The organism is Blastococcus sp. SYSU DS0753 (assembly GCF_054051175.1).
In genome coordinates this window covers 57,672-115,342 of sequence record NZ_JBJHAT010000008.1, presented here as the reverse complement: position 1 = coordinate 115,342, position 57,671 = coordinate 57,672, and the positions used below count along the sequence as shown (strand labels likewise).

Here is a 57,671-nt window from a genome sequence, read left to right as displayed (position 1 = left end):
GCGGACGCGGCCGCGGTCAGCATGACCACGCTCATCCCCGCGTTCGTCCTCTCGGAGCTGAAGAGCGCCTTCATCATCGGGCTGGTCATCTTCATCCCGTTCCTGGTGCTCGACATGCTCGTCAGCGCCGCGCTCATGTCGCTCGGCATGATGATGGTCCCGCCGACCATCGTGTCCCTGCCGTTCAAGCTGCTGCTCTTCGTCGTCGTCGACGGCTGGGCGCTGATCACCACCGCGCTGGTGGGTTCCTACGGGGGGGCTGGCTGATGTCGGACGCCGACGTCACGGAGATCGCGGCGCAGACCATGATGCTCGCCGCCAAGGTCGCCGCGCCCTTCCTGATCACCGCCCTGCTGGTCGGCTTCCTGATCTCGCTGTTCCAGGCGGCCACCCAGATCCAGGAGGCCACGCTCTCCTTCGTCCCGAAGATGATCGCCGTCTCGATCGCCCTGCTGGTCACCGGGAACTGGGTGCTCTCCGAGATGGTCAGCTTCACGCACGCCCTGTTCGACCAGCTGCCGGCGTTGCTCGACCGGACGTAGCGCCGTGGACCTCTCGGTCCCGGCGGTCACGCTCGCGGCCCTGCTCCTCGGCACGGCGCGGGCCGCCGGCTTCATCCTGCTCGCCCCGCCGTTCAACTCCCGGGTGATCCCCGGTCCGGTCAAGGGCGCCCTGGCCCTGGCGCTCGCGGTGCTGCTGTCGACCCAGATCGCCCCCACCCTGCCCGAGCCGACCGCCGGCTTCCTGGTGGTCACCGCCGTGACCGAGGTGGTCATCGGCGCGGCGCTCGGGTTCGTCGTCCAGGTGCTGTTCACGGCGGTGCAGATGGCCGGCGACATCCTCGACGTCACCGGCGGCTTCGCCCTGCAGCCGGGCTACGACCCGCTGTCGATGTCGCAGAACGGCTCGCTGGGCAAGCTGCACTACCTGCTGGCCACCACGCTGCTGTTCACCAGCGGCGGCCACCTGCTGATGGTCAAGGGGTTCGCCACCTCCTACGAGGGGCTCCCCGTGGGCGGGGACGTGCCGACCGACCAGCTCGCGGCCGTCCTCGTCACCGCGTTCTCGATGATGTTCCTCGCCGCCCTGCAGATCGCCGGCCCCATGGTCGCCGTGCTGCTGCTCGCCGACGTCGCGCTCGCGCTGCTGAGCCGCGCCGCCCCGGCGCTCAACGTCTTCTCGCTCGGCTTCCCGGTGAAGATCATGCTCACCCTGGCGATGCTGGGGCTGACGTTCCCCTTGCTGCCACCGGCCCTGGACTCGCTGCTCGAGCACGGTGTGCGGGCGATGACCTCGCTACGCGGCGGCTGAGGGGGTGACGCATGGCCAAGGACGGACCGGGTGGTGAGAAGACCGAGAAGCCCACTCCCCAGCGCCTGAAGAAGGCGCGCAAGGAGGGGCAGATCCCCCGGACCCAGGAGCTGGGCACCTGGCTGGGCGTGGCGGCGGCGAGCTTCCTGCTGCCGATGCTCGTGGGCAACGCCTTCGACACGGTGCGGCAGTTGTTCGTACACGTCGGCGCGGTGGCCAGGAACCCCGAGGTCACCACGGTCACCGCGCTGCTGGGTACGGCGCTGGTGGCCTTCCTGACGACGCTGCTGCCGACCGCGATCGCCCTCATGCTCGTCGGCGTCGCCTCCTCGGCGGCCCAGGGCGGGGTGCGTTTCGCCGGCAAACCGATGAAGCCGACGCTGAAGAAGTTCAACCCCCTCCCGGCGTTCAAGCGCATGTTCGGTACCCAGGGGCTGTGGGAGGTGTCCAAGGCGCTGATCAAGACCGCGGCCCTGGGCACGGTCGTGATCGTCACCAGCGAGCGGGCCCAGACGCTGGTGTCCTCCGCGGGTGCGCTGCCGCTCTCGGCGGTCGCCGCCACCTTCACCGACTCGGCCGTCCTGATGTTCCGGGTCGTCGCCGTCACCGGCCTGGTCATCGCGGTCGCCGACTTCGTCGTCGTCCGGACCAAGATGCTGAAGCAGCTCAAGATGAGCAAGTACGAGATCACCCAGGAGCACAAGCAGGCCGAGGGCGACCCGTACATGAAGGCGCACCGCCGCGGGGTGCAGATGTCGATGTCCCGCAACCGGATGATGGCCGAGGTGGCCGACGCCGACGTCCTCCTGGTCAACCCCACCCACGTCGCCGTCGCGCTCAAGTACGACGCCGCCAAGGGCGCACCCCGCGTGGTGGCGAAGGGCGCCGGCGAGGTGGCGGCGAAGCTGCGCGAACGGGCCACCGAGGCGCGCGTGCCGATGGTCCAGGACGTCCCGCTGGCGCGGGCGCTGCACGCCTCCTGCGAGCTGGGGCAGGAGGTCCCCCCGCAGCTGTTCACCGCCGTCGCCCGCGTGCTGGCCTTCGTCATGCACCTGGGTGCACGCGGCGTGCGCGGCGGGTTCCACCGTCCCGGGTTCGAGGCACCGGACACGACGGATCTGCCCAAGGCCGGCCGGCGCCGCCCCACCGTCGCCGCCTGAACGATGGTGATCAGGTCACCTGATCATTCCGGGTCCTGGCTCAGCGTCGACCGTGAGCCAGGACCCCCAGCGGTGAGCCAGGAGCGGTGGCCATGGGGAGGTACCGGCTGCGTGCCGGCCTGCCGATGAGGGAGGGGTGAGCCAGCGTCTGTCCCCCGCCCCCGGAGCGGGCGAGTGAAGGGCCTGGGCAAGGCCGCCGTCCCGATCGGCGTCGTCTCGATCGTGCTCATGCTGGTGGTGCCGCTGCCCGCCGCGATGATGGACATGCTGATCGGGCTGAACCTCGCGATCTCGCTGCTCGTCCTCCTGGTCGCGATGCAGATCAGGAAGCCGCTGGACTTCGCCGTCTTCCCGTCGCTGCTGCTCATCGCGACGCTGTTCCGGCTGGCCCTCAACGTCTCCTCCACCCGGCTGGTGCTCACCGACGGCTACGCCGGGAAGGTGATCGAGGCGTTCGGCCACATCGTCATCGGCGGCTCGCTGGTCGTCGGTCTGGTGATCTTCCTGATCCTCACGATCGTGCAGTTCGTGGTGATCACGAACGGTGCCGGTCGCGTCGCCGAGGTCGGCGCCCGCTTCACCCTCGACGCCATGCCGGGCAAGCAGATGGCGATCGACGCGGACCTCAACGCCGGGCTGATCAACGAGGCCCAGGCACGCAAGCGCCGCCACGAGGTCACCGCCGAGGCCGACTTCTACGGCTCCATGGACGGCGCGTCGAAGTTCGTCAAGGGCGACGCCATCGCCGGCATCGTGGTGACGCTGGTCAACCTCATCGGCGGCTTCGCCATCGGCATGATGCAGCGCGGCCTCACCCCGGCCGAGTCGGTCAGCACCTACTCGCTGCTGACCGTCGGCGACGGGCTCGTCTCGATGATCCCCGCGCTCCTGATGTCGACCGCCACCGGCATCATCGTGACCCGGTCGGCCAGCGAGGGCGACATGGGCACCGACCTGATCGCCCAGCTCGGCCGGTTCCAGCAGCCGGTGCGCATCGCCGGCGGCGCCGCCCTGGCCCTGTGCCTGATCCCGGGACTGCCCAAGCTGCCGTTCCTGCTCGTCGGTGCGCTGTTCCTCTTCCTGGCCACCCGCCTGACCGACGAGCCGGAGATCGACGAGGACGCCGAGGCAGCCGCGGCGGCCGCCGAGCTGGAACCCGCCCCGGACTCCCCCGAGGCGATCGCCGAGCGGATGCGGGTCGACCCGCTGGAGCTCGAGGTGGCCTTCGACCTGGTCGACCTGGTCGACACCGCGCGCGGCGGCGACCTGCTGGACCGGGTGAAGGCCCTGCGCCGGAAGGTCGCCATGGAGACCGGTCTGGTCATCCCGCTGGTGCGCACCCGGGACAACCTCGACCTGCCCTCCTCGCAGTACGTCATCTGGCTCAACGGCGTGCCGGTCGCCAAGGGCAGCTCCCCCGCCGGGACGGTGCTCGCCATCGGCGACGCGCTGGACGGGCTCCCCGGCAAGCCGACCCGCGAGCCGGTGTTCGGGCTCGCCGCCAAGTGGGTGCCCGCGGAGCTGCAGCGGGCCGCCGAGATGGCCGGGGCGACCGTGGTCGACCGCTCATCGGTCATCACCACCCACCTGGCGGAGGTCGTCCGGCAGAACGCTGCGGACCTGCTCGGGCGGGAGGACGTCCGCCTCCTCGTGGAGATGGTGCGCCGCTCCCACCCGGTCGTCGTGGAGGAGCTGACCCCGGCGCTGCTCACCCTGGGAGAGGTGCAACGCGTGTTGCATGCGTTGCTCGCCGAGGGTGTGTCGATCCGCGACCTGGTGCGCATCTTCGAGGCACTCTCTGTACGTGCCAAGCACTCGACCGAACTCGACGGACTGGTCGAGGCCACCCGGTCGGCACTGGGCTCGGCGATCAGCCAGCCCTACGTCACGCCGGACGAGCGGCTGCACGTGCTCACGCTGGAGCCCGGGTTCGAGCAGCGGCTGCTCGAGGCGGTCCGCCAGACCGAGATGGGCGCCGTCCTCGCCCTCGACGCCGGCGCGGTGGACGCCCTCGTCCACGGCTGCAGCGGCATGCTCGAGGAGGCCGAGCGGCAGGGCCTGTCCCCCGTCCTCGTCTGCTCGCCTCAGGTCCGCGCGGCGCTCGCGCGGCTGATGCGCCAGATCCTGCCCCGGCTGCCGGTCATCTCCTACGCGGAGGTGTCCCGGACGGCCCAGATCGAGTCGCTGGGAGTGGTGAGCGGTGCCGTTGCGATCCGTTGAGGCCGCCACGCGCGACGACGCGATCGCGGCCGCGCGCGAGCAGTTCGGGCCGCACGTCCGGGTCGTCGGGGTCCGGCGGGTCCGCTCCGGCGGGGTGCTGGGCTTCTTCGCCACCGAGCGGTACGTCGCCGAGGTGGCGCCCGACCAGTTCGTCCGCCCCGGCGCCCCCTCGCCGTCGACGGGCCCCACGCAGGCCACCCCCGTCGCCGCGTACGACTCCCCGCTGGCCTCGGCTGCTCCGGCCCGCGCCCGCACGACAGCCCCTGCCCGCAACGGCGCCGCCGCCTGGGCCGCGGAGGCCACGCGCCAGGCACCGGTGGAGCCGGTGACGTCCGGGGCCTCCTCCTGGCCCACCACGCCCGCTGCGCCTGCTGCGGCCGCCGCGCCCGCTGCGCCCGCGGACGACGAGCGGATCGACGAGCTGGCCGGCCTGCTGGGCGGTTCGCCCGCCGGTACCGGCACTCCCGCCACCCCCGCAGCCCCCTCCACCGGGTACGGGCGGTCGTCGGCGTCCCGGGCCACCTTCCCGAAGGCGACGCGCGGAGCCGCGTCCACCCCGCGCACGCAGACGGCTCCGTCGCCGGCGAAGCAGCCGACCGCCGCCCGCGACGACGCGGAGGCCGCGCCCTCCCCGTTCACGGCGGCACTGGCCCGCATGGTCTCCGGGGATCGCGACGTGCGCCAGGCCGTCGAGGAAGCGCTGGCGCAGCCGGCGGAGCTCCACCCGGCCGCACAGGATCCGGTTCCGTTCACCGCCGAAGCCCCCGGCACGCCGGCGCCCCGCTCGTCCCTGGCCGCGGCCATTCGTTCAGCAGACCCGTCGACGCGGTCCCAGGCCGTGCAGCAGGAGGAGTTCACGGTGAGAGATCAGGCCACCGCGCCGCCCTCCACGTCCACGACCGGAGCCGACGGCCTGCCCACCTGGGCGGCCCCTTCACCGGAGCCCGCCGCGCCGGCGCCGTCCGCGCGGCAGGAGGAGATCGCGGAGGCGCTGCGGGACGCCCTGGCCCAGGGCCACTCGGACGAGGCCCTCGCCGGGATCCTGCGCAAGATGCTGGCCGGGGACTCCCCGCGGGAGGCGTTGACCGAGCCGGTCCAGGCCGAGCCCGTGCTGCCTGCGCTCGACCTCCCGGGTGCCGGTGACGCCTTCCTGCCGGAGCCGGTCACCACCACGCCCGAGCTGGTCGACCACGAGCCGGTCCGCAGCGAGCTCCCCGTCGTCGAGCCCGACCCCCTCGACACCCCGCTGTTCGCCTCGGTCGGCGAGCAGCCGGTCACCTCGTCGCCGCCCGCGCCGGCACTCGTCGTGCCGGAGCCCGTCGGCGCCGTGTCGTCGTTCCCCCTCTTCGACGACCCCCTCCCGCCGGCGGCGCCCGCACCGACCTCCGCCGACCTCGGCTGGGGCAGCTCCGCCGCCGACACCGCGCTGTGGGGTGAGCCGGTCCTCGCTCGCCCCGTCGGCACCGACTCGCCCATCTGGGCCGATGTGCTGGGCGGGGCTCCCACGTCGCCGGCTCCGCTCGAGGTGGCCACGGTCGCCGGGGAGGCCGCGCTCGTCGTCGAGGACGGCGGTGCCGCGGTCGTCGACGAGTCACCGGTGCCGGCCGTCGAGGACGACTGGGTCCCGTTCGCCGTGGCCGAGGACGCCGTGGAGCTGCCCGCGGAGACCGCCGCGGAGGTCGTCGCCGAGGCCTCGCCCGCCGAGGCGACCGTGGCCGAGGAGGTCGTCGCCGCGGACGCGGTCGCCGAGGAGGCCCTCGCCGCGGACGCCATCGCCGCGGAAGCTCTCGGCGAGGAAGCCATCGCCGCGGACACGGTCGCCGAGGAGGTCGTCGCCGAGGAGGCCATCGCCGCGGATGCGGTCGCCGAGGAGGCCATCGCCGCGGATGCGGTCGCCGAGGAGGCCATCGCCGCGGACGCCGTCGCCGAGGAGCCACTGCTCGCCCGGACCGCCAGCGACCCCGCCCCGCTCACCCTGTCGTCGGACGCCACGACGGTCATGCCGCGGGTGTCCCTGCTGCCGCCGCTGCCCGGCGCGCGGGGTCGTGGGCTGCCCCCCGTGCCGCCGGCGTCGGGCCGCCCGGCGGTCCCCCCGTCACGCCCCGCCGCAGCCGGCCCGCGCGACGCCGCTGCCCGGGAGGCCGAGGGGACCCGGTCCGCACCCCGCACCCTGGCGACCGTCACGCGCCTCCCGGTGGGTCCCCTCATGGGCGACGACCACCCGGAGCTGGCCGGTATCGACGACGACGCCGTTGTCCACCGGCCGGTTCCCGCCGCGCGGGCCGCCGACGTCCCCGCCGCCCCGGCGCCGTCGCGGCGGACCGGGCTCAGCCCCGCCGGCCCGCGCGAGATCGTCGCCCGGCTGAGCGAGCTGGGCCTGCCCCACGACCTGCTGGCGGCGGACTTCGCCGGCCGGATCGAGGCGGAGGGCACCTACGCGGCGCTGACCCGCGTGCTGGCCGCGCGGCTGCCCGAGGCGCCGGAGCTCCCCACCGGAGCCGGTGAGGTGCTGTTCGTCGTGGGGCCCGGTGTCGAGGCGCTCCGCGCCGCGCGCGCGCTCGCCGTCTCCCTGCGGCTGGACCCCGACCGCGTGCAGTGGGCGACCCGCGGCGACCTCGCCGGACTCGCCCCCAAGGGCAGCCGGGTGACCACGGTCGACGCGGCCATCGACCGTCAGCACGAGGCGACCGACGTCGGCATGCTGACGATCGTCGCCGTGGACGCGCCGCTCCGCAGCGACTTCTACTGGATGTCGCAGATGCTGGCGATCTGGTCGCCGGCGTCGGTCTGGGCCGTCGCCGAGGCGACCCGCAAGCCCGAGGACCTCGAGGTGTGGCTCGGCGGGCTGCCCCGCGTCGACGCCCTCGTCGTGCAGGACACCGACCTCAGCGCCGACCCGGCGGCCGTGCTGCAGCGGCTGACCGTCCCCGTGGCCCTCCTCGACGGCGCCCGCGCGACCCCGCACCGCTGGGCCTCGCTGCTCTGCGAGCGCCTGGACAGCCCGCAGGCATGAGCCCGTTCCGCTGGGACGTCCTGCTCGTCGGGCTCGTGCTGGCCGTCCCCGTGCTCGCGCTCGGCCTGCGCGGGGACTTCACGACCGAGGACATGGTGAACCGGCTGCCGTGGTGCCTGGCCGCCGGCTGGGTCGTCGTCGCGCTGGTCCGCGCCGTCGTCACACCACCCAAGCCCGCGCCCGAGGGCCGGCGACGGCCCGCCGCCCGGGCGACGCCGACGGAGGAGCCGGCCGACGCCGCCTGACCGGCTCCCCGCTGGGCCCGCTCCACCGCCCGGCGCACCTTCGCGGCGAGGCGGTGCGGCACGGACAGCTCTGCCCACACCCAGCGGACGACGTGCCAGCCCTCGTCCCGGATAGCGTCCTCGCGGCGCTTCTCGGCGAAGACGGCGTCGCCGGGGTCCTGCCCCGGCCGCAGCAGCCGGCCGTACTTCACCCGCCCGTCGAACTCTCCCACCAGGAGGGCCCCCTCCCAGGCGAAATCGGTGCGGGCGACCAGGTCCCCGCCGGCGGAGAGGACCTCGAACTGCAGCGCCGAGGGAGCCGGCTGCCAGCGCTGGAGGATCACCCGGCTGCGGCTCTCCCCGACGCTCTCGCAGCGGGCGTCCGCCGCGGCGACGGCTCGCGCCGCGCTCCGCGTCCCGGGAGCTCCGACGATGTCGAACAGCCGCGCGCGGAGCTCGTCGTGGGTCACGAGCCCCCGGTGCAGCGCGGCGTCGAGGGCGACCACGGCCGCCTCGTACCGCAGGGAGCGGGCGAGGTCGAGCAGGGTGCGGACGCGATCGGTGACCGGCACGCCGCCGACCCGGACCACCTCGTCGTCGCGGATGCGCGCCACGTGACAGCACAACACCCGGCTGCGGTCGGTCCACGAGCCCGGCGGCCGGGTGATGTGCACCCGGTCGAGCGCGACGTCCCACAGCGGGAGCCCGTGCAGCACGGCCGCCGACTGGTGGCTCACGACCGCCGGGCGGCGGAGCAGCGCCACGGTGGCCTCGACCAGGAGCGCGTGCTGCGCGGCCGGACCGGCGGGGAGGACGGCGTCCACGTAGGCCCCTCAGCGCAGCCGGCTCAGCTCCCCGGAGCGGACGGCCCGGGCCAGCTCGCCGTCGGACCAGCCCTCGGTCAGGGCGTCCCGGCGAAGACGGACGGGCAGGTGGAAGTGCGGGTCGGTCATCCTCCGACCGTCCGACGCGGCCCGCCCGGGTGACCAGGCCCGCGCCGGTCCGGTGGACGACGGCGGCGCCTGTGGACGCCCCGCTCCGGGGGTGTTCCCGCTGCTCCCGGGCCGTTGCAGGACCCGTGCGGCGGGAGAACCACCCCCAGAGCGGCCGACGCGGCTGCTCAGGTCAGAGCGGCAGGTCCTCCAGCATCTCGGTCACCAGCGCCGCGATGGGCGAGCGCTCGGAACGGGTGAGCGTCACGTGCGCGAACAGCACGTGCCCCTTCAGCTTCTCGATGACCGCCGTGACGCCGTCGTGCCGGCCCACCCGAAGGTTGTCCCGCTGGGCGACGTCATGGGTGAGCACCACGCGGGAGTTGCTGCCCAGGCGCGACAGCACGGTGAGCAGCACGCCCCGCTCCAGCGACTGCGCCTCGTCGACGATCACGAAGGAGTCGTGCAGCGAGCGGCCGCGGATGTGGGTGAGGGGCAGCACCTCGATCAGCTCCCGCGCGGCGATCTCCTCGAGCACCTCGCGGGACACCAGCGCGCCCAGGGTGTCGTAGACGGCCTGGGCCCAGGGCGACATCTTCTCGCCCTCGCCGCCCGGCAGGTACCCCAGCTCCTGACCGCCGACGGCGTACAGCGGCCGGAAGATGACCACCTTCTTGTGCGCCCGCCGCTCCAGCACCGACTCCAGCCCCGCGCACAGGGCCAGCGCCGACTTGCCGGTGCCGGCCCGACCACCGAGGGACACGATGCCGATCGCCGGATCCAGCAGCAGGTCCAGCGCGACCCGCTGCTCGGCCGAGCGCCCGTGCAGCCCGAAGGCCTCCCGGTCGCCCCGCACCAGCCGCACCTGCTTGTCCGGCGTGACCCGGCCGAGGGCCGAGCCGCGCGAGGAGAGCAGGACCAGACCGGTGTGGGTGGGCAGCTCGGCCGCGGCCGGCAGGAAGACCTCGCCGTCCTCGTACAGCACGTCGAGCTCGGCGTCCTCCACCGACACCTCGGCCATCCCGGTCCAGCCGGCATCCACCGCGTCGAGCACGCGGTACTCGTCGGCGTCCAGCCCGACGGCCGCGGCCTTGACGCGCAGCGGCACGTCCTTGGTGACCAGGCAGACGTCCCGGCCCTCCGCCCGCAGGTTCAGCGCGACCACCATGATCCGGCTGTCGTTGCTGTCGTTCCGGAAACCGGCCGGGAGCACCGCGGGGTCGCTGTGGTTCAGCTCGACGTGCAGCGTGCCGCCGCTCTCCCCCACCGGCACCGGCGCGTCGAGCCTGCCGTGGGTGACCCGCAGGTCGTCGAGGATGCGCAGCGCCTGGCGGGCGAACCAGCCGAGCTCGGGGTGGTTGCGCTTGTCCTCCAGCTCCCCGATGACGACGAGGGGCAGCACCACGTCGGCGTCGCCGAAGCGCAGCAGCGCGCCCGGGTCGGACAGCAGGACGGAGGTGTCGAGGACGAACGTACGGCGAGTGGTCACGAGTCGGCTCCCTTGAGGCGACGCCCCGGTGACGAGGCGCACCCCTGCTCGAAGGTGGCCGGGCCCCGGCGCAGGAGCCGGGGACCGGCCCCTCTGGACGACGAACGCAGTCGCACCAACCGGGCCTCCCGTGGACGGCGAGGGGAGCTCGCCGTCCACTGCGGACGCTATGCCCGGGGGGTGACATCCACGTGACGTGCACCCCACGAGAAGGAGTGGATGTCACCCGGAGGCCTCATCCGTCGCAGCCGTCCCGCACGGACCGTCAGCTCGACTCGCGACGGAACCTGCGGACCCCGAACGCCCAGCCGAGGACCGCGAGCAACACCGTCATCGCGACCCCCCACCACGCGGTCGAGGTGCCGTACCCGCCCACGAAGAACTCACGGGCCGCCTCGACCACGTGCTTGAACGGGTTCACGTCGCTGACCGCCTGCAGCCACCCGGGCGCCAGGCTCATCGGCAGCAGGATGCCCGACAGCAGCACGAGCGGGAAGACGACAGCGTTGAGCAGCGGTGCGAACGCGTCCTCGCTCTTCAGCGTGAGCGCCAGGGCGTAGGAGACCGCCGCCAGCGCCGCACCGAGCAGGGCGACGACCAGCAGGGTGAGGACGACGCCGAGCACCGGCGCCCGCAACCCGAGCGGGATGGACACCAGCACCAGCAGCGCTCCCTGCGTCAGCAGGACGACGACGTCGCGCAGCACCCGGCCGAGGAGGAGGGCGGTGCGGCTGGCCGGGGTGACCCGCTGGCTCTCGATCACCCCCGCCCGCCACTCGGCGATCAGCCCGAAGCCCACGAACAGCGCCCCGAACATGCCCAGCTGCACGAGGATGCCGGGCACGAAGATCTGGTAGGCGTCGCCCGGACCCAGCTGACCGGCCAGCGGCTCGAGCAGCGGCCCGAACAGCAGGATGTAGAGGATCGGCTGCATCAGGCTGATCACCAGCCAGGCGGGGTTGCGCAGCGACATCCGCATGGCGCGGGCGAACACGGTTCCGGTGTCGCGCAGGAGGGTGTTCATCGCCCGGCCACCGCCGGAGCGGGGGGTGACGCCGGCGCGGCGCCGGACTCGCGCAGGGACCGGCCGGTCAGGCCGAGGAAGACGTCGTCGAGGCTGGGCCGGCGGCTCTCGATGCCGCTGACGGGGACGTCCGCGGCGTCCAGGGCCCGCACCAGCTCGACCAGCGCACGACCTCCGTGCGACACCCGGCCCACGACCCGGTCGGCGAGCAGCTGCGGCTGCTCGGCCCCCGGCAGTGCCTCGACCAGGCGGGCGACCTCCGCGGCCTGCTCCGGGCGCTCCACCATCACGGTGAGCACGTCGCCGCCCACCTGCGACTTCAGCTGGTCGGGAGTGCCCTCGGCGACGATCGCCCCGTGGTCGATGACGAGGATCCGGTCGCAGAGCGCGTCGGCCTCGTCCAGGTAGTGGGTGGTCAGGAAGACCGTCGTCCCGCGCTCCTCGCGCAGCCCGCGGATGTGCTGCCACAGGTTGGCCCGCGCCTGCGGGTCCAGCCCGGTCGTCGGCTCGTCGAGGAAGACGAGCTCCGGCACGTGGATCAACCCGACCGCGATGTCGAGGCGGCGGCGCTGGCCGCCCGACATGGCCTTGGGCTGGCGCTCCCAGAGCCCGTCGAGGTCGAGTTCGGCGAAGAGCCGCTGCCCGCGCTCGGTCGCCTCGGCGGTGCTCATGCCGTAGAGGCGGGCGTGGTCGACGACCTCTTCCCCGGCCCGCGCCTCCGGGGCGGTCGAGCCGCTCTGCGAGACGTACCCGATGCGGCGGCGGACCCCGACCGGGTCGGCCCGCAGGTCGCAGCCGGCCACGGTGGCGGTGCCCGCGGTGGGCTCCAGGAGCGTCGTCAGCATGCGCAGCGTCGTCGTCTTCCCGGCCCCGTTCGGGCCGAGGAAGCCGACGATCTCACCGGGGGCGACGTCCAGGTCGACCCCGACGACGGCGTGGACCTCCTGCTTGCGCTTGCGGAACGTGCGGGCGAGGCCGCGGGCGTGGATCACGCGCGAAAGCATCCCTCCGCCCGCCGACAGCTTCCACCGGTTTCGCCGACGGCGTCAGCGCCGACCCCTCACCGCCACCGGTCTGTGCCGTCGGACCGGCGGCGCAGCGCGGGACGCTCCACGGTGTCGGTGCGCTCGCCCGGCGGGGGCCACCGTCCCGCGTCCCGCGGTCGACCGTCCTCGGCCCACGGGTCGTCGGCCCGACCGTCCTCCGCCCACCTGTCGTCGACCCACCGGTCCTCGGCCTCCTCGTCGTGGGCCCACCTGTCCTCGGCCCACTCTTCGGCCGATCGACCGGGGCGCCGGGAACCCGCACCGCCGGCCCGCGACGCCCGCCGGGGCCGCAGGGCGACCAGCGCCCACAGGGCCGGGACCACCAGCACCGGCCACTGCACCGCGGGGTCGCCGAACCGGAGCATGCCGGCCACCAGCAGCAGGGCCAGCCAGCCCGCGGTCCACAGCCCCAGGAACCGCGCCTGCGCCGGGGAGCGGGCTGCCACGGGTCAGGCGGCCGGGATCTCGGCGGCGATCCGCTGCGGGGTCAGCGGCTCGTCGAGCAGACGGAGGAAGCGGTCGGCGACCGGCTGGTCCGCCGGGCGGGCGGCCAGCCACCGCGTCAGGAGGTCGAACCCCTCGACGTAGGTGGAGATGTATGCCCGCCACAGCGGGTCGGTGAGGAAGCGGATCTGCTGCCGCGCACGCTCGGGGCTCACCAGCGCCCACCGCTGCAGGTAGGCCGCCACCTCGTCGGCCCCGGCGCCCCGGTCGTGCAGCAGCACCGCGGCGTCCTGACGGACCCGGTTGAGCGGCGCGGCCGCCACCGCGATCCGCTCGGCCAGGTCGCCGTCGAACCGCAGACCGAGGTCGCCGAGGATCTCCGCCGACCAGCTCCCCCAGCCCTCCCCGATCGCCGCCGGGACGCCGAGGTCGGCGAGCCCCTCGGCCATGAGGCACTCGGGGGTGTTGACCAGGAAGACCGTGTGCTCGATCCGGCCGGCCCGCTCGACGAGCCCCTGTTCCTTGCGGCAGTGCTCGGTGTGGTGCCCGGGATAGGACTCGTGCGCCACCAGGTGCGCGAGCTGGGAGAGCCGGTGCGGCAGATCGGCGTTGATCGCGACGCGGGAGCGGTAGCCGCCCTCGTAGTAGTTGAACCCCGACCACGGCTTGTCGGTGACCACCTCGTAGCGGACCGTCTCGACCTCCGGGAGGCCGTACCGGCCACGCACCCGGTCGCGCAGCGCGCTGGACAGCGCCTGCACCGCGCTCTCCAGCCGGTCCGGCGGGCACTCCTCCCGACGCCGGTGCGCCGCGTACCGCTCCGCGAGCGACCCGTCGCCGGGCAGCAGGGCGTCCAGCTCGGTGTGTGCGGCGGCGTAGGCGGCCTCGTCCCCCAGCTCGACGTCGACCTGGAAGTAGGCGCGCACCTCCTCGACGAAGCCGACCGGCTCGCCGCTCATCTTCCGCGCGCTGCACTCCAGACCGGTCAGCTGCCCGCGCAGGAAGGACGTGCGCTCCTCGGGGAGCCCGGCGGCGTCCAGCTCGCGCTGCAGCTCCCGCGCGCGGTCGCGCAGCTGCCGCGGCGTGGGCGCCGGCTCGTCCTGCACCTGCGCGCGGATCCGGGGATCGCCGGTGTAGGCGTCGACGAAGCCGGCCTCCAGGCGGTCGAAGCGCAGCCCCAGCCGCACGTACTCCAGGGCGACGTCGAGAGCTCCCGCGGTCATGGCGGCCAGTCTCCCAGCCACCGTCACCCGCCGAAGCGGCGGTGCCGGGCCGAGTAGTCCCGCAGCGCCCGCAGGAAGTCGACGCGGCGGAAGTCGGGCCAGTAGACGTCGGTGAAGTGGAACTCGGCGTTGGCCGTCTGCCACAGCAGGAACCCCGACATGCGCTGCTCGCCGCTGGTGCGGATGACCAGGTCCGGGTCGGGCTGACCACGCGTGTACAGGTGCTCGGCGATGTGCTCGACGTCGAGCACCTCCACCAGCTCCTCCAGCGAGGTGCCGCGGGTGGCGTGCTCGGCCAGCAGCGAGCGCACCGCATCGGCGATCTCCCGCCGCCCGCCGTACCCGACCGCCAGGTTGACCGTCGCCCCGGGGCGGTCACAGGTGTCCCGCTCGGCCTGCTCGAGCACGGCGACCGTGCGCGCCGGCAGCACCTCCGGCGCCCCCATGCTGCGCACCCGCCAGCGCCGCCCCGGCCGGGACAGGTCGACGGCGACGTCCTCGATGATGGCCAGCAGCGCGTTGAGCTCGGACTCGGGCCGGCGCAGGTTGTCGGTGGAGAGCATGAACAGGGTGACCACCTGCACGCCGGCGTCGTCGCACCAGCCGAGCAGGTCGGCGATCTTCGCCGCGCCCCGGCGGTGCCCGTGCGCGACGTCCTCCAGCCCGATGGCGCGCGCCCACCGCCGGTTGCCGTCCATGATCACGCCCACGTGCCTCGGCACGTCCGCGCCTTCCAGCGCCCGCGCCAGGCGCCGCTCGTAGACCTGGATGAGTGCGTCACGGACCCGCCGGCGCACCCCCACGACGGTCACCCTAGTGACAAGGACCCCGCCCTACTCGCCACTCGCAGGCACGCGGCGAGCCACGGGTCGCGGCCGCGCACGTCACAGCCGCCCCGGATGACGCCGCACCGGCCCCTCCGTAACCTCAGAGCATGAGCGTCCCTCCCAGCGATCGCACGTCCGTACGGGTGGAGGCCGACGGGGCGGAGCTGGAGGCCCCGGCCGAGCAGGCGGTCGCCGCCGTCGCCTCGGAGGGCCAGCAGGTCGAGCAGGCGTGGACCGCCGAGGACTTCGCCGACGACGACTGGGAGCACCCCGACACCCGGCCGCGCGCCCGCGGCTGGATCCACCTCTTCTCGTTCTTCGGCGCGATCGTCGCCGGTGCGGTGCTCATCCCGCTGGCCTCGGTCCAGGGCGCCCGCGCCGGGTGGTCGGTGGCGGTCTACTGCCTCACCATCTGCGGGCTGTTCGGTATCAGCGCGCTCTACCACCGCCGTCGCTGGTCACCGCGCGGCTGGAAGATCATGAAGCGGCTCGACCACTCCATGATCTTCCTGTTCATCGCCGGCACCTACACGCCGTTCGCGCTGCTCGCCGTCGACCAGCCCACCGGCTTCTGGGTGCTCGGCGGGGTGTGGGCCGGCGCGCTGGCCGGCGTCACGCTCAAGATGAGCTGGCCGACGGCGCCGCGCTGGGTGGGCGTACCGCTCTACATCGGCCTGGGCTGGGTCGCGATCTTCGTCCTCACCGACATCCTGCACATCGCCGGGGTCGCCTCGATGGTCCTGCTCGCCGTCGGCGGGGTGCTCTACACCGTGGGCGGCGTCGCCTACGCCGTGAAGCGCCCCAACCCGTGGCCGGGGACGTTCGGCTACCACGAGGTCTTCCACGCGATGACGGTCGTCGCGGCGCTCTGCCACTACATCGCCGTCTACTTCGCGGTGTTCAATTCCCCTTTCGTCTGAGTGATCTGTCGTCCTCCGGACGACACCGCGGCCAGGTGCCGTCCCGGCTCGCGCTGAGCCCTGCCCGTCGCTTCTCGGGGACCCTCCGGGCCCCTCTCGGCACGACGCGGCGTTGCCGCGGTTCCCTCCTCCGCTCAGGTCACGTCCACCTTCGGGATCCCTCCGGGACCCCGCTCAGGTGGACCGCGGCTGCGCCGCGACCCGTGGTCAGGAGAAGGGTGGACGGTCGTCCAGCCGGACCGAGAGCTTCCCGGCCGTGCGCCAGGCGCGGGCGACCGCGTCGCGGTCCTCGTCGGTGACCAGGTTGCCCATGACGCGCAGCGCCACCGTCATCAGCGGCCGTGAGCGCATGCCGACCGGGCCGGCCAGGGGCAGGAACCGGGGGACGGTGAGCAGCCCGGCCAGCCGCCGGGCGATGGAGAAGGCCTCGCCGTAGTGCCGCCGCAGGGTCGCCGGCCACGCCGCCGTCCAGTCGTCCTCGCCGAGCAGCCCGGCCAGGGTCCGGCCGGTCTCCAGGCCGTAGTCGATGCCCTCCCCGTTGAGCGGGTTCACGCAGCCCGCCGCGTCGCCCACGAGCGCCCAGTTGCGGCCGGACACGCCGGACACCGCACCCCCCATGGGCAGCAGCGCGGAGGTCACGTCCCGGACCTTCCCGTCCAGCTGCCACTCCCCGCGCCGGGTCTCTGCGTAGAACTCCAGCAGGGACTTCAGCTGCACCCCGGCCGGCCGGCGCGCGGTCGCCAGCGTGCCCACCCCCAGGTTGACCTCGCCGGCCTGCCGGCCCAGCGGGAACACCCAGCCGTAGCCCGAGAGCAGCTCCCCCTCGGTACCGCGCAGCTCCAGGTGCGAGCTGATCCACTCGTCGTCGCTGCGACCGGAGCGCACGTAGCTGCGTGCGGCCACCCCGTACGCGGTGTCGCGGTGCCACTCCCGGCCCAGCACCCGGCCCAGGGGCGAGCGGACGCCGTCGGCGACGACCAGCCGCCGGCAGGCGATCGTCGTCGTCCCGCCGTCGGCGTCCTCGAAGACGACCGCGCGCACCCGGTCCCCGTCGCGCTCGACGTCGACGGCCCGGGCTCCGTCGACCGGCGTCGCACCGGCGTCGAGCGCGACCTGCCGGATGCGCGCGTCCAGTTCGGTCCGGGGCACGGCGCTGCCGTGGTCCGGGAGCGCACCGCCCGGCCAGGGCAGCTGCCACTCGCGGCCGAACCCGGCGGCGCGCAGGCCGCGGTTGCGGGCCTTCGACCGCGCCCAGTCCCCCAGCCCCAGGTGGTCCAGCTCGGCGACCGCGCGCGGGGTCAGGCCGTCGCCGCAGGTCTTGTCCCGGGGGAACACCGCGGCGTCGGCCAGCACCACGTCGTGGCCGGCACGGGCCGCCCACGCAGCGGCAGCGGAGCCCGCCGGGCCGGCGCCCACCACGAGGACGTCGGTGGCGGCGGGAGCGGCGGCACTGGCTGGCACGCCGCCCAGTGTCCCCGAGCAGGTGAGCTGCCGGAGCGGCCGCCCTCCAGGAGCCCGCGCCGAACGAGCGACGCGTGGCAGGAAGTGCGGTCTGCGCCGGAGGCGCCCCCGCCGGTGGGGTCAGCGCCGGTCGTCGCCCTCGCGCCGGGGGGCCTCGATGGCCAGCGGCGCGCGCCGCAGCGTGTCGAGCAGTTCCTGGCCGGGCTCGCGCTCCTCGACCAGCCCGGCCGGGGAGTCGGGGACGACGACCGGCGGCTCGCGGTCGGCCGGGTCGAAGCTGCGCGGCAGCCGGTTGAGGTGGCCGCTCATCGACTTGACCAGCAGGGCCGCGGCGATCAGGAGCACCACGATCAGGAACAGGCCGAGCGGGCCGGCCTTGCCGACGTCCTCGGGGGCCTGCTGCTGGGCGGCGGCCAGCAGGCTCAGGGTCGTGGTTCCGGTCATCGGGCGGTCACCTCGCTGCGGATGCCGGCGAACAGGTCGTCCTCCGGCGTGGGGGTGTCGACCAGCGAGCGGGCCAGCTCGTAGTCCTCGGTGGGCCACACCTGCTGCTGGGTCTCCACCGGGCACGCGAACCAGCGGCCCAGCGGATCGATCTGGGTGGCATGCGCGATCAGCGCGGCGTCGCGCACCGGGAAGTACTCGGCGCACGGCACCCGGGTGGTGACGCGGTGGGAGATGTCGTGCGCCGGATCCCACTTCTCCAGCCACTCGGCGTAGGGCGACTCCGCACCGGTCGCGAGGATCGCCTCGTGCAGCGCCTTCGTGCGCGGCAGCGTGAAGCTCATGTGGTAGTAGAGCTTGCTCACCTGCCACGGCTCACCCAGGTCGGGGTACCGGTCGGGGTCGCCGGCCGCCTCGAAGGCGTGCACCGAGATCTCGTGCGTCTTGATGTGGTCGGGGTGCGGGTAGCCGCCACGCTCGTCGTAGGTGGTCATCACCTGCGGCTTGAACCGCCTGATGAGCTCGACGAGGGGCGCCGCGGCCTCTTCCACCGGCACCAGCGCGAAGCACCCCTCGGGCAACGGCGGCAGCGGGTCGCCCTCGGGCAGCCCCGAGTCGACGAAACCGAGGAACTCCTGCTCGATCCCGAGGATCTCGCGCGCCCGCGCCATCTCCTCCACCCGGATCTGCGGGAGCCGCTCCCACACCTCGGGACGGTCCATCGCCGGGTTGAGCACCGAGCCGCGTTCACCGCCGGTGGCGGTGGCCACCATCACGCGAACGCCCTCGGCGACGTACTTCGCCATCGTGGCGGCGCCCTTGCTCGACTCGTCGTCCGGATGGGCGTGCACCGCGAGCAGGCGCAACTGGTCGGGTTGGGTCACGGGCACAGTGTCCCTCGCCGGGCGACGGGAGTGGCGGACACTCACCCGGGTGTGGCCGACGACTCGCAGGTCAGCCACCCGTCCGGGCGGAACGTGTCGTCGGTCACGCAACGATGCGCTACGGTTCCGCATCCGTCCGGGACCCGGCGCAGCGGTGCATCTGCCCGCGCCGCGGTGTTAGCTTGGCCGGATCGACCACGGTCGTCCCACACCAGGACGACGCACCCGATTTCCCAGGAGTTCTCCCCCGTGTCCACCCCCACTGACGAGCAGGACCAGGGCATCTGGCTCACCCAGGAGGCCCACGACCGGCTGAAGGCCGAGCTCGACCAGCTGGTGGCGAACCGCCCGGCCATGGCCGCCGAGATCAACGCCCGCCGCGAGGAGGGCGACCTCAAGGAGAACGGCGGCTACCACGCTGCCAAGGAGGAGCAGGGCAAGCAGGAGGGCCGGATCCGCCAGCTCACCGACCTGCTCCGCAAGGCGCGGGTCGGTGACGCCCCGAAGACCGCCACGAACGCCGCCCTCGGCACGGTGATCACGATCAAGTTCGCCGGGGACGACGAGACCGAGAAGTTCCTGCTCGGCTCGCGCGAGATCGCCGGCACCACCGACCTCACCGTCTACTCCCCGGAGTCGGCGCTCGGCTCGGCGATCATGGGCGCGGAGCCCGGCACCTCGGTGACCTACCAGACGCCGAACGGCAAGGACATCACCGTCGAGGTCGTCGCGGTCGAGCCGTTCGTCCCCTGACGGGGTGGGCGAGGAAGACGTGGTAGCGCCTCGCGCTCGCTCCCGGCGGGCGGAGAACACCGGTTTCCCGTGCGTGCACTGCACGACGCCGGTGCCGGCCAACACCGACGGGCACTACCGCAACCACTGCCCGTACTGCCTGTGGTCGCTGCACGTCGACGACCTGCCGGGTGACCGGGCGAGCGAGTGCCGGCAGCCGATGGAGCCGATCGGGCTGGTGGAGAAGTCGGGCAAGGGCTGGCAGGTGGTCCACCGCTGCACGGCGTGCGGCCACCGCCAGCCCAACCGGCTGGTACGCGACGGGGACGCCCCGGACGACCTGGACCTGGTCCTCTCGCTGCCCTGGCTCTGAGCGACGGCGCCCACCGCGCCGGCGCCCCGGGCCCTGCGCCACCCGCGGGACGCTCCCCGCCCGTGCGCCGCTGTCGGAGTCGAACCCACGCCCCGGGGGTCCTGCACGACCCCCGGAGCCGAGGGAACACCCCCCCAGTGCGCTCAGGCGACCGGGGCCAGCCCGCGCCTGCGCAGCAGCGGTGCGGGGTCGGCCTCCCGGCCGCGGACCGCGCGGAAGGCAGCCAGCGGGTCCACCGAACCGCCCACCGCGAGCAGCCGTTCCCGGAAGAGGTCCCCGTTCTCCCGGCGCAGGCCGCCGTTCTCCTTGAACCACTCCACGGTGTCGGCGTCGAGCACCTCCGACCAGATGTAGGAGTAGTAACCGGCCGAGTAGCCGCCGGCGAAGACGTGCTGGAAGTACGTCGTCCGGTAGCGCGGCGGCACCAGCTCCGAGGCCACGCCCGCAGCCGCGAGGGCCGCCCGCTCGAACTCCTCCGGGTCCCCGATCTCGCTGTCGGGCGTGAGGCGGTGCCAGGCCTGGTCCAGCAGGGTGGCGGCCAGGTACTCCAGCGTGCCGAAGCCCTCACCCCACAGCTGCGCGGCGTCGATCGCCTCCACCACCGATGCCGGCAGCGGCTCGTCGGTCTCCACGTGCCGGGCGTAGTGCGCCAGGACCTCGGGCCAGAGCGCCCACATCTCGTTGACCTGGCTGGGGAACTCCACGAAGTCCCGCGGCACGGCGGTGCCCGCGAACCGCGGGTAGGTCACCGAGGAGCTCAGCCCGTGCAGCGCGTGGCCGAACTCGTGGAAAAGCGTGTTCACCTCGTCCAGGGTCAGCAGCGTCGGCCGGCCGTCCGGGGCGCGGGTGACGTTGAGGTTGTTGACGACGACCGGGCGGGTCCCCAGCAGCCCGGACTGGCGGACGAACGAGCTCATCCACGCCCCGCCGCGCTTGCCCTCCCGGGCGAAGAAGTCGCCCAGGTACAGCCCGACCTCCGTCCCGTCGGCGTCGGTGACCTCCCAGACCCGGACGTCGGGGTGGTAGCCGACGAGGTCGGGCCGGGAGGTGAACCGGAAGCCGTAGAGCAGCTCGGCGGCCCGGAAGACGCCGTCGACCAGCACCCGGTCGAGCTCGAACCACGGCCGCAACGCCGTGGTGTCGACCGCGTAGCGCTCGGCCCGCACCCGCTCGCTGTAGTAAGCCCAGTCCCAGGCCGCGAGCTCGACACCGTCGCGGGTGGCGAGCTCGCGCAGCACCTCGGCCTCGGCCTCGGCGTTCGCCACCGACGCCGGCACCATCGAGCGCAGCATCGCGTCGACCGCGGCGGTGGTCCGCGCGGTCGAGTCGGCGAGCACCAGGTCGGCGTGGGTCTCGAAGCCCAGCAGCCGCGCCCGCTCGGCCCGCAGCCCGGCGATGCGCTCGGCGACCGGTCGGTTGTCGTGCTCCCCCGCCGACGCCCGGCTCACCGACGCCTCGAACACCCGGCGTCGCAGCCCTCGGTCGCGGAGCTTGGCCAGCACCGGCTGACCGGTGGGCAGCACCAGGGTGAGCAGGTAGCCGTCGAGCCCGCGGTCGGTGGCCGCGCGCGCCGCGGCCGCCACCTCCTCCTCGCTCAGCCCGTCGAGCTCCCGGGCATCCTCGACCCGCACCGCCGCTGCCTCCGTGGCCAGCTGCAGGTTCTGCCCGAACGTCGTCGAGAGCTCTGAGAGCTCCTGGTTCAGCTCGCCGAGCCGGGCCCGGCCGCCGTCGTCGAGCCGGGCGCCGGCGAGCACGAAGTCGAGGTGGTACCGCTCCACCAGCCGCACCGACTCGGCGTCCAGGCCGGCGGTGTCCCGGGCGGCGTGCACGGCGTCGATGCGGGCGAACAGCGCCGGGTCCAGCCGCAGGGCGTCGTCGTGGGCCGCGGCGAGCGGGGCGATCTCGCGCTCGATCTCCCGCAGCCGCGGCGTCGCCACCGAGGAGGAGAGGTTGCCGAACACCGACCAGGCCCGGTCGAGCAGCGCGCCGGACCGCTCCAGCGCCACGACCGTGTTCTCGAACGTCGGCTGCTCGTCCGACCCGACGATGGCCGCCACCTCCCGGCGCTGCTCGACCATCCCGGCGAGCAGCGCCTCCCGGCAGTGCTCGAGGGTGATGTCGGCGAACGGTGGCAGCCGGAACGGCAGCTCGGACGGCGCGGCGAGGGGGTTGTCGGCGGCGAGTGCCTCGGGAGTGCTCATCAGCGCCATTACATCGCGATCCTCCGGATCGCACCGCCAGCACATCGCGATCCTCCGGATCGCACCGCGGCCAGTTGCCGTCCCCGACCTGCGCTGAGCCGATTCGTCGCGCCTGCGCGGGGCCCTCCGGGCCCCACTCGGCGCGACCGGACAGGTGCAGGTCGGGGGGCAGCAGGCCTCTGTCTCAGCGGCCGGCGGCGTGCCGGTAGGTGCGCACCGACAGCGGCACGAAGATCGCCAGGATGAGCACCACCCAGATCAGCGTGTAGAGCACCGGGTTCTGCAGCGACCAGGCGTCCGGCGTCGGCGCCAGTGGCGAGGTGTTGCCGAAGAGGTTCCGGGCGGACTGGACCACCGCCGACACCGGGTTCCACTCGGCGAAGGTGCGCAGCACCGACGGGAAGGACTCCAGCGGGACGAACGTGTTGGCCACGAACGTCAGCGGGAAGATGACGATGAAGCTGGCGTTGTTGACCACCTCCGGGGTCCGCACGAGCAACCCGACCATCGCCATGAGCCAGGAGACGGCGTAGGCGAACAGCAGCAGGACCAGGAACCCCGCGATCGCCTCCCCGACCGAGGAGTGGATCCGCCAGCCGACCACCAGGCCGGTCAGCGCCATCACCGTGATCGAGATGATGTTCAGCCCGGCGTCGGCGACAGTGCGGCCGATCAGGACCGCCGAGCGGGACATCGGCAGCGAGCGGAACCGGTCGATCAGGCCCTTCTGCAGGTCCTCGGCCAGGCTGGCTCCGGTGGTGGTGCTCCCGAGCACGATGGTCTGGGCGAAGATGCCGGGCAGCAGGAACTCGCCGTAGCTGGTCCCCGGGGGCAGCTGGATGGCTCCGCCGAACACGTACCGGAACAGCAGCACGAACATGATCGGCGACAACGTCGCGAAGACGATCAGGTCGGGCACGCGCTTGACCTTGATCAGGTTCCGCTTGGTGGTGACGACGCTGTCGGACAGCGTCGCGGCCATGCTGCTCATCGGGCACCTCCGGTGACGACCGGCTCGGCCGTCGTCCCGTCGTCGGTGGCGACCTCCTCGGCCGCGCGGCCGGTCAGCGCCAGGAAGACGTCGTCCAGGTCAGGCCGGCGCAGCCCCACGTCGAAGATCTCCGGGATCCGGCCGTCGAGCCGGCGCAGCGCCTCGGCGAGCACCTCCGCGCCGCCGCTCACCGGCAGCGACAGCCGACGGGCCGGCACGTCGACCACCGGGTCCTCCACGGCGAGCGGGCGCAGCCGCGCCACGACGTCGGGCAGCACGGCGGCGTCGGTGACCGTCAGCTCCAGCCGCTGCCCGCCCACCTGGGCCTTGAGCTCGTCGGCGGTGCCGCGGGCGATGACCCGGCCGCGGTCGATGACGACCATCCGGTCGGCCAGCCGGTCGGCCTCCTCCAGGTACTGGGTGGTGAGCAGGATCGTCGTCCCACCGCCGGCGAGGTCGGCGATGAACTCCCACATGGCCAGCCGGCTGCGCGGGTCCAGCCCCGTCGTCGGCTCGTCGAGGAAGAGCACGCGCGGGCGGGCGATCAACGAGGCCGCGATGTCCAGCCGCCGGCGCATGCCACCCGAGTAGGTCTTCGCCGGCCGACCGGCCGCGGCGGACAGGTCGAAGCGCTCCAGGAGCTCACCGGCCCGCTTCCGCGACTCGGCCTTGCCGAGCCGGTACAGCCGCCCCACCATCTCCAGGTTCTCGAACCCGGTGAGGTACTCGTCGACGGCGGCGTACTGGCCGGTGAGCCCGATCGCCGCGCGCACCCGGTCGGCGTCCCGGGCCACGTCGAGCCCGACCACCTCCGCCCGGCCCTCGTCCGCGGTCAGCAGCGTGGTGAGGATGCGCACCACCGTCGTCTTGCCCGCACCGTTCGGGCCGAGCAGCCCGAGCACCGAGCCCTCGGCCACCGTCAGGTCCACTCCGTCGAGCGCGGTGGTCGCACCGAAGCGCTTGACCAACCCCTCGACGACGATCGCGTCGGTCATGGCGCGGACGCTAGGTCCGCCCACCGACAGTTCCCCACCGCTTTTCTCCGTCGCGTACATCCGCCGGCTCCTCCGTCGCGCCCCGCAGGTGCGGGACGGCAACCAGGACCGCCGGGAACCGGGGAACTCATCGGTCCGGCCGCGGCTATTCCGGCGTGACGGCGTACCCGGCCGCGCGCAGCGCCCCGATGACCTCCCCGGCGTGCGCGGGCCCGCGGGTCTCGACGACGACGAAGACCTCCACCTCGCCGATGCCCAGGCGCGTCGAGGTCCGCTCGTGCTCGACCTCCAGCACGTTGGCGCCCACCGCGGCGAGCTCGGCGAGGACGGCGGCCAGCGACCCCGGCCGGTCGGGGACGCGCAGCCGCAGCGAGAGGTAGCGTCCGGCCGCGGCCATGCCGTGCTGCACGACCTTGAGCAGCAGCACGGGGTCGATGTTGCCGCCGGAGACGACGGCGACCAGCGGGGGCTCGAACGCCCGCGGATCGGCGAGGACGGCGGCGACCGCGGCCACCCCCGCGGGCTCGACGACCAGCTTCGCCCGCTCCAGGCAGAACAGCAGCGCCCGCGAGAGGTCCTCCTCGCTGACCGTGCGCACCTCGTCGACCAGTCCCCGCACGTGGGCGAAGGTCAGGTCGGTGGGACACGGGACCGCGATCCCGTCGGCCATGGTGGACATCGACTCCAGCGCGACCGGCCGCCCGACGGCCAGGGAGCCCGGGAAGGCGGCGGCCTCCTCGGCCTGCACGGCCACCACCCGGACGTCGGGACGGCGTTCCTTCACCGCAGCCGCGATGCCAGAGACCAGCCCGCCGCCACCGGCGCAGACCAGTACCGTCGCCAGCTCCGGGCACTGCTCGAGCACCTCCAGCCCGACGGTGCCCTGGCCCGCGATCACGTCCGGGTGGTCGAAGGGGTGGATGAACACCGCGCCGGTGCGCTCGGCGTGCTCCGCCGCGGCCAGCAGCGGCTCGGCCAGCGACTGGCCGAACATCTCGACGCGCGCGCCGTACGCCTCGGTGGCCGCCACCTTGGGCAGCGGTGCGCTCCCGGGCATGTAGACCGTCGCCTCGGCGCCGAGCAGCCGGGCGGCGAGGGCAACCCCCTGGGCGTGGTTGCCGGCGCTGGCGGCGACCACGCCGCGGGCCCGCTCCTCGTCGGTCAGCCGCGCGATCCGGGTGTAGGCGCCGCGGAGCTTGAACGAGCCGGTGCGCTGGAGGTTCTCGCACTTGAGCCAGACCGGGCCCCCGACGCGGTCGGCCAGCCCCCGGGAGTGCTCCAGCGGGGTGCGTCGGACGACGCCGGCGAGGAGCTCCGCCGCCGCCGCGACGTCGGCACCGCTGACCAGGGGAGGACCGCCGGAACCTGCCATGCGTCGATCCTGGCAGGGGCCGTCGTCCGCGACCGACCAGGACGCGCGCGGCCGTCGTACCGTGGCGGGGGTGACGGACACCCCGGGTGCCACCACCGCACCGGCCACCCCCTCCCCCGCACCCACGACGCTCGGCGAACTACGCGCGACCGGCGCCACCTCCCGCCCGGTCAAGGCCGAGATCCGCGCCAACCTGCTCGCCCGCCTGGCTGCCGGCGAGCCCACCCTGCCCGGCATGGTCGGTTTCGAGGAGACCGTCCTGCCCGAGGTCGAGCGGGCCCTGATCGCCGGCCACGACCTGGTCCTGCTCGGCGAGCGCGGCCAGGGCAAGACCCGCCTGATCCGCACGCTCGTCGGCCTGCTCGACGAGTGGACCCCGGTGCTGGTCGGCAGCGAGCTGAACGAGCACCCGCTGCGCCCCATCAGCGTCTGGGCGCACCGGCAGATCGCCGAGCACGGTGACGCCACCCCCGTCGGCTGGCTGCACCGCAGCGAGCGCTTCGGCGAGAAGCTGGCCACGCCGGACACCAGCGTCGGCGACCTGATCGGCGACGTCGACCCGATCAAGGTGGCCGAGGGGCGCACGCTGGGCGACCCGGAGACCGTGCACTACGGGTTGGTCCCCCGCACCAACCGGGGCATCTTCAGCGTCAACGAGCTGCCCGACCTGGCCGAGCGCATCCAGGTCGCGCTGCTCAACGTGTTGGAGGAGCGCGACATCCAGATCCGCGGCTACCGGGTGCGGCTGCCGCTGGACCTGCTGCTGGTCGCGAGCGCGAACCCGGAGGACTACACGAACCGCGGGCGGATCATCACCCCGCTCAAGGACCGGTTCGGCGCCGAGGTGCGCACCCACTACCCCATCGAGCTCGCCGACGAGATCCGCCTGCTGGAGCAGGAGGCGCAGACCGGCGGGCTCGGGGCACCGAGCGGGCAGGACACCCTCGACGCGCCCGTCGTGCCGGCGCACCTGGTCGAGATCGTCGCCCGGTTCACCCGGCTCGTCCGCGAGTCCAGCCACGTCGACCAGCGCTCCGGGGTCAGCGCCCGGTTCGCCATCGCCGGGCTGGAGACCGTCGCCGCCTCCGCCGTCCGCCGGGCCGCGGTCGCCGGCGAGACCCGGCCGGTCGCGCGGGTGGTCGACCTGCCCAGCATCGTCCCGGCCAGCCGCGGCAAGGTCGAGTTCGCCGACGCCGGTGCCGACCCCGACGACGACCGCGAGCTGGAGATCCTGGAGCACCTGCTGCGCCAGGCCACGGCGCAGACGTTCCGCGCGCGGTGCGCGGGCCTGGACCTCACCGGCCTGCAGGAGCACTTCACCGGCGGGGAGACCGTCGAGTCCGGCGACCTCGTCCCGGCCCCGGCCCTGCTGGGCCAGCTGGGCACCGTCCCGAAGCTCGCCGAGCTGCTCGGCCGGCTCGGGGTGCCCGAGGGCGACCAGTCCGCCGAGCAGGCCGCGGCCGCCGTGGAGTTCGCCCTGGAGGGCCTGCACCTCACCCGGCGGCTGGCGAAGGACACCGACGGCGGCCGCACGGTCTACGGAGCCTGAGGTGACCACGCGCCGCCCGCGCGGCTACCGGTACGGCGCCTGGCGGGGCGGTCCCGACCCGCTGGCCCCGCCGTACGACCTCGGCGACGCCGTGGACGAGATCGGCGACTCGGTGCTCGACGGCAGCGGCGTCCGGGAGGCGTTGCGCGAGCTGCTGCGCCGCGGCACGCAGGGCCGGCGCGGCCTGGACGAACTGCGCCGGCAGGTGCGCGACCGACTGCGCTCGGCACGCACCGCCGGGCGGATGGACGGCACCCTGCAGGAGGTGCGCGAGCTGCTCGACCGCGCCGTGCAGGCCGAGCGTCGGGAGCTGTTCCCCGATCCGGACGACGCCGCACGGCTCGCCGAGGCCGAGCTGGACGCGCTGCCCGAGGACACCGCGGGCGCCGTCCGCGCGCTCAAGGACTGGTCGTGGCGCTCGGCGGAGGGCCGGGAGGCCTACGAGCAGATCCAGGACCTGCTGCGCCGGGAGGTGCTCGACAGCTCCTTCGCGTCGATGAAGCAGGCCCTGGAGAACGCCTCCGAGGGCGACATGCAGGCGGTCAAGGACATGGTCGCCGACCTCTCCCGGCTGGTCGACGCGCACAACCGCGGCGAGGACACCGACCAGCAGTTCGCCGACTTCATGGACCGGCACGGCCAGTTCTTCCCGGACGACCCGGAATCCGTCGAGGAGCTGATCGACTCGCTGGCCCGCCGGGCGGCGGCGCAGCAGCGGATGATGGCCGGCCTCTCCCCCGAGCAGCGGGCCGAGCTGGCCGAGCTGATGGCCCAGACGATGGAGGACATGGGGCTGGCCAGCGAGATGGCCCACCTCTCCGACGCGCTCCGCCAGGCCCGCCCCGACCTGCCCTGGGGGCAGCGCGGCCAGGTGCCCGACGGCGAGCAGGCGCTGGGCATGGGCGACGCCACCACCGCCGTCGCCGAGCTCGCCGACCTGGAGGCGCTGTCCAACCAACTGTCGCAGGGCTACGCCGGGGCGTCCCTCGCCGACGTCGACGAGGAGCTGCTCGAGCGCGCGCTGGGCCGCTCGGCCGCCGACGACCTCGCCACGCTCCGGCAGCTGGAACGCGAGCTCGAGCGGCAGGGCTACCTCAACCGCAGCGAGGGGCGGCTGGAGCTCTCGCCCAAGGCGGTCCGCCGACTCGGAGCCACCGCGCTGCGCCGGGTGTTCGCGCAGCTGGACGCCACCGGTCGCGGCGAGCACGACGTCGCCGACGCCGGCGCGGCCGGGGAGCTGACCGGTGGCTCACGGGAGTGGCGGTTCGGCGACGAGCAGCCGCTGGACGTCGTCCGCACCGTCCGCAACGCGGTGCTGCGGACGGCGGGCGAGCCGCGCCGGGAGGGGCAGCGGCGGGTCCGCATCGCCGTCGAGGACTTCGAGGTGGTGGAGACCGAGCGGCGCACCGGCGCCGCCGTCGCCCTGCTGGTCGACCTCTCCTACTCGATGGCGCTGCGCGGCACGTGGGGCGCGGCGAAGTCGACGGCGATGGCGCTGCACTCGCTGGTGACGACGCGGTTCCCGCAGGACGCCATCGAGATCATCGGCTTCTCCTCCACGGCCCAGGTGCTGCGCCCGGAGACGCTCGCCGAGCTGAGCGTGGACACCCTGCAGGGCACCAACCTGCAGCACGGCCTGATGCTGGCTCGCCGGTTCCTCGCCCGGCACCGCGACGCCGAGCCGGTGGTGCTGGTGGTCACCGACGGGGAGCCGACCGCCCACCTGGAGGACGACGGGACCCCGTACTTCTGCTGGCCGCCGATGCCCGAGACGATCGCCCGCACGGTGGCCGAGGTGGAGCGGGTCGCCCGCTCCGGCGCCACGGTGAACGTCTTCGCCCTCGACCCCGATCCCGGGCTGGTCCACTTCGTGCACGACCTCACCCAACGGGCCGGCGGGCGGGTGTTCACTCCCGACAGCGAGCGGCTCGGCGAGTACGTCGTCGCCGACTACCTGCGCACCCGCCGCGGCCGCCGCGTGCGCTAGCTCATGGCGACGTGCTGGAACGGCCCCGTCCAGGGCACCGCCCTGAGCTCGCGAACGGCGGGGAGGACGGGGTCCTTCTGGGGGTCCTCTTTCAGCGGCTGGAGCTGATCCCCGGGATCCGCCCCGCCCGGAAGGCGTTGACGAAGAGCCGGTGGTCCTCCTGCGTGCGGTGCGCGTAGTCGTGCGCGAAGGCGACCAGGTCGGCGACGAACTCCTCCCGCCGGTCGCCGAGCATCGCGGTGATCGCCTCCTCGGTCTGGAACGGCACGAGGGTGTGGTCGCTGTCGGCGTCGCCCACGCAGTGCAGCTTCGCCGTCGCCCGCCCGAGCTGCTCCAGGACCGGGCGGATGTCGGCGGGCTCGGTGAGGTCCTCCCACTCGAGGTCGAGCTCGTAGGGCGACAGCTCCGCGACGACGAAGCCCGTGCCGCGGATGTCCGTGTAGCCCAGGAACTGGGAGGCGTGCGACTGCAGCGCGCGCCGGCTCAGCGCCGTCCGGTGGCCCTCGTGCTCGAAGTACCCGCGGATGCGCGGGTCGTCGACGACCCGGCCGGGGGCGGGCACGTTGCCCTGCTTGACCGAGAGCACGACGTCGTTCTCCAGCGCCTGGTCGTAGCCCTCCAGCAGCACGTTGTAGGCCGGTAGCCCCGCGCTGCCGATGCCGAAGCCACCGGTGCCGATGAGGTCCTTGACGTCGTAGGCGACCTCGCGCCGCCAGGGCCGGGGCGGCAGCGTCGCCTTGTACCGCTCCAGCGCCGCGAGCACCTCCTGGTGCTCGGCGTCGTCCAGCCGGCGGTTGCGCGCGGAGTCCGCGAAGCGGCGCGCGTCGCCCTCCACCACGGTCATCCGCTGCAGCAGCCCCAGGCGGGTGCGGGTGGCCGTGCGGCGGATCAGCTCGTGCACGGCGCCGTGGGTGTTGCCGGCCACCAGGGCGAACTCGCGGTCGGCGTCCGACCGGGTGAAGGCCGCCACCTGGTCGAGCCACGCGCGCAGGTAGACGGCGAGCAGTTCACTGATCACCTCGTCGGAGAACGCCTTGCGCCACGCCATGAGCGCGAAGCTGGCGACGAAGCGGCGCAGGTCCCAGCTGACGTGCCCGAGGTACGCCTCGTCGAAGTCGTTGACGTCGAAGACGATCCGGCCGTTGGCGTCCATGTACGTGCCGAAGTTCTCCGCGTGCAGGTCACCGTGGATCCACACCCGGGACGTCCGCTCGTCGCACCAGCGATCCTCGGACGTCGCCATGTCCGCGTAGAACAGTGGGGCGCTGCCCCGGTAGAAGGCGAACGGATCGGCTGCCATCTTGCGGAACTTGGTGCGGAAGGCGTCCGCATCGGCGTCCATGAGGTCACCGAACGCCTCGACCAGGACGCGAACGATCTGCCGCGTCCGCTCGTCGGTCGGGGTGGAGGAGCTCATACCAGGGAGGGATGGGGGCACAGGTTGCACCGTAGGGGGCCGATAACGTCGGTGGTGCCCCGATGACGTCGGCACCGACCAGGGAGGGAGGGATCATGACGCGTACCGCGACGGCCCGACGACTGGCCACCGGTGCCGCCTACGGCGGCGGTGGGGTCGGGCTGGCCGGAGCTGCCCTGGTCGCCCTCCTCCGCGAGGAGGCGCGGGCGGCCCGCCGCAGGGTCGAGGCCCGCACGTACAAGGAGGACCCCCCGTCGGGCGACGGCATCTACGGGCGGGGCGGCGGCGAGCCGATCGTGCTCGCGGTGCTGGGCGACTCCAGCGCCGTCGGGCTGGGCGTGCACCGCGCCGCCGAGACCCCCGGCGTGCTCGTCGCCGCGGGGCTGGCCGAGCTCGCCGAGCGCCCCGTGCAGCTGGTGCGGCTGGCCAAGTCCGGCGCCCGCGCCGCCGACCTCGAGGTGCAGGTCGACCGCGCGCTGGCCGAGCGCCCCGCGGTCGCGGTCATCATGATCGGCGCCAACGACGTCACCGCCCGCACCCCCACGTCGGTCTCGGTCGGCCACCTCACCGACGCCGTCCGGCGGCTCACCGCTGCCGGCTGCGAGGTCGTCGTCGGCACCTGCCCCGACCTGGGGACCATCCGGCCGATCGCGCAGCCGCTGCGCACGCTGGCCCGACGCTGGAGCCGGCAGATGGCCGCGGCGCAGACCATCGCCGTCGTCGAGGCCGGGGGCCGCACCGTCTCCCTCGGCTCGCTGCTGGGCCCGGCCTTCGCCTCGGACTCCAGCATGTTCAGCGTCGACGAGTTCCACCCGAGCGCGGCCGGCTACGCGGCGGCGGCGGCGGTGCTGCTGCCCTCGGTCGCCGACGCTCTCGGCGTGTGGCCGGCGCGCGCCGACCGCGGCCTGCGCTCGCTGCGCCGCCAGACGGTCAAGCCGGTCGCCCGCGCCGCGGCCCGGGCGGTCAACCGTCCCGGGACCGAGGTCCAGGCCGCCGAGGTGGCCGGCTCGGAGACCGGTCCCCGCGGCCCGTGGGCGCTGCTGCGCCGCCGCCGGCCGACGGGGGTGCCGACCCCGGAGCAGGCCGAGCACGCCGAGAACGACCCGCTCGCCGGGCGGACGAGGTGACCCCGGCCACACCGGCGTCCTCCTGACCTGGGGCCCCTCCCCAGGCGGCCGGGCCGGGGTAGTTTCCGAGGTGACCGACGTCCGGCGCGCCGCGTCCGGACCCCCTCATCGTGGAGGAACCATGCCCGAAGCAGTCATCGTCTCGACCGCGCGTTCCCCCATCGGCCGCGCGTTCAAGGGGTCGCTCAAGGACATGCGGCCCGACGACCTCGCCGCCGCGGTCATCCGGGCCGCGCTCGACAAGGTGCCCGCCCTCGACCCGCGCGACATCGACGACCTCATGCTGGGCTGCGGCCTCCCCGGTGGGGAGCAGGGCTACAACATGGGCCGCGTCGTCAGCGTGCTGCTGGGCATGGACCACCTGCCCGGCACGACGATCACCCGCTACTGCTCGTCGTCCCTGCAGACGACTCGCATGGCCATGCACGCCATCAAGGCCGGTGAAGGCGACGTCTTCATCTCCGCCGGCGTGGAGACCGTCTCGCGGTTCGTGAAGGGCAACAGCGACTCGCTGCCCGACACGCAGAACCCGGTGTTCGCCGACGCCCAGGCCCGGGTGGCCAAGGTCGCCGAGAGCGGCGCCGACTCCTGGACCGACCCCCGGGAGAACGGCGACGTCCCCGACGTCTACATCGCCATGGGGCAGACGGCGGAGAACCTGGCGCTGCTCAAGGGCGTCACCCGCCAGGAGATGGACGAGTTCGCCGTCCGCAGCCAGAACCTCGCCGAGGAGTCGATCAACAACGGCTTCTGGGAGCGGGAGATCACCCCGATCACCCTCCCCGACGGCACCGTCGTCTCGAAGGACGACGGCCCGCGCCCCGGCACCACCCTGGAGGGCATCTCCGGCCTCAAGCCGGTCTTCCGCCCCGACGGCCGGGTGACCGCCGGCAACGCCTGCCCGCTCAACGACGGCGCGTCGGCCGTGGTGGTCATGAGCGACACCAAGGCCCGTGAGCTCGGCCTGACCCCGCTCGCCCGCGTGGTCTCCACCGCGGTCACCGGGCTCTCGCCGGAGATCATGGGCTACGGGCCGGTCGACGCGTCGAAGCTCGCGCTCCAGCGGGCCGGCATGACGATCGACGACATCGACCTGGTCGAGATCAACGAGGCGTTCGCCGCGCAGGTCATCCCCAGCTACCGCGACCTGAACATCCCGATCGAGAAGCTGAACGTGCACGGTGGCGCCATCGCCGTCGGCCACCCCTTCGGCAGCACCGGCGCCCGCATCACCGGCACGCTGATCAACGGCCTCCAGACCAAGGACAAGACGTTCGGCCTGGAGACCATGTGCGTCGGCGGCGGCATGGGCATGGCCATGGTGCTCGAGCGCCTCTCCTGACACCGCCGTCGCCGCCCGCGTGCCCCACCCGGCCACCGAGCCGGGGCGGGCACGCGGGCGGGGTCGCCCACCCTCAGCCGCCGACGGCCTCCCGGCAGCGACGAGCCTGCGCCCGGAAGGCTCCGGCGAGCTCCGGCAGCCCCTCGACGAGGCGGAAGTCGGCGTCCAGCGAGGTGATCATCCAGACCAGCGCAGCCACGGTGTCCGCGCCCACGTGCACCGTGCAGCTGCGCTCGTCGACCGGCGCCACGACACCCATGCCCGGCCAGATGCGTGCGCTGACCGCGTCGGCGGGTTCGGGCACCCGGACCGTCGCCCGGTACGGCCAGACCCGCGCCGAGAGCTGCCGCGCCAGGTAGGCCGCGACGTCCCCGTCCGGCGCCTCGCGCAGCGGGAACCGCGGTCCCGCGGGTGGCCGGGGGACCAGCCGGTCGACCCGGAAGCTCCGCCAGTCCTGCCGGTCCAGATCCCAGGCGACCAGGTACCAGTACCGGCCGAAACTGACCAGGCGGTGCGGCTCGACGGTCCGTCGGCTCTCCTCGCCGGTCGCCGCGGTGTAGTCCAGCCTGAGCCGTTCGGAGCGCCGGCAGGCGTCGGCGAGCGTCACCAGCGCGTCGGCCGAGACCTGCGGTCCCGGCGCCGTCCCCGTGCGCACGGTGGTCTGCACGAGCGTCTGCACCCGATGGCGCAGCCGGGACGGGAGGACCGGCTCGAGCTTGGCCAGCGCACGCAGCGAGGCCTCCTCGATGCCGGCGACCGAGCCGGCGGTCGCGGTGCGCAGGCCGACGGCGACGGCCACCGCCTCGTCGTCGTCGAGCAGCAGCGGCGGCAGCGCAGCCCCCGCACCGAGCCGGTAGCCCGCCCTGCCCTGCAGCGCGTGCACCGGATAGCCGAGCTCTCGCAGCCGGTCGACGTCGCGACGGACGGTGCGGGTGGTGACCCCCAGCCGCTCGGCGATCGCGGCACCCGACCAGTCGTGGTGGGTCTGCAGCAGGGACAACAGGCGCAGCAACCGGGCCGACGTCTCGAGCACCGGACGAGCATGCCGCACGACTTGGGACCGGAGCAGTCCTAGGACCTTCCTAGCGTGACCGCCATGAGTTCGTCGACACCGGACATCCGCCCTTTCCGCATCGACGTGCCGCAGGAGGACGTCGAGGACCTGCAGGCCCGCCTGGCGCGGACCCGATGGCCCGGCGACCTGCCGGGGGTCGGGTGGACGCGCGGCGTGCCGCAGGGTTACCTGCAGGGGCTCGCCGAGCACTGGCGGACCGGGTACGACTGGCGGGCGCACGAGACTTCTCTCAACGCTTTCCCCCAGTTCGTCACGGCGATCGACGGCCAGCGCATCCACTTCCTGCACGTGCGCTCGCCGGAGGCGGACGCGACCCCGCTGCTCCTGCTGCACGGCTGGCCCAGCACGATCGCCGACTTCCTCGACGTCATCGGTCCGCTCACCGACCCGCGCGCACACGACGGAGACCCGGCGGACGCCTTCCACCTGGTCGTCCCGTCGATGCCGGGCTTCGGCTTCTCGACCCCGCTGGCCGGACCGGGCATGGACGCCGCGCGGACGGGCCGGATCCTCGCCACGCTCATGGGCGGCCTCGGGTACGACCGGTACGGCGTGCAGGGCGGGGACACCGGCTCGTTCGTCGCCCCGGAGATCGGCCGGCACGACGGCGAGCACGTCCTCGGCGTGCACCTCAACGCGGCGATCACGTTCCCGCTCGGCGACGACGACACCGAGGGGCTCGACGAGGCCGACCGCCGGCGGTGGCAGCGGATGCAGGAGTACGACGACGGCTACCTGCAGATCCAGGCGACGTCGCCGCAGACGCTCGCCTACGGGCTGACCGACTCACCCGCCGGGCAGCTCGCCTGGATCGTGGAGCTGTTCCAGCGACTCGCCGACCTGCCCGCCGACGGGCTACCGGAGCAGGCTGTCGACCGGGACCGCATCCTGATGGGGGTCTCCATCTACTGGTTCACCGCGACGGCGGGGTCCTCCGCTCAGGTGTACTTCGAGGCGATGAACCCGGTCGCGTGGAGCCAGGAGCCGGAGGCCGGGGCGGCGGGCTGGGACGCCGGCGGGAGGGGTGCGCAGCCCCGCTCGGCCCCGACGGGCTTCCTCCTGTCGAAGAACGACGTCACCGTGCGGGCTTTCGCCGAACGGGACCACGCCGTGGTCCGGTGGACCGAGCTGGACCACGGCGGTCACTTCCTCGCGATGGAGGAGCCGGAGGCGTTCGTGTCCGACGTCCGCGCCTTCTTCCGCGCGGTCGGCTGAGCCGCCGGAGACGGCAGTGGCCCGGCCCCCTCGCGGGGACCGGGCCACTGTCATGTGGTGCGGGGGCTCACTCGTCCTGGAAGTAGGACAGCAGCCGCAGGATCTCCAGGTACAGCCAGATGACCGTGACGAGCAGGCCGAAGGCGATGTACCAGGCGAACTTGGCCGGGGCGCCGCGGCGGATCGCCTCGTCGGCCATGTCGAAGTCGAGCAGCAGCGTGAACGCCGCGACGCCGATCACGACGAGGCTGAAGACGATGGCCAGCGGGCCGCCGTCACGCAGCCCCAGCCCACCGGGGACGAAGAAGCTGGCGACCAGGTTGACCACGACGAGCACCAGCACGCCGATGAGCGCACCGACGATCCAGCGGGTCAGCTTGGGGGTGACCCGGATGGCGCCGGTCTTGTAGATGACCAGCATGCCGGCGAAGACGCCGAAGGTGCCGATCAGCGCCTGCATGACGATGCCCGAGCCGAACTGGAGGCTGAACACCTCGCTGATCGCACCCAGCGCGACGCCGTACAGCGCGCCGTAGGAGAGCGTCGCGACCGGGCTGGCGATCTGCTTGAAGGCGATCACCAGGCCGAGCACCAGGGCGACGAGCACCGCAGGGAGGGCGAGCCCCATGGCGGCGGTGCCGGGCATCGCCCAGGTGAGCGCCGCGGCGGCGACGGTCACCAGGAACGAGAGACCCGTCTTGGTGACGACGTCGTCCATCGTCATGTAGCGGGTGTCCTCGGTCGTCCCGTACGGGGACGGCGCGGCGTACTGGTCCTGCTGCGGCGCCGGGGCGCCGTACTGCGGGGCCCCGTACTGGGGGGCGCCGTACTGGGGCTGGTTGCCCCAACCGGCGTACTGCTGGCCGGGGCCCGCGTTGCCGAACCCACGGCTGAACGCCGGGTTCCTACTGGCCATCGTCATCTCCTCGAGGTGACTCGTCGGTCGTGGAGACTGATCACGCACTCCACTCGGTCAGGTCAACGCCCGACACGCCCACAGCGTTCCACAGCTGCCGCAGATCCGGATCACCCTCGCGGGTGCGGGTCGGAAACCGGCCGCAGCCCCTCCCTCGTCCGGCACGCCACCAGCGGCGCGGCGCTCACCGGGCGGGCTCGGCGCGGGGTGCCCGATGCTGTCCTCGCCACCCACCCGCCCTGGCGACCGCACCCGATCGGAGCACATCCATGACCGCCCTGCCTTCCGGTCCTTCGCCGGCCGCCCCGGGCCCGGAGGCCGGGGCGCGGCCGGCCAACCCGTTCCTGCAGGTTCCCCTGGACGACCTACGCCGGCGGACGAGCGTCAAGTGGCGCACCCACCCGGCGGATGTGCTGCCGCTGTGGGTCGCCGAGATGGACGTCGCCCTCGCACCCCCCGTCCGGGAGGCGCTGCACCGCGCGGTCGACGCGGGCGACACCGGCTACCCCGCGGGACACGAGTACCCGGAGGCGGTGGCCGCCTTCGCGGCCGACCGGTGGGGCTGGACCGGCATCGATCCGGCCCGCACGGCGGTCGTGCCGGACGTGATGACGGGCATCGTGGAGGTGCTCCGCCTCGTCACCGGTCCCGGCGACGTCGTGGTGGTGACCCCGCCGGTGTACGCGCCCTTCTACGCGTTCGTCGAGCACGCCGGGCGCTCCGTCGTGGAAGCGCCGTTGGACGCACGCGGTCGCCTGGACCCGGAGACGCTGGACGCCGCCTTCGCCGCAGCCGGCGCCCGCAGCGCCCACCCGGCGTTCCTGCTGTGCAACCCGCACAACCCCACCGGCGCCGTGCACACCCGCGCCGAGCTCGAGTCCGTCGCCGCACTCGCGAGGCGGCACGGCGTGCGCGTCGTCTCCGACGAGATCCACGCACCGCTGGTCCTCCCCGGCGCCCGCTTCGTGCCCTACCTCAGCGTCGCCGACGACGGCTTCGCGCTGGTGTCGGCGTCGAAAGCGTGGAACCTCGCAGGTCTCAAGGCGGCCGTGGTCGTCGCCGGGCCGGAGGCGGCCGCGGACCTGGCCCGTCTCCCCGAGGAGGTCGGCCACGGGGCCAGCCACCTCGGCGTCATCGCGCACACCGTGGCCTTCCGCGAGGCCGGCGGCTGGCTGGATGCGGTGCTCGCGGCCCTCGACGAGAACCGGCGGCTGCTGCAGCAGCTGGTGGCCGAGCACCTGCCGACGACGACGCTGCGCGCACCGGAGGGCACCTACCTGGCCTGGCTGGACTGCCGTCCGCTGGACCTCCCGCCCGAGGCCCCCAGCGGCGGCCGCGCCGTGGTGAGCGACCTCGACGGGCCGGCCCGGTTCTTCCTGGACCACGCACGGGTGGCCCTGAGCTCCGGCCACGTCTTCGGCACCGGGGGCGCCGGGCACGTGCGCATCAACATCGCCACCTCGCCCGCCGTGCTGAGCGAGGCGCTGGCCCGCATGGGCCGGGCGATCGCGGCCCGGACCTCGTAGGCCCCGCACCGATCGTGCCCCCGGTCGGGTTCGAACCGACACTGGGACCCTTTTAAGGGGCCTGCCTCTGCCGATTGGGCTACGGGGGCGCGGTGCGCACGCTAGCCGGACCGGGCCCGGCCGCGCGGGACCGCCGCCGGTCAGCCGGCGGCCAGCTCGGTCGCCCGGGCGAGGACAGCGTCCAGCATCGGCTCGGTGAGCCTGCCGGTGAAGGTGTTCTGCTGGCTGACGTGGTAGCTGCCCAGCAGGGTCAGCGGGCCGCGCGGCCCGGTCAGCTCCACCTCGACCCCGTGCCCGAACGCCGGCCGCGGGCGTGGCAGCGCGTACCCGGCGGCGGTGAGCACCGGCCACAGCGCAGTCCAGCCGAAGCCGCCGAGGACGACGACCACCCGCAGCCGGGGCAGCAGCTCCAGCTCGCGGGCCAGCCACGGCGAGCAGGTGTCCCGCTCCTCAGGGGTGGGCGCGTTGGCCGGCGGGGCGCAGCGCACCGCGGCGGCCACCCGCACGTCGGTGAGCTCCAGCCCGTCGCCGGCGTGCGTCGACGTCGGTTGGTTGGCCAGGCCGGCCCGCCACAGCGCGGCGAAAATCCAGTCACCGCTGCGGTCGCCGGTGAAGACCCGGCCGGTGCGGTTCCCGCCGTGCGCAGCCGGCGCGAGGCCGACGACGGCGATCCGCGCATCGGCGGGTCCCAGGCCCGGCACCGGACGGCCCCAGTAGTCCTGGTCGCGGAAGGACGCCCGCTTGACCCGGGCGACCTCCTCGCGCCACGCCACCAGCCGCGGGCAGGCGTAGCAGCCGGAGATGCGCGCGTCGAGGACCGGCAGCTCACGCGCACCACGGGCACTGCGCGCCACCCCGGCGGGGGTGCGGGTGACGGGGAAGCCGCCGGCGTCTACAGGCATAGGAGAAGGACCCCGTCCTACTCCCCGCTCGCACGCTCGCGGCGAGCCTCTGGACGGGGCCGGTCGCGGGCGAGGCGCAGGGCGATGCCGTCGAGGATGTCGTGCTCGCTGACGGTCACCTCGGCCAGGCCGAACTCCTCCATGAGCACCCGCAGGATGAGCGCGCCGGCGCCGATCACATCGACCCGGCCCGGGTGCATCACCGGCTCGGCGGCGCGGCGCGCCCGGGTGGCCCCCAGCAGGTCGGCGGCGACCCGGCGGACGTCGGCCACCGGGATGCGCGAGCCGTGGATCGCCGCGGAGTCGTAGGTGGGCAGGCCCAGTGCGAGGGCCGCCACGGTGGTGACGGAGCCGGCCAGCCCGACCAGGCTCGCCGCGCGGGAGACCGGCACCTCGGCGCTGACCTGGGCCAGCGCGGCGCGGACGTCGCGCTCGGTCCGCGCGATCTGCTCCGGGGTGGGCGGGTCGTCGTGCAGGTGCCGCTCGGTCAGCCGCACGCAGCCGATGTCGACCGAGCGGGCCGCGGTCACGCCGTCGGCGTCCCCGAGCACGAACTCGGTGGAGCCGCCGCCGATGTCGACGACGAGCCAGGGAGCCGGTGCGGGTGCCAGCCCGTGCGCGGCGGCCGCGGCGGCGAGCGAGCCGGTGGCGCCGAGGAAGGAGAGCTCGGCCTCCTCCCGGCCGGTCACCACATCGGGTGTGCGCCCCAGGGTGGCCCGCACCATGTCCTCGAAGTCGGCGCGGTTCGCCGCGTCGCGGGTGGCGCTGGTGGCGACCATCCGGACGTCGGTGGCGCCCAGGTCCCGGGCCGCCGCCGCGTACTCGGCGAGCACCACGCGGGTGCGCTCGATCGCCTCCGGCGCCAGCCGGCCGGTCGCGTCCACGCCCTGGCCGAGGCGCACCACCTCCATCCGCCGCAGCAGGTCGGTGTGCCCGCCCTGCGCCGGCACGTCGGCCACGAGCAGGCGGATGGAGTTGGTGCCGCAGTCGATCGCCGCGACCCGCGTCATGCGTCGCCCTCCGGCCGGGCGCAGGGGCCCTTCGCCCACCACTCCCCCATCTCGGCGACCGCGCGGTCACCGATCGGGTTGACGCCGGGGCCGGCGGCCAGCGCGTGGCCGGCCAGCGCGTGCAGGCACTTGACCCGGTCGGGCATGCCACCGGCGGTGGCGCGGGTGGGCAGCACGTCCTTCGCGTCGCGCTCGGCGAGGTAGGCCTCGTGCGCGGCCCGGTAGCCGGCGGCGAGCTCGGGATCGGTGGCCAGCTCCGCCTGCCACTCCCGCATCCGGCCGGTCGACTCCAGCCGGCTCGCGGCGGCCGAGGCCCGCGGGCAGGTGAGGTAGTAGAGCGTCGGGAACGGCGTGCCGTCCTCCAGCCGCGGCGAGGTCTCGACCACGTCCGGCTGGCCGCAGGGGCACCGGTGCGCGACACCCGCCAGCGCACGGGGCGGGCGGCCGAGCTGCCGGGCGACGACCTCGCGGTCCTCCTCGCTGACGGGGCTGGAACGGCCCCGCTGCAGGGGCCCGGGCCGAGCGTGCGAGGCCGGGGGGGTAGCGGGGTCCTCCATCACTCCGCCACCTCCTCGTCGTCCGGCTGGTCGACCACGCCGCCGTCGGCCTCGGCCACCGACCGCATCAGCCCCTCGTACCAGGGCAGCGGCCCCGGGTCCGCGGCGGCCGCCAGCGTCCCGGCGTCACCCTCGACGGCGTCCCCGTCGACGACGAGCACCAGCCGGTCGCCGGGGAGGACGTAGGAGAGCCGCTCCCGCGCCTGCCGCTGGGCGTAGGCGGGGTTGGCCTGCCGCGCCAGCTCGCCCTGCAGCTCGCCGACCCGCGCGTCGAGCTGCCGGCCCTCCGCGGCCAGCCGGGCGAGCTCGGCCTGGCCGGCCAGGTACTGCCGGATCGGCCCGGCGAGGGTGAGCGCGAGCAGCAGGACCAGGCCGACCAGCACGACGGCGCGGCCGGTGAACAGCGGGCGGCGACGGGGCGCGACCGAGGCGGTCGGTCGGCGCTCCGGGCGACGGTTCGGACGCCGCTGCGCCGGCCGGCTGGACGCCCCCGAGCGCAGCCCGGTACGGACCGGCCGCGAGTGGTGCACCCGCGGCACCCGGCCGGTCGCGCGCCGTGTCTCGCCTCCGCCCCGCCGGCCGCGCACGCTGCTCATCGGCCTCCGCTCAGCCGTTCAGCCGCGGGAAGGCGGCGGCGCCGGCGTAGCGGGCGGCGTCGTCGAGCTCCTCCTCGATGCGCAGCAGCTGGTTGTACTTGGCCACCCGCTCGCTGCGGGCCGGCGCACCGGTCTTGATCTGCCCGCAGTCGGTGGCGACGGCGAGGTCGGCGATCGTGGTGTCCTCCGTCTCGCCCGAGCGGTGGCTCATCATGCAGCGATAGCCGTTGCGGTGGGCCAGGTTCACCGCGTCCAGGGTCTCGGTGAGCGTGCCGATCTGGTTGACCTTGACCAGCAGCGCGTTGGCGGCCTTGCGCGCGATGCCGTCGGCCAGGCGCGCCGGGTTGGTGACGAACAGGTCGTCGCCGACGATCTGCACCCGGTCACCCAGGGCGGCGGTCATGGCGATCCAGCCGTCCCAGTCCTCCTCGTCGAGCGGGTCCTCGATGGAGACGATCGGGTAGGCGTCGACCAGGCCGCGGTAGTAGTCGACCAGGTACTCCGCCGACCGGGACTGGCCCTCGAAGTCGTAGCCGCCGTCGGTGTGGAACTCGGTGGCGGCGACGTCGAGCGCGAAGGCGATGTCGGTGCCGAGGCTGTAGCCGGCCTTCTCCACCGCCTCGGCGATGAGGTCCAGGGCGTCCCGGTTGCTCGGCAGGTCGGGCGCGAAGCCGCCCTCGTCGCCCAGGCCGGTGGCCAGGCCACGGCCCTTGAGCACCGCCTTCAGCGCGTGGTAGGTCTCCGTGCCCATCGCCAGCGCCTCGGCGAACGTGGCCGCCCCGACGGGGGCGATCATGAACTCCTGCACGTCGACGTTGCTGTCGGCGTGGGCGCCGCCGTTGAGGATGTTCATCATCGGCACGGGCAGCAGGTGCGCCGAGGGGCCGCCGACGTAGCGGAACAGCGGGAGGCCGGTGGAGTCCGCGGCGGCCCGCGCGACGGCGAGGCTGACGCCGAGGATGGCGTTGGCCCCCAGGCGGGACTTGTCCGGCGTGCCGTCGAGGTCGAGCAGGCGCTGGTCGATCAGCCGCTGCTCGCTGGCCTCGTAGCCGACGAGCTCGGGGCCGATGACGTCGAGGACGCCGTCGACGGCCCTGGTCACTCCCTTGCCGCCGTAGCGCTCACCCCCGTCCCGCAGCTCGACCGCCTCGAAGGCGCCCGTGGAGGCTCCGCTGGGCACGGCGGCCCGGGCGATCGTCCCGTCGTCGAGGGCGACCTCGACCTCCACGGTGGGGTTTCCGCGCGAGTCGAGGATCTCCCGCGCGCCTACGGCATCGATGCTCGGCACGGGGGCAGCCTAACCAGCCGGAACTGTCGGCGAGGCCTCCCCCGGCCGCGCCCCGCCGGATCAGGGCGCCGACGGGCCCCGCTCCTGCTCCGCGGTCCCCTCGTCCCCGGCCGTCCGGTCGTGGCGGGCGCGCTCGGCCTGGTCCTCCTCGCTCGGCCCGCTGAAGGCCTGGGAGCGCTTGCGGGCCTCCAGGCTCCCGGTGAAGAGCCCCTCGCTGGTCGCGGGCCCGCGGCCGGACGGGCGCGCCGGCCGGGGTGCGGTGCGGGGGTCGGGGGCCGGCCGCGGTCCGCGCCGCCCGGCGGTCTCGTACCCGGCGGCGCCCTCGTTCCGGACGCGCGGCAGGGCGTGCGGGGCCTCCCGCTGCAGCCAGCCGACGAGCCCCTCCCGGACGGCGCAGCGCAGGTCGAACAGGGTCCCCGCGTCCTGCGCGCTGACCAGCACGCGGACCCGCACGAGAGCGCCGACGGCGTCGGTCACCTGCAGGACCTTGACCCGCTGGTCCCAGTTCTCGTTGCCGGTGACCAGCCGGTCGAGCTCCTCGCGCATCCGGTCGAACGGCGTCGTCCAGTCCACGTCGAGCTCGACGGCGCCGAGGACGGCGGACTCCTTGCGGGTCCAGTTCTGGAACGGCGTGGTCGTGAAGTAGGTCGAGGGCAGCACCAGCCGCCGGTCGTCCCAGACGTGCACGACCACGTAGGTGAGGGTGATCTCCTCGATGCGGCCCCACTCCTCCTCCACGACGACCACGTCGTCGACGCGGATCGCGTCGGTGAAGGCCAGCTGCAGGCCCGCGAAGACGTTGGCCAGCGAGGTCTGGGCGGCCAGGCCGGCGACGATCGAGATCACGCCGGCGCTGGCCAGGATGCTGGCGCCGGCGGCGCGGGCGCCGGGGAAGGTCAGGAGCATCCCCGCGACCGTGAGCACGGCGACGACGACGACGGCCAGCCGGCGCAGCAGCGAGATCTGCGTGCGCACCCGCCGGGCGTGCCGGTTGTCCGCGACGTCGACGTCGTAGCGGGCGAGCCAGGCATCGGCGGCGACGAAGACCGCCACGGCGACCAGCCAGCCGATGGTCGCGATCACGCTCAGGGCCAGTACGTGGACGACGACCTCCGCCCAGTCCCCCAGGTCGTCGGCCGCCTCGAGGACGACGGTCAGCGCCACCAGCACCAGCAGCGCGCGCAGCGGGGTGCGGCCCCGCCGGGAGAGGTCGGCGGTCACGGGCGAGCCACGGCCCACCCGCCGGACCACGACGCCGATGAGGACGCCGAGCAGCCAGGCCGCCAGGGCGGCGCCGGCGCAGACGAGGAGCACCTGCCAGGTCTCGGACGGGATCAGGCCGGACACGCCCTCGACGGCCTCGTCGGGGCCGACCGGGTCATCGGCAGGGGCGGAGAGCACGGCGGACAGCGGAGCGGCTCCTCTCCGGTCGGGTACGGCCGCCGGATCCTCGTCGGCGGCAGGCGGTGGTCCCCGGGCCGGTGGCGCGTCGTCGCTGCTCGCTTCCCGGCCCGGCGCATCACGCGCCGTCGGTGGTCCTCCACGCTAGCGAGCCGACGCACCGCCCGTCAGGTCGACGTCCCCCGGTCGGGTCGGGTCGCGGCGGCGTCGAGCTCGCCGGCGTAGCGGCGCACCGCCTCCCGCAGCGCGTCCTCCACGTCCCACCCGCGCGCCTCGGCGGCGGCGACGACGGCCAGCAGCCGCTCGCCGAGCGCCTCCGGGCTCGCGTCGGCCAGCTCGGCCGGCTCGGGCGTGGGGAGCCCCGCCCGACCGGCCCGGCGCACCAGGGCCGCGCCCCACGACGCCGCGGGCTGCGAGCGGGAGACGCCCTCGGTGGGCGAGCGGCGCTGCTTCTCGGCCTTCTTGATCTCCTCCCAGCCGGCCTCCACCTGGGCGACATCGCGCGGCCCGGCGTCGCCGAACACGTGCGGGTGCCGGCGGACCAGCTTGTCGACCAGGTCACCGGCGACGTCGTCGACGTCGAAGCGCCGCTGCTCCCCCGCCTCGGCGGCGACGCGGGCGTGGAAGACCACCTGCAGCAGCACGTCGCCGAGCTCCTCGCGCATGGCGGCCGGGTCGTCGTCGACGATCGCGTCGTAGGCCTCGTGCGCCTCCTCGAGCAGGTACCCGCGCAGCGACGCGTGCGTCTGCTCGGCGTCCCACGGGCATCCGCCGGGCGAGCGCAGCCGGTCCATGACCGCGACGACGTCCAGCAGCCGCACCCCGGCGGGCTCCGGGGCTGCGGCGACGAGCTCCGCACCGGGGACCGGTTCCCCGGCGGGGACCAGCAGGACGACGTCGCCGGCCAGGGCGCCGGCGGCGGCGAGGTCGGGCACCTCGGCGACGGCCAGCCCGTCGGCGCGCAGCACCGCAGCGGTGCCGGCTGCCCCGGGCAGGGCAGCCAGCGGGCGCCCCGAGGAGACCGCCCGCCACCCGGCGGGGCTCAGCAGGCCGGGCAGGCGGGGGCTGACGGGGACGGCGAGCGCGACGGGCACCGGCTCAGTCTGCCGAAGCAGCCGCCGGCGCATCGTCGAGGAGGTCGACCACCCCGCTCTGGGCGGGCAGCAGCCGACCCTCCTCGTAGGTCCCGTAGCGGGGGTTGACCGCGATGTCGAGGTCGGCCCGCACCTCGTCGAGCAGCGGCCGGACCGAGGCCTCCGCCTGCTCGCCGGCCTCCTCGACCAGTTGCGGCCGCAGCTCCTCGAAGGACGGGTAGACGGTGCCGGCGCGGAAGGCGACGACGACCCCGCCCGTCTCGGGCACCGGGACCGCGACCGCCGTCCCCGGTTCGGCGGTGACCAGCGGCGCGCTCAGCGCGGGCGGCAGCTCGTCGGCGGCCCGGCGTCCGAGCTCCGGCAGCGTGTACGGGCCGGCGAACCGCGCGGCCACCGCGGCGTAGCGGGCCGGGTCGGCGGTCAGCTCCGCGATGACGGCGGTGGCGGTGGCCTGGTCCGGCACGGTGACGTAGCCGAACTCGATCTGGCCCAGCTCCTCGCGGACCTCCTGGTACCGGGCCCGCAGGGCAGCCTCGTCCAGCGGGTCCGCCGTCCCTTCGGCGGCGGCGATCTCCTGGCGCACCAGCTGCTGGCGCACGCTCTCCCGGACGTCCGCCCGGCCGATGCCCTGCTCGGCGAGCCGCGCGTAGACGGCCTCGGGGTCGTCGTCGCCCAGCAGCTCCTCGATCCGGCGGGTCACCTCGGCGTCGGTGACCTGCACCCCGTAGCGCTCGGCCGCGGCGTCGTGCACCTCGCCCTCGACGAGCAGGCCCAGCACCCGGCGGGTGAGCTGCTCCTCACGCCCCTGCGCGGTGGCGGCCACACCGGCGTCGGCGAGCCGGTCGGCGACCTCCGCCTCGAGCTCGGCGACGCCGATCCGCTCCTCGCCCACGTAGGCGGCGACGTCCGGTGCCGACCGGCAACCGGTCAGGGCGAGGACGGCCAGGGACACGGCGGCACACGACCGGGCGGCGCGGTGGATCAGCACGCCGGGAGACTCCCACGAAAAGGACCCTGCTGCCCCCACGCCTCGCACGCTCGGCGCGGCCCCCTGCAGCAGGGCCGTGGCAGCGCCCGCTACGCCGCGACCGGGGCCCCGAGGACGGCGGTCAGCGTGGCGTGCAGGTTCTCCAGCAGGGCGACGTCGCGCAGCGGCGTGCGGCGGTCGGGGCCGACCGGCACCTTGAGCGAGATGGTCCGCACGGCCGCCTTGTAGGAGGCGCCGTCGGCCAGGCGGGCCAGCCGCATCTGCTTGGACTCCGGCAGGTCCACCGGGCCGACCCGGATGGTGCGGCCCTGCAGCGAGACCTCGGTGATGCCGAGTTCCCGCATAGCCACCCGGAAGCGGGCCACGGCCAGCAGGTTGAGCACCGGCGCCGGCGGGGCGCCGTACCGGTCGGTGAGCTCGTCGAGCACCGCCTGCGCCTGCGCCTCGTCCTGGATGGACGCGACCTTGCGGTAGGCCTCCATGCGCAGCCGCTCGCCGGGCACGTAGTCGTGCGGCAGGTGTGCGTCGACCGGCAGGTCAACCCGCACCTCCACCGGCTCGGCGGGCGCCTCCTCACCGGTCACCTGCGCCCGGTAGTCGGCCACCGCCTCGCCGACCAGCCGCACGTACAGGTCGAAGCCGACGCCGGCGATGTGCCCGGACTGCTCGCCGCCGAGCAGGTTGCCCGAGCCGCGGATCTCCAGGTCCTTCATCGCCACCGCCATGCCGGCGCCGAGGTCGGTGTTGTTCGCGATGGTGGTCAGCCGGTCGACCGAGGTCTCGGTGAGCGTGCGGGTGGGGTCGTAGGTGAAGTAGGCGTAGGCCCGCTCCCGCCCACGGCCGACCCGGCCGCGGATCTGGTGCAACTGGGAGAGCCCGAACGTGTCCGCCCGGTCGACGATCAGGGTGTTGGCGTTCGGGATGTCCAGGCCGGACTCGACGATCGTCGTCGCGACCAGGACGTCGTACTCCTTCTCCCAGAAGCCGACCATGATCCGCTCGAGCTCGTGCTCCTTCATCTGCCCGTGGCCGACGGCGATGCGGGCCTCGGGCACCAGGTGGCGGATCTTCGCGGCGGCCTTGTCGATCGACTGCACCCGGTTGTGGATCACGAAGACCTGGCCGTCGCGCAGCAGCTCCCGGCGGATCGCCGCCGCCATCTGCTTGTCGTTCCACGCGCCCACGTAGGTGAGCACGGGGTGCCGCTCCTCGGGCGGGGTGAGGATCGTCGACATCTCGCGGATGCCGGTGAGGCTCATCTCCAGGGTGCGCGGGATCGGGGTGGCCGACATCGACAGGACGTCGACCGCCGTCCGCATCGTCTTCAGGTACTCCTTGTGCTCGACGCCGAAGCGCTGCTCCTCGTCGACGATGACCAGCCCGAGGTCCTTCCACCGGGTGGTCGGCTGCAGCAGCCGGTGGGTGCCGACCAGGATGTCGATCTCGCCGGCGGCCAGCTGCCGGAGGATCTCGGTGGTCTCGCGGTCGGACTGGAACCGGGAGAGCACCTTCACCGTCACCGGGAACTGGGCGACCCGCTCGGAGAAGGTCTTGAAGTGCTGGTTGGCCAGCAGCGTCGTCGGCACCAGGACGGCGACCTGCTTGCCGTCCTGCACCGCCTTGAACGCGGCCCGGATCGCGATCTCGGTCTTCCCGTAGCCGACGTCGCCGCAGATGATCCGGTCCATCGGCACCGTCTGCTGCATGTCGGCCTTGACCTCGTCGATCGCGGCCAGCTGGTCGGGGGTCTCCTGGAAGGGGAAGGCGTCCTCCAGCTCGCGCTGCCAGACCGTGTCGGGCCCGAAGGCGTGGCCCTGGGTCGCCATGCGCGCGGAGTACAGCCGGATCAGCTCGCCGGCGATCTGCTTGACCGCCTTGCGGGCCTGGCTCTTGGTCTTCTGCCAGTCGGCGCCGCCGAGCTTGGACAGCGCCGGCGACTCCCCGCCGACGTAGCGGGTCAGCTGGTCGAGGGCGTCGGTGGGCACGAACAGCCGGTCCGGCGGCTGGTTCCGCCGCGACGGCGCGTACTCGACGATCAGGTAGTCGCGCTGGCCGCCGTTGACGGTGCGGCTGATCATCTCGATGTAGCGGCCGACGCCGTGCTGCTCGTGCACCACGAGGTCGCCCGGCTGCAGCTGCACCAGGTCGACGGCGTTGCGCCGGCGGGCGGGCATCTTCACCGCGTCGCGCATCGTCGTGCCGCGCTGGCCGGTCAGGTCGTGCTCGGTGACCAGCGCCAGCCCGACGCCCGGGAAGGCGAACCCGGCCTCGAGGTTGCCCTGGGTGACGTGGGTCAGCCCGGGGTCGGGGGCGGTGGCCAGGTCGGGCACCAGCCGGACGCCGAGCTCGGCCTCGGTGAGCTGGTCGGCGGCTCGCTGCGCGGGGCCGGGGCCGGCGAAGGTGACGACGACCCGCCACCCGTCGCGGTGCCAGCCCCGCATGCGCTCGACGGCGGCGCCCTGGTCGCCGTGGAAGCGCTCGACGGGTGTGGCGTCGAGGGTCACCTGCCGCTCGTCGTCCTCGGCCTGCAGGGTGAAGGCGCCGGTGGTCCACCAGGGCAGGCCGCGGCCGCGGGCCGCGGCCTGGACGTCGGCGAGGTCCCGGAAGGAGGACGCGCCCAGGTCCAGCGGCGCCTCCCCCGCCTCGGCGGCGGTCGCCCACGAGGCGGCGAGGAACTCCTCCGCGGTGCGCACCAGGTCGGCCGCCCGGCTGCGCACCCGCTCGGGGTCGCAGACCAGGACGTGCGTGCCCGCGGGCACCAGGTCGGTGAGCAGCTGCATGGCCGCGTCGCCGATGAGGGCGGGGGTCAGCGACTCCATGCCCTCCACGGCGATGCCCTCGGCGAGCTTCCCCAGGACCTCGATCAGGCCGGGGTGCTCGACCGCCAGCGCGGCGGCACGGGCGCGCACCTCCTCGGTGAGCAGCAGCTCGCGGCACGGCGGGGCCCACAGCCGCTCGGGGCGCTCGTCCAGCGACCGCTGGTCGGCGGCGGAGAAGTACCGCAGCTCGTCGACCTCGTCGCCCCAGAACTCCACGCGCACCGGATGCGGCTCGGTGGGCGGGAAGACGTCGAGGAGGCCACCGCGGACGGCGAACTCGCCGCGCTTCTCGACCAGCTCCACGCGCGTGTAGGCGGCGTCGGAGAGCGCCTGGGCGATGTCGTCCAGCTCGGCCGAGTCCCCGGGCTTCAGCTCGACCGGCACCAGGTCACCGAGCCCGGGGGCCAGCGGCTGGAGCACGCTGCGGACCGGGGCGACGAGGACGTCGATCGCACCGTTCTCCCCCGGGTGCGTGAGGTCCCGCAGCACGGCCAGCCGCCGGCCGACGGTGTCCGCGCGCGGGCTGAGCCGCTCGTGGGGCAGCGTCTCCCAGGCCGGGAAGACCTCCACCCGGCGGCCCGGGACGAAGCAGCGCAGCAGGTCGGCGGCCGCGTCGGCGTCGCGCTCCCCCGCGGTGACGACGAGGACGGGCACGCCGGCGCCCGGCGCCGGTGCGGCGAGGGCGGCCGCCACCAGCGGCTGCACCGTCGGTGGTGCGGTGACGGCGAGCTCGGCGCTCCCGGCGGAGGCGACCACGCGGGCCATGCCGGGGTCGGTGAGGACGACGTCGAGCACGCCGCGCAGGGTCACGCTTCTTCTTCTCCTGAGGTTGTCCGGCCTCGCACGGACCGCCGAGTGCGGCCGGGGCCGCTCCCCAGGCTAGACGGCACCCCCGACAGGCGCCGCCCCGCTCAGGAGGTGCGGGCGCGGGCCACCCGGCCCACCGGCTGCTCCGCCTCGATGGCCGCCAGCGCCTTGCGCAGGATCGTGCTGGAGGTGTGCATCGTGTACGGGAAGTAGTGCACCCGGACGCCGACCTCGGCGAAGTCGCGCTCGAGCTTCAGGCCCTTGGTGGTGCCCCGCCAGTCGTCGCCCTTGAAGAGGACGTCGAACCCGACCTCGCGCCAGGTGTCGATCTTGTCGGGGACCACCTCGGCGTGCACGGCGTCGACGAACCGCAGGCTGCCGACGATCTCCATGCGCTCGGCCAGCGGGATGACCGGGGCCCGCCCCTTGGTCTGCAGCAGCATCTCGTCGGAGACGACGCCGGCGATCAGCCGGTCGCAGTGGTCGGCCGCGTGCCGGAGGATGTTCAGGTGCCCGACGTGGAACAGGTCGTAGGCACCCGGCGCGTATCCGATGACGGTCATGCAGGCCCCCCGTGCGATGTTCTGGCTGCGGGCCACGTTGGCGCCCGCGAGTTCACCGAGCGTGATGCACGCCTGTAGTCGTCGCAGGTCAGCGGCTCGCTCTGGCGGACACTACGCACCGAGGATCACGGTGGGTGACGATCGCGGGGTCGTTCACCCGAACGTGCGTGCCCAGCACGCCCGGTCGTCCGGCCGCCCCGCCCGAAGGGGTGAGGCCCCCACCGGAAGCGCCGGTGCGGCGATCCGGCGGCCCTAGCATTCCCGGCGAGAGGCTGCGGGACAGCGGGGACGGCCGGCCTCGGAGCACCCCCTCCCAGCTGTTCTGCGACCACGGCGCCAGGAGCAGGGACGGACATGGAATTCAGCGAGTACCTCGCGGCGATCCGCCGCTACTGGACCACCTGGGTCGGCGTGCTCGCGGTCTGCCTCGTCGTGGCCGCCGTGGCGCTGCAGCTGGTCCCGCGGACGTACGCGGCGACGGCGCAGGTCTTCGTGTCGGCGTCACCGACGATCTCGAACAGCGCGCAGTACGTCAACCAGCGCGCGAAGAGCTACCCCGGCCTCGTGGCCAGCGCACCGGTCCTCCGCCCGGTGATCGAGGAGCTCGACCTGACCGAGTCCTTCACCTCGCTGCGGGACCGGGTGTCGGCCGAGGTGCCCGCCGACACCTCCCAGCTCCGGGTGGTCGTCACGGGTGGGGACGCCGAGGAGGCCGCCGAGATCGCCAACGCGGTCGCCGAGCAGGTCACCGAGCTCGTTCCCGAGCTCGAGGAATCGCGAACCGGTGAGCGCCCGGTGACCCTCACCGTCAGCGACCCGGCCACCGTTCCCACCTCACCGGCCTCCCCCGTGCCGCTGTTCGTGCTGGGGCTCGGCGCTCTGGTGGGGCTCTTCCTCGGTCTGGCCGGCGCCGTCCTCCGCGCCCAGGCCGACCCGTCCGTGCGCTCGCCGGAGGACGTCCGGCGCGCCTGGGGCGGGGACCCGGCGCCGGAGGTCCTGGTGCAGCGGTCGGGCCGCGCCGCGCGCAGCCAGCTCACCGGCAGCCCCGCCCGGGTGCTGGCCCGTCGCCTGGAGGACGCGGCCGACGCCGGCCCGGTACGTGCCCTGTTCCTGTCACCGTCGCTCGACGACCGGGTGTCGGCCCGGACGCTGGCCGGGGAGATCGCTGCGGTCCTGCGCGACCGGGACGTGCCCACGGCGGTGGGGACGACCGCCGCCGCCCAGAAGGGCGCAGCGGGTGGCGTCCGGGTGCGCCTCGAGCTCGCCGACCCGCTGGCGCCGGGGCGTGCCTGGCGTGCCGCGGCGCGGGACGGCGCGCTGGTGGTCCTCGCCGTCGGCGTCGGCCGGGTCGACACCGCCGAGCTCGCCGAGCTGCGCGGCGTCCTGACCGCCGCCGGGATCGCTCCGCTGGCGGTCGCCCTCGTGCCCGCCCGAGGCCCGGCCACGGCCGGGGACGAGCCGGCAGCGCCGGCGGCCCCCGTCGGTGCCGACACGGTCCGGGTCGCCTCCCCTGCCGGGTCCGCGCCCGGGCGCTGATCTCCCGTGTCGTCTGCGATCCGCCGGACGGGGGCGGGGCTCCCGGCCACCTCCGCCGGCCGGTTCCTGATCGCCCTGCTGCTGGTCCTCGCCTGCGTCAGCTGGCGCCGTGGCCAGTACTTCTCCGGCTCCCTCGACCCGGTCGTGGTCGGCAAGGCGCTGTGCAGTGGGCTGGCCCTCCTGCTCGCCGCGCAGGCCGCACGCCGCGGGCCCCGGCGACCCCTGGGCACCGGCACGCTGTGGGTGGTCGCCGTCGCCCTCACCAGCTCCGTGTTCGGTGCGCTCACGCACGGCACCGTGCTGGCCGGGGGGCTGGTGGCGGCCCGGGTCGGGATCCTCGCGCTCACCGTCCACCTCCTGCTGCGCACCCTCACGGCGGACGAGGCCTTCGCCGCCCTGGCCCGGGCCTGCGGCGCGGTGGCGCTCGTCGCGGCGGTGACCGGGCTGCCCGCGGCCGGGGACGGCCGACTCGCCGGCGGCCTGCCGACGCTGTCCCCCAACGAGCTGGCCCTCCTGGCCGGGGTCGTGGTGCTGCACGTGGCGTGGCGCGTCGTCCGTGGCGACGCCGGCCCAGGGGCCGCGCTGGTCGCGGCGGGTGCCCTCGGCGTCGTCTGGGCCACCGGCTCGCGCACCGGGCTGCTCGCACTCCTGGCGGCCGTCCTGGTCGTCGCCGCACACCTGCGCCGGGCACCGGTGGGGCTCGTGGTCGGTGGGCTGCTGGTCGCCGCCGTCGGCGCGGCCGTCACGCTCTCGACGGGTGCGCTCACCGGCTTCGCCGTCCGGGACGGCGACGGGGTGAGCACCCTGGAGTCGCGGTTCATCGCCTGGGACGCAGCCACCCGGTGGGGCGACACGGCCTGGCAGACCCTCTTCGGCGGCGGGCTGTCGGTGAAGGTGATCCCGGTGGCCGGGCAGTACTGGGACAGCCAGCCGCTGGACAGCAGCTGGGTCTCGGCGCTGGTGCAGAACGGGGTCCTCGGCCTGCTGCTGCTGGCCGGATGGGTGGCGTGGGTGCTCCGCGGCACGGTGCTGGTTCCCCGCCCCCACCGCGCGCTGTTCCTCGGCCTGCTCGTCTTCCTGCTGGGCAGGAGCGTGGTGGAGAGCGGCCTGTTCGACGCGACACCCGCCTTCCTGTTCTTCGTCGCGGTGTCCTTCGCCGTCGAGGGCGGTTCCCGGGGGCGCCTGCGCCCGGAGCTCGAGCGGGACCCACCCCTGGGTCCCCGTCAGGAGGAAGCGGTCCGATGAAGGTGCTGTTCGACGCCTACTGGTGGATCGAGGGCCAGCCCTCGGGCCGACGGGTGGTGGACTCCTTCGTGCGCACGTGGGCCGGCGACTGGCCGGGCGACGAGCTCGTCGTCGCCGTCCCGCAGCAGCACCGCGACGCCGTCCTGGAGCTGGTCGGCGACGCCCCGATCGACGTCCGCACGGTCCGCCGTTCCCCCCACGGGGTCAGCGTCCTGACCGAGCTGGGCTCGGTGGCCGAGGCCGACGTCGTCCTGGCGCAGAACTACACGCCGCTGCGGACGCGGGCGCTGCGGGCGACGTTCATCCACGACCTGATGTTCCTGGAGCACCCGGAGTTCTTCACGCGCCTGGAGCGGGCCTACTTCGCGGGGATGCCGTGGTCGGCGCGGTACGCCGACCTCGTCCTCACCTCCACCCGCGCCGAGGCCGACCGCATCACCCGGTTCCGTCCGGGTCTGGCCGGCCGGGTGGTGCCGGTCGGGCTGAGCCTGCCGGAGTCCTTCCGCACCCGGCCGCCGGCGGACCCGGGCCTCGGCCTGACCCCTGGTGGCTTCCTCCTGTGCGTCGGCCGGCTCAACGCCCGGAAGAACGTCGGGCGGCTGGTCGAGGCCCTCCTCGCCGACGAGCTCGTGACACCCGAGCGGCCGCTGGTCGTCGTGGGCGAGCCCGACGGGCGCGCTGCTGCCCGCCACTCCCCCGACGACCACCGCGTGCGCTTCGTCGGCGGGGTCGACGACCCAGCCCTCGTGTGGCTGTACCAGAACTGCCGGTTGTTCGTGTTCCCCTCGCTGGACGAGGGGTTCGGGCTCCCGGTCGTCGAGGCGGCCGTCTCGGGGGCGCCCATGGCGCTCAGCGACATCCCGTCGTTCCGCGAGCTCGCACCCGGAGCGGCCTTCTTCGACCCGCGCGACACCGGCTCCATCGCCGCGGTGATCGGGGCCGAGCTCTCCGGCCCGCCGAGCACGGCTCCCGCTGTCCGGGTGCCGACGTGGTCGGAAGTGGTCGGCCGGATCCGCGAGGTGGTCGGCGAGCGGCTCGCCGAGCGCTGAGCAGAGGGGACGTCAGACGCCGGCGGGGCTGCGGTCGGCGGCGGTCCCGGTGACCGTGGCGAGCGGCCGGAGGACCCGCCGGCGGACCGCGAGCGCCACCAGCAGCGGACCGACGGCGAGCGCCAGCGGCGCCCACTCGGCGCCGTCGCCCGAGAGGAGGACGAGCCCGCCCGCCCCCGCGAGGCCGGCGAACTCCAGGAGCCGCAGGGCGAGCACCCGGCGCTGCTGCCGGTGGACCGTGGCCAGTCCGGAGTAGGGCAGCAGGACCGCCGAGGCGAGGGCGTAGGCGGACCACCCGACGACCGCGGCTACCGGCACCGGGAACTCGCCCCCCGTGATGAGCGGTTCGGCGACCGGCTGGAGGACGACGGCCAGGATCCCGATAGCAGCGACCGCACCGGCCAGGTGCACCACCGCCCGGTCGGCGGCACGCAGTTGCTGTGCCCCCGGCCGACCGCGCATCGCGACGTAGTGCGGGAGCAGGTAGGAGCCCAGCCCGCTGACCACGACGAGGGTGGGCGCGGTGTAGACCCGCGCCGCCTCCAGCGGCCCGTACACCGCTGCCCCCGCCAGCCCGACGACGAGCAGCCGCAGCCCGGTCAGGAGCGCCGGGCGGATCGACTGGGCCGCCGCGCGCCAGACCCCGAAGCCCCAGACGGCGGCCAGCGCCGGTCCGCGCCACGGACCGCGTGGTCGTTCCGCCGCCGGCAGCAGCCACCAGGCGACCAGGCCGGCGGCCGTCTGGCCGACGAGGAGCGCCACGGCGAACGACGTCAGGGTGAGTGGCCCGGCCACCGAGCACAGCACCAGGGTGAGCACGGCGAGGACCAGGCTGGTGCCGTCGACGACGGGCAGCGACCAGAACCGGCCGGCGGCCATCAGCACCCGCCGGAGCACGTCCTCCAGCACGAAGGCGACGACGGCGAGGCCGAGGAACGCCCCACCCACGGCGGGGAGCGATCCGGTGACGACGACCAGGCCCCAGCCGACCAGCCCGGAGAGGCCGGCGACCGCCACGGCCCACACCTGCAGCCCGGCGCGCAGCCGCGGCTCGTGGCGGTCCAGGACGGTGAGCGAGTCACCGACCAGCCCGCTGCTGACCGCCGTCACGAGCACGATCGAGCCGTAGAGGAGGGAGAAGGTGGCCAGCCCGGCCGCGCCGAGGGTGCGAGCGGCGGCGACGGAGAGCACCAGGCCGGCGACCGCCTGCGTGACCTGGCCCGCGACGGCCCCGGACGCCGGCCGGCCCAGCAGCTGCAGCAGCTGCCGGGCCGGTCGGTTCACGGCGTCATCCTCGCAGCCCGGTCCGCCACCACGGGACGATCGGGTGAGGCGTCTCGCCCCAGCGGGTGAGCCGCCACGGCGACCCGTCTCAGGCCAGGGCGGTGACGCGCAACGCGGGGATGCGGACGACGGTCGCGGCGGTGCTGCTGCCCGGCCGGTGCGCGGTCAGCCCGACCGAACCCGGCGCCTGCAGCGCCTCGGTGGAGTCGGTGCGCACCAGCTGCGGCTGCTCCGGCTCCGGCGCCCCCTCTGCCCACACGCTCGCGGTCACCTCGGTGGTCCCCGACCCCGACACCCGCACCCGCACGTTCACCGTCGCGCCCGGCGTCCACGTCAGCCCAGGCACCAGCAGCTCCCCACCCGGGAAGGACTCCGACCCACCGGTCAGCCGCGACAGGGCCAGACCGACCCGGCCCTCGGCGGTCACCCGCACCCGGACCCGGTACTCCTCACCGCTGCCCACCCGACGACCGGTGACGTACAGGTACGTGCCCGCGCCCGTCGGCGCCGACGACAGCGTGAACGACGTGGCCACGTCCACTCCCGTCTGCGACACCGACCCCAGGAAGGCACCCGTGTTGTTCCCCGCACCCGGCAGCGCCAGCTCCGCGGCACCACCGGACACCGACAACCGGGACGCACCCGCCGACGCGGACCACTCACCACCGACCTCGGCAGCACCGAGACCACCGGACACCGACCGCTCGAACGAGTCCTCGGCGAGCACCGCAGGATCGGCGGCCGGGGGCTCCTCCACCGGCGGCTCCTCGGTCGGCGGCTCCTCGACCGGAGGCTCGTCCACCGGGGGCTCCTCGACCGGAGGCTCCTCGGTCGGCGGCTCCTCGGTCGGCGGCTCCTCGGTCGGCGGCTCCTCCGCCGGGGGCTCCTCGACCGGAGGCTGCGGGACGACCGCACCGATCGACATCGCCGTGAACTCGGGGATGCGGACGGTGGTGGCGGCGGTGCTGCTGCCCGGCCGGTGCGCGGTCAGCCCGACCGAACCGGCATCCTGCAGCGCCTCGGTGGAGTCGGTGCGCACCAACTGCGGCTCCACCGGCTCCTGCTCCGTCTCGGCCCACACCGCGGCGGTCACCTCGGTCGTACCGGTACCCGACACCCGCACCCGCACGTTCAGCGCCGACCCCGGCGTCCAGGTCAGCCCCGGCACCATCACCTCACCACCGGGGAACGACTCCGCCCCGCCGGTCAGCCGCGACAGGGCCAGACCGACCCGGCCCTCGGCGGTCACCCGCACCCGGACCCGGTACTCCTCACCGCTGCCCACCCGCCGGCCGGTGACGTACAGGTACGTGCCCGCGCCCGTCGGCGCCGAGGACAGCGAGAACGACGTCGTGACATCGGCGCCGGTCTGCGACACCGCCCCCAGGTAGGCCCCGGTGTTGTTCCCCGCACCCGGCAGCGCCAGGTCGGCCGCACCACCGGACACCGACAGCCGGGACGCACCCGCCGACGCAGTCCAGTCGCCACCGACCTCGGCAGCACCCAGACCACCGGACACCGAACGCTCGAAGGTGTCCCGGGCCAGCGGCACGGGCACCGCCGGGGCGGTCACCTCGACCTCGCGCCGCGCCGTGGCGGTGGCACCCCGGTCGTCGGTCACCGTGAGGGTGACCAGGTAGGTGCCGGCAGCGCCGTAGGCGTGCGACACCGTCCGGCCCGCGCCGGTCGACCCGTCGCCGAAGTCCCACGCGTACGAGGTGAGCGACCCGTCGGCGTCGGCCGAGGCCGAGGCGTCGAGCCCGACGGTCAGCCCGGAGGCCACCGCTGTGAAGGAGGCCGTCGGCGCCTCGTTCGGCACCGGCAGGGCGACGGTCACCAGGCGGCTGCTGGTCGACGTCGCACCGCGGTCGTCGGTCACCGTGAGGGTGACCGGGTAGGTCCCGGCCGCCGCGTAGCCGTGCGTCGCGGTGGCGCCGGTGGCCGTCGCCCCGTCACCGAAGGTCCACGCCCAGGAGACGATGCTCCCGTCGCTGTCGTGCGAGCGAGCGGCGTCGACGGCCACGGCGAGCTCGTCGCTCACCGCGTCGAACCGCGCGCCCGGCGGCACGTTGGCCGGCGTGCCGACCCCGCCCGCGACGGCGTGCGCGGAGACCTGGGCCGCCGACAGCGCGGTCGGGTAGAGCGCCACCTCGTCGACGCGGCCGGTGAAGGTGCTCGCACCACCCATCGCGCGGTCGCTGCCGACGCGGAGGTAGCCGTTGTAGGCCAGCCCGGAGGTCGTGTCGGTGCGCGAGCCCACGAGGACGCCATCCACGTAGAGGGCCATGCCGCCGCGGCCCATGGTGGCGGCGACGTGGTGCCACGCGCCGTCGTTGAACGAGGCGGTGCTGGTCACCGTCCGCTGCGTGGTGAAGGTCCAGAACAGCGGGACGCTCACCCCGAAGTTCACCCGGCCGCGGTTGTCGAGGTAGACCTGCCGGTCGTAGGTCGAGCTGTTCCCCGTCCTCGCGTTGGCGAAGCCGATGATGCGGCCACCCCTGGTCGAGGTGGTCTGGAACCAGGCCTCCTGGGTGAAGGTGTTCGGCACGGCCGCGGCGGTCCGGGTGGCCAGCGTCGCGTTCGCCGTCCCGTCGAAGGCGTAGGCGGTGTCGCCGTCGGCGAGCGCGCCGACCTGGCCCTTGGTCACCCCGCTCCCCACGGTCATCGGCGACGAGCCGATCGCGTCGGCGGCGGTGGTCCCGGAGGACTCCCCGAGGCGCCAGTGCGACGTGGCCCCGTCGGCGAGGACGGTCTCCGCGTAGGGCCGGCTCTGGCCGCCCGTGGCGGGGGCCACCTCGACCGCGACCCAGTCGGTCGAGACCGAGTTGCCGAACGGATCGGTGGCCGTCACGCGGTAGCGCAGCGAGCCGCTCACCCCGACGTCGGAGGCCGACATCGCCGGACGGTTCCACCACGTGGAGCTCTGGACGAGCTCGGCGACCGGGGCCTGCTCGCCCTCGCGGTGCACCGAGTAGGTGAGCGCGGCGTTGTCCTGGTCGCTCGTCGCCTGCCAGGAGATGGTCGCCTGGCCGGGCACCGGCGAGGCGGCGGTGGCGGTGAAGCCGTCCGCGCTCGGGCCGACCTGGTTGGGC

Annotated in this window: 46 protein-coding genes and 1 tRNA gene (2 of these 47 cut by a window edge); 18 read left to right on the top strand and 29 right to left on the bottom strand. The window is 74.4% G+C overall.

Features of this window, described 5'->3' with window-relative positions:
* The 6 genes from fliP to ACI799_RS09320 form a co-directional block, all read left to right on the top strand.
* On the top strand, nt 1–267 hold the final stretch of the coding sequence (fliP, locus tag ACI799_RS09345; protein WP_456612945.1) for a flagellar type III secretion system pore protein FliP. It extends 579 nt beyond the left edge of the window; the window shows 267 of its 846 coding nt (coding positions 580–846); the start codon falls outside the window, past its left edge; its stop codon occupies nt 265–267.
* The gene (gene fliQ, locus ACI799_RS09340; protein ID WP_456612944.1) at nt 267–542 is read left to right on the top strand and encodes a flagellar biosynthesis protein FliQ; all 276 of its coding nucleotides are present in this window, start codon (nt 267–269) and stop codon (nt 540–542) included. The genes fliP and fliQ overlap by 1 nt, the downstream gene beginning before the upstream one ends.
* A gap of 4 nt (nt 543–546) precedes the next feature.
* Nucleotides 547–1,311 (top strand): flagellar biosynthetic protein FliR, encoded by a 765-nt coding sequence (fliR, locus tag ACI799_RS09335; protein WP_456612943.1) that lies wholly within the window; start codon nt 547–549, stop codon nt 1,309–1,311.
* 11 nt (nt 1,312–1,322) lie between these two features.
* Complete coding sequence (locus ACI799_RS09330; RefSeq protein WP_456612942.1) at nt 1,323–2,471, top strand: EscU/YscU/HrcU family type III secretion system export apparatus switch protein; 1,149 nt, start codon at nt 1,323–1,325, stop codon at nt 2,469–2,471.
* Nucleotides 2,472–2,645: 174 nt separating this feature from the next.
* Nucleotides 2,646–4,691, top strand: a complete 2,046-nt coding sequence (gene flhA, locus ACI799_RS09325; protein WP_456598044.1) for a flagellar biosynthesis protein FlhA — start codon at nt 2,646–2,648, stop codon at nt 4,689–4,691.
* A complete protein-coding gene (locus tag ACI799_RS09320) occupies nt 4,672–7,704 on the top strand; it encodes a hypothetical protein (protein ID WP_456612941.1) in 3,033 nt (1,010 codons plus the stop codon). The genes flhA and ACI799_RS09320 overlap by 20 nt, the downstream gene beginning before the upstream one ends.
* A gap of 1,349 nt (nt 7,705–9,053) precedes the next feature.
* Here ACI799_RS09320 and ACI799_RS09315 read toward each other — a convergent pair.
* From ACI799_RS09315 to ACI799_RS09290, 6 genes are all read right to left on the bottom strand, one after another.
* Nucleotides 9,054–10,349: a PhoH family protein gene (locus ACI799_RS09315; protein WP_456598048.1), complete on the bottom strand. Its 1,296-nt coding sequence runs from the start codon at nt 10,347–10,349 to the stop codon at nt 9,054–9,056.
* Between the two features lie 265 nt (nt 10,350–10,614).
* Entirely contained in the window at nt 10,615–11,373 is a 759-nt protein-coding gene (locus tag ACI799_RS09310) for an ABC transporter permease (RefSeq protein WP_456590561.1), read from the bottom strand.
* Entirely contained in the window at nt 11,370–12,365 is a 996-nt protein-coding gene (locus ACI799_RS09305) for an ATP-binding cassette domain-containing protein (protein WP_456612940.1), read from the bottom strand. Before ACI799_RS09305 ends, ACI799_RS09310 begins: the two co-directional genes overlap by 4 nt.
* Nucleotides 12,366–12,433: 68 nt before the next feature.
* Nucleotides 12,434–12,865, bottom strand: coding sequence for a hypothetical protein (locus ACI799_RS09300; RefSeq protein ID WP_456590559.1), 432 nt, complete (start codon nt 12,863–12,865; stop codon nt 12,434–12,436).
* A 3-nt stretch (nt 12,866–12,868) separates the two neighbouring features.
* Nucleotides 12,869–14,086 (bottom strand): DUF885 domain-containing protein, encoded by a 1,218-nt coding sequence (locus tag ACI799_RS09295; protein ID WP_456590558.1) that lies wholly within the window; start codon nt 14,084–14,086, stop codon nt 12,869–12,871.
* Nucleotides 14,087–14,109: 23 nt separating this feature from the next.
* Nucleotides 14,110–14,889, bottom strand: a complete 780-nt coding sequence (locus ACI799_RS09290; protein WP_456590557.1) for an isoprenyl transferase — start codon at nt 14,887–14,889, stop codon at nt 14,110–14,112.
* Between the two features lie 131 nt (nt 14,890–15,020).
* On the opposite strand from ACI799_RS09290, the gene trhA reads away from it, so the two are divergent.
* On the top strand, nt 15,021–15,833 hold the full coding sequence (gene trhA, locus ACI799_RS09285) for a PAQR family membrane homeostasis protein TrhA (protein ID WP_456598052.1): 813 nt from the start codon (nt 15,021–15,023) through the stop codon (nt 15,831–15,833).
* A 207-nt stretch (nt 15,834–16,040) separates the two neighbouring features.
* On the opposite strand, the gene ACI799_RS09280 is transcribed toward trhA, so the two are convergent.
* From ACI799_RS09280 to mca, 3 genes are all read right to left on the bottom strand, one after another.
* Nucleotides 16,041–17,294, bottom strand: a complete 1,254-nt coding sequence (locus ACI799_RS09280) for a geranylgeranyl reductase family protein (RefSeq protein ID WP_456612939.1) — start codon at nt 17,292–17,294, stop codon at nt 16,041–16,043.
* Between the two features lie 120 nt (nt 17,295–17,414).
* Nucleotides 17,415–17,738 (bottom strand): hypothetical protein, encoded by a 324-nt coding sequence (locus ACI799_RS09275; protein WP_456590554.1) that lies wholly within the window; start codon nt 17,736–17,738, stop codon nt 17,415–17,417.
* Complete coding sequence (mca, locus tag ACI799_RS09270; protein ID WP_456590553.1) at nt 17,735–18,622, bottom strand: mycothiol conjugate amidase Mca; 888 nt, start codon at nt 18,620–18,622, stop codon at nt 17,735–17,737. The genes ACI799_RS09275 and mca overlap by 4 nt, the downstream gene beginning before the upstream one ends.
* Nucleotides 18,623–18,871: 249 nt before the next feature.
* Here mca and greA point away from each other — a divergent pair, with 249 nt between their 5' ends.
* Both greA and ACI799_RS09260 read left to right on the top strand, forming a co-directional pair.
* The gene (gene greA, locus ACI799_RS09265) at nt 18,872–19,375 is read left to right on the top strand and encodes a transcription elongation factor GreA (protein ID WP_456590552.1); all 504 of its coding nucleotides are present in this window, start codon (nt 18,872–18,874) and stop codon (nt 19,373–19,375) included.
* 4 nt (nt 19,376–19,379) lie between these two features.
* The gene (locus tag ACI799_RS09260) at nt 19,380–19,727 is read left to right on the top strand and encodes an RNHCP domain-containing protein (protein WP_456590551.1); all 348 of its coding nucleotides are present in this window, start codon (nt 19,380–19,382) and stop codon (nt 19,725–19,727) included.
* Between the two features lie 143 nt (nt 19,728–19,870).
* Here the strand turns inward: ACI799_RS09260 and ACI799_RS09255 are convergent, their stop codons facing one another.
* The 4 genes from ACI799_RS09255 to ilvA all read right to left on the bottom strand — a co-directional run bounded on the left by ACI799_RS09255 (nt 19,871) and on the right by ilvA (nt 25,286).
* Entirely contained in the window at nt 19,871–21,928 is a 2,058-nt protein-coding gene (locus tag ACI799_RS09255) for a M3 family metallopeptidase (protein WP_456612938.1), read from the bottom strand.
* 184 nt (nt 21,929–22,112) lie between these two features.
* Nucleotides 22,113–22,919 carry an ABC transporter permease gene (locus ACI799_RS09250; RefSeq protein WP_456612937.1) on the bottom strand — a complete coding sequence of 269 codons (807 nt, stop codon included), beginning with the start codon at nt 22,917–22,919 and terminating at the stop codon, nt 22,113–22,115.
* Complete coding sequence (locus tag ACI799_RS09245; RefSeq protein WP_456598056.1) at nt 22,916–23,914, bottom strand: ATP-binding cassette domain-containing protein; 999 nt, start codon at nt 23,912–23,914, stop codon at nt 22,916–22,918. The genes ACI799_RS09250 and ACI799_RS09245 overlap by 4 nt, the downstream gene beginning before the upstream one ends.
* 145 nt (nt 23,915–24,059) lie before the next feature.
* Nucleotides 24,060–25,286 carry a threonine ammonia-lyase gene (gene ilvA, locus ACI799_RS09240; RefSeq protein WP_456590547.1) on the bottom strand — a complete coding sequence of 409 codons (1,227 nt, stop codon included), beginning with the start codon at nt 25,284–25,286 and terminating at the stop codon, nt 24,060–24,062.
* A 70-nt stretch (nt 25,287–25,356) separates the two neighbouring features.
* Here ilvA and ACI799_RS09235 point away from each other — a divergent pair, with 70 nt between their 5' ends.
* Together ACI799_RS09235 and ACI799_RS09230 are read left to right on the top strand one after the other, a co-directional pair.
* Nucleotides 25,357–26,835: a sigma 54-interacting transcriptional regulator gene (locus ACI799_RS09235; RefSeq protein WP_456612936.1), complete on the top strand. Its 1,479-nt coding sequence runs from the start codon at nt 25,357–25,359 to the stop codon at nt 26,833–26,835.
* Nucleotide 26,836: 1 nt separating this feature from the next.
* Nucleotides 26,837–28,822: a VWA domain-containing protein gene (locus ACI799_RS09230; protein WP_456600158.1), complete on the top strand. Its 1,986-nt coding sequence runs from the start codon at nt 26,837–26,839 to the stop codon at nt 28,820–28,822.
* Nucleotides 28,823–28,913: 91 nt separating this feature from the next.
* Here ACI799_RS09230 and ACI799_RS09225 read toward each other — a convergent pair whose 3' ends face one another.
* Nucleotides 28,914–30,239: a DUF2252 domain-containing protein gene (locus tag ACI799_RS09225; protein WP_456612935.1), complete on the bottom strand. Its 1,326-nt coding sequence runs from the start codon at nt 30,237–30,239 to the stop codon at nt 28,914–28,916.
* A 95-nt stretch (nt 30,240–30,334) separates the two neighbouring features.
* Here ACI799_RS09225 and ACI799_RS09220 point away from each other — a divergent pair, with 95 nt between their 5' ends.
* Together ACI799_RS09220 and ACI799_RS09215 are read left to right on the top strand one after the other, a co-directional pair.
* Complete coding sequence (locus tag ACI799_RS09220) at nt 30,335–31,366, top strand: SGNH/GDSL hydrolase family protein (protein ID WP_456600160.1); 1,032 nt, start codon at nt 30,335–30,337, stop codon at nt 31,364–31,366.
* A 121-nt stretch (nt 31,367–31,487) separates the two neighbouring features.
* Nucleotides 31,488–32,708: an acetyl-CoA C-acetyltransferase gene (locus tag ACI799_RS09215; RefSeq protein WP_456600161.1), complete on the top strand. Its 1,221-nt coding sequence runs from the start codon at nt 31,488–31,490 to the stop codon at nt 32,706–32,708.
* Between the two features lie 73 nt (nt 32,709–32,781).
* Here the strand turns inward: ACI799_RS09215 and ACI799_RS09210 are convergent, their stop codons facing one another.
* Nucleotides 32,782–33,741, bottom strand: coding sequence for a helix-turn-helix transcriptional regulator (locus ACI799_RS09210; RefSeq protein ID WP_456612934.1), 960 nt, complete (start codon nt 33,739–33,741; stop codon nt 32,782–32,784).
* Between the two features lie 63 nt (nt 33,742–33,804).
* Here ACI799_RS09210 and ACI799_RS09205 point away from each other — a divergent pair, with 63 nt between their 5' ends.
* On the top strand, nt 33,805–34,998 hold the full coding sequence (locus ACI799_RS09205) for an epoxide hydrolase family protein (protein ID WP_456612933.1): 1,194 nt from the start codon (nt 33,805–33,807) through the stop codon (nt 34,996–34,998).
* 67 nt (nt 34,999–35,065) lie between these two features.
* On the opposite strand, the gene ACI799_RS09200 is transcribed toward ACI799_RS09205, so the two are convergent.
* Nucleotides 35,066–35,914, bottom strand: a complete 849-nt coding sequence (locus ACI799_RS09200; protein WP_456598061.1) for a Bax inhibitor-1/YccA family membrane protein — start codon at nt 35,912–35,914, stop codon at nt 35,066–35,068.
* A 269-nt stretch (nt 35,915–36,183) separates the two neighbouring features.
* Between ACI799_RS09200 and ACI799_RS09195 the strand changes: the two genes are divergently transcribed.
* On the top strand, nt 36,184–37,440 hold the full coding sequence (locus tag ACI799_RS09195) for a MalY/PatB family protein (RefSeq protein ID WP_456612932.1): 1,257 nt from the start codon (nt 36,184–36,186) through the stop codon (nt 37,438–37,440).
* Nucleotides 37,441–37,455: 15 nt separating this feature from the next.
* On the opposite strand, the gene ACI799_RS09190 is transcribed toward ACI799_RS09195, so the two are convergent.
* From ACI799_RS09190 to ACI799_RS09140, 11 genes are all read right to left on the bottom strand, one after another.
* Nucleotides 37,456–37,529: transfer RNA gene (locus ACI799_RS09190), tRNA-Leu, on the bottom strand.
* 51 nt (nt 37,530–37,580) lie between these two features.
* Nucleotides 37,581–38,342, bottom strand: a complete 762-nt coding sequence (locus ACI799_RS09185; RefSeq protein WP_456612931.1) for a uracil-DNA glycosylase — start codon at nt 38,340–38,342, stop codon at nt 37,581–37,583.
* A gap of 17 nt (nt 38,343–38,359) precedes the next feature.
* On the bottom strand, nt 38,360–39,352 hold the full coding sequence (locus tag ACI799_RS09180) for a Ppx/GppA phosphatase family protein (protein WP_456612930.1): 993 nt from the start codon (nt 39,350–39,352) through the stop codon (nt 38,360–38,362).
* Nucleotides 39,349–39,909: a DUF501 domain-containing protein gene (locus ACI799_RS09175; RefSeq protein WP_456590537.1), complete on the bottom strand. Its 561-nt coding sequence runs from the start codon at nt 39,907–39,909 to the stop codon at nt 39,349–39,351. Before ACI799_RS09175 ends, ACI799_RS09180 begins: the two co-directional genes overlap by 4 nt.
* Entirely contained in the window at nt 39,909–40,505 is a 597-nt protein-coding gene (locus tag ACI799_RS09170; protein WP_456600164.1) for a septum formation initiator family protein, read from the bottom strand. Before ACI799_RS09170 ends, ACI799_RS09175 begins: the two co-directional genes overlap by 1 nt.
* 10 nt (nt 40,506–40,515) lie before the next feature.
* Nucleotides 40,516–41,793, bottom strand: a complete 1,278-nt coding sequence (gene eno / locus ACI799_RS09165) for a phosphopyruvate hydratase (protein WP_456590535.1) — start codon at nt 41,791–41,793, stop codon at nt 40,516–40,518.
* 60 nt (nt 41,794–41,853) lie between these two features.
* Entirely contained in the window at nt 41,854–43,194 is a 1,341-nt protein-coding gene (locus ACI799_RS09160; protein WP_456590534.1) for a mechanosensitive ion channel family protein, read from the bottom strand.
* A gap of 167 nt (nt 43,195–43,361) precedes the next feature.
* On the bottom strand, nt 43,362–44,288 hold the full coding sequence (locus ACI799_RS09155) for a MazG family protein (RefSeq protein ID WP_456590533.1): 927 nt from the start codon (nt 44,286–44,288) through the stop codon (nt 43,362–43,364).
* A gap of 4 nt (nt 44,289–44,292) precedes the next feature.
* Nucleotides 44,293–45,276, bottom strand: coding sequence for a SurA N-terminal domain-containing protein (locus ACI799_RS09150; protein WP_456600165.1), 984 nt, complete (start codon nt 45,274–45,276; stop codon nt 44,293–44,295).
* 89 nt (nt 45,277–45,365) lie between these two features.
* Complete coding sequence (gene mfd / locus ACI799_RS09145) at nt 45,366–48,905, bottom strand: transcription-repair coupling factor (RefSeq protein ID WP_456612929.1); 3,540 nt, start codon at nt 48,903–48,905, stop codon at nt 45,366–45,368.
* Between the two features lie 101 nt (nt 48,906–49,006).
* Nucleotides 49,007–49,465, bottom strand: coding sequence for an adenylyltransferase/cytidyltransferase family protein (locus ACI799_RS09140; protein ID WP_456598072.1), 459 nt, complete (start codon nt 49,463–49,465; stop codon nt 49,007–49,009).
* A gap of 354 nt (nt 49,466–49,819) precedes the next feature.
* Here ACI799_RS09140 and ACI799_RS09135 point away from each other — a divergent pair, with 354 nt between their 5' ends.
* The 3 genes from ACI799_RS09135 to ACI799_RS09125 are packed head-to-tail and all read left to right on the top strand — an operon-like array spanning nt 49,820 to nt 53,295.
* Nucleotides 49,820–51,001 (top strand): YveK family protein, encoded by a 1,182-nt coding sequence (locus ACI799_RS09135; protein WP_456612928.1) that lies wholly within the window; start codon nt 49,820–49,822, stop codon nt 50,999–51,001.
* A 6-nt stretch (nt 51,002–51,007) separates the two neighbouring features.
* Nucleotides 51,008–52,246 (top strand): hypothetical protein, encoded by a 1,239-nt coding sequence (locus tag ACI799_RS09130; protein ID WP_456612927.1) that lies wholly within the window; start codon nt 51,008–51,010, stop codon nt 52,244–52,246.
* Complete coding sequence (locus ACI799_RS09125; protein ID WP_456612926.1) at nt 52,243–53,295, top strand: glycosyltransferase family 4 protein; 1,053 nt, start codon at nt 52,243–52,245, stop codon at nt 53,293–53,295. The genes ACI799_RS09130 and ACI799_RS09125 overlap by 4 nt, the downstream gene beginning before the upstream one ends.
* Before the next feature lie 12 nt (nt 53,296–53,307).
* On the opposite strand, the gene ACI799_RS09120 is transcribed toward ACI799_RS09125, so the two are convergent.
* Nucleotides 53,308–54,579 carry a hypothetical protein gene (locus ACI799_RS09120; RefSeq protein WP_456612925.1) on the bottom strand — a complete coding sequence of 424 codons (1,272 nt, stop codon included), beginning with the start codon at nt 54,577–54,579 and terminating at the stop codon, nt 53,308–53,310.
* An 88-nt stretch (nt 54,580–54,667) separates the two neighbouring features.
* Nucleotides 54,668–57,671 carry the 3' portion of a PKD domain-containing protein gene (locus ACI799_RS09115; protein WP_456612924.1) on the bottom strand. Its footprint extends 1,382 nt past the window's final position, so only the last 3,004 of its 4,386 coding nucleotides appear in the window; the start codon falls outside the window, past its right edge; its stop codon occupies nt 54,668–54,670.

Coding starts and splice junctions, on each gene's coding strand:
- ACI799_RS09245 (WP_456598056.1), bottom strand. CDS start 23,914: ATGACCGACGCGATCGTCGTCGAGGGGTTGGTCAAGCGCTTCGGTGCG.
- trhA (WP_456598052.1), top strand. CDS start 15,021: ATGAGCGTCCCTCCCAGCGATCGCACGTCCGTACGGGTGGAGGCCGAC.
- ACI799_RS09310 (WP_456590561.1), bottom strand. CDS start 11,373: ATGAACACCCTCCTGCGCGACACCGGAACCGTGTTCGCCCGCGCCATG.
- ACI799_RS09135 (WP_456612928.1), top strand. CDS start 49,820: ATGGAATTCAGCGAGTACCTCGCGGCGATCCGCCGCTACTGGACCACC.
- ACI799_RS09215 (WP_456600161.1), top strand. CDS start 31,488: ATGCCCGAAGCAGTCATCGTCTCGACCGCGCGTTCCCCCATCGGCCGC.
- ACI799_RS09185 (WP_456612931.1), bottom strand. CDS start 38,342: ATGCCTGTAGACGCCGGCGGCTTCCCCGTCACCCGCACCCCCGCCGGG.
- ACI799_RS09125 (WP_456612926.1), top strand. CDS start 52,243: ATGAAGGTGCTGTTCGACGCCTACTGGTGGATCGAGGGCCAGCCCTCG.
- ilvA (WP_456590547.1), bottom strand. CDS start 25,286: ATGGCAGGTTCCGGCGGTCCTCCCCTGGTCAGCGGTGCCGACGTCGCG.
- ACI799_RS09330 (WP_456612942.1), top strand. CDS start 1,323: ATGGCCAAGGACGGACCGGGTGGTGAGAAGACCGAGAAGCCCACTCCC.
- ACI799_RS09200 (WP_456598061.1), bottom strand. CDS start 35,914: ATGGCCAGTAGGAACCCGGCGTTCAGCCGTGGGTTCGGCAACGCGGGC.
- ACI799_RS09205 (WP_456612933.1), top strand. CDS start 33,805: ATGAGTTCGTCGACACCGGACATCCGCCCTTTCCGCATCGACGTGCCG.
- ACI799_RS09295 (WP_456590558.1), bottom strand. CDS start 14,086: ATGACCGCGGGAGCTCTCGACGTCGCCCTGGAGTACGTGCGGCTGGGG.
- ACI799_RS09170 (WP_456600164.1), bottom strand. CDS start 40,505: ATGAGCAGCGTGCGCGGCCGGCGGGGCGGAGGCGAGACACGGCGCGCG.
- ACI799_RS09180 (WP_456612930.1), bottom strand. CDS start 39,352: ATGACGCGGGTCGCGGCGATCGACTGCGGCACCAACTCCATCCGCCTG.
- ACI799_RS09175 (WP_456590537.1), bottom strand. CDS start 39,909: ATGGAGGACCCCGCTACCCCCCCGGCCTCGCACGCTCGGCCCGGGCCC.
- fliQ (WP_456612944.1), top strand. CDS start 267: ATGTCGGACGCCGACGTCACGGAGATCGCGGCGCAGACCATGATGCTC.
- ACI799_RS09220 (WP_456600160.1), top strand. CDS start 30,335: ATGACGCGTACCGCGACGGCCCGACGACTGGCCACCGGTGCCGCCTAC.
- ACI799_RS09275 (WP_456590554.1), bottom strand. CDS start 17,738: ATGACCGGAACCACGACCCTGAGCCTGCTGGCCGCCGCCCAGCAGCAG.
- ACI799_RS09225 (WP_456612935.1), bottom strand. CDS start 30,239: ATGAGCTCCTCCACCCCGACCGACGAGCGGACGCGGCAGATCGTTCGC.
- ACI799_RS09140 (WP_456598072.1), bottom strand. CDS start 49,465: ATGACCGTCATCGGATACGCGCCGGGTGCCTACGACCTGTTCCACGTC.
- ACI799_RS09255 (WP_456612938.1), bottom strand. CDS start 21,928: ATGAGCACTCCCGAGGCACTCGCCGCCGACAACCCCCTCGCCGCGCCG.
- ACI799_RS09250 (WP_456612937.1), bottom strand. CDS start 22,919: ATGAGCAGCATGGCCGCGACGCTGTCCGACAGCGTCGTCACCACCAAG.
- ACI799_RS09195 (WP_456612932.1), top strand. CDS start 36,184: ATGACCGCCCTGCCTTCCGGTCCTTCGCCGGCCGCCCCGGGCCCGGAG.